This is a genomic window from Simplicispira piscis (assembly GCF_054783455.1).
The window spans coordinates 72,082-127,593 of the sequence record NZ_BAAGQN010000016.1; the positions used below are offsets into that span (position 1 = coordinate 72,082).

A 55,512-nucleotide genomic window follows, 5' to 3' on the forward strand; every position below is an offset into this window, starting at 1 on the left:
CCACCCAGATCGAGGTGCTGCGCGGCCCCTCGGCCCTGGTGCATGGCGACGGCGCCGTGGGTGGTGTGGTCAACGTGCTCGACGGCAAGGTGCCCACCGCCGTCCCCGCCAAGGGCTACGAAGGCAGCCTGGAACTGCGCGCCAACAGCGGCGCCAGCGAGAAGGCGGGCGTGTTCTCGCTCACCGGCGGCACCGGCAACCTGGCCGTGCACGTGGAAGGCGTGGCGCGCGACGCCGCCGACTACCGCGTGGGCCCCAACTGGCTGCACGACGGCCACGTGGACCGCAAGGTGCCCGGCAGCTTCAACCGCACCGACACCGGCAGCGTGGGCATCTCGTGGGTGGGCAGCAGCGGCTACCTGGGTGCCGCCTACACCCGCCAGTCCGCCAAATACGGCCTGCCCGGCCACAACCACGGCTTTGAAGGCTGCCACACCCACGGCAACCACCTGCACTGCGGCAGCCACGGCGAAGACGACGGCCACGACCACGGCCATGAAGACGAGCACGGCGACGTGCCCGTGGTGGACTTGCGCAGCGAGCGCCTGGACATCCGGGGCGAGCTGCGCAACCCCTTTGCAGGCTTCACCGCCCTGCGCCTGCGCGCCGGCATCACCGACTACCAGCATGACGAGGTGGAAGACGGCACCCCCGTCACCACCTTCCAAAACAAGGCCCACAGCGCCCGCGTGGAACTGCAGCACGCACCCCTGGCGGGCTGGCGCGGCATGCTGGGCGTGCAGGCATCGCAACGCCGCTTTGCCGCCGAAGGCGAAGAGGCCTACATCCAGCCCACCACCACGCGCCGCGCCGGCCTGTTCGCGCTGGAGGAATACCGCTGGGGCGACTGGCGCTTCGAGGCCGCCCTGCGCCACGACCGCCAGACGGCCCAGGCTGAAACCAGCGGCATCGAGCGCAGCCACAACGGCACCTCGGCATCGCTGGGCGCGGTGTGGAAGTTCCGCCCCGGTTACCAGCTGGGCGCCAGCCTCACCCGCGCCAGCCGCGCCCCCACGCCCGAAGAGCTGTACGCGCGCGGCCTGCACATGGCCACCGCCACCTACGAGCGCGGCGACGCCAGCCTGCGCGCTGAAACGTCGAACAACATCGACCTGAGCCTGCGCAAGACCAGCGGCGACACCACCTTCGGCGTGAGTGTGTTCCGCAACCGCATCAACGGCTACATCCACGGCGCCACGCTGGACGAACTGGACGGCCTGCAACTGCTGCAATACGCCCAGCAAAACGCCACCTTCACCGGCATCGAAGCCCAGGTGCGCCAGCGCCTGAACCGCCGTGTAGGCGTTACCCTGTTTGGCGACGCCGTGCGCGCCCGCCTGGCAGACGGCAGCCTGCTCCCCCGCATCCCCCCGGCCCACGCCGGCCTGCGGCTGGACGCCACCTGGAACGCCTGGCAAGGCCAGGTGGAATGGATGCAGGTGGCCCGCCAGAGCCGCGTGGCCGCCTTCGAGCAGCCCACGCCCGGCTACGGCATGCTGAACCTGGGCGTGAGCTACAGCGGCCAAACCAACGGCACGCCCTGGCAGGTGTACCTGAAGGGCAACAACCTGACGGACCGGCTGGCCTACGCGCACACCTCGTTCATCAAGACCGCCGCGCCTTTGATGGGGCGCAATGTGACGGTGGGGGTGAGGGTGGCATTCTGACGGGTGATGCCGTCGTGATGTGAGCGAGCCAGCGGCGGGGGAGGGCGCTGCTGGCTGGTGCTGCCGTTGATGATTATTTGTGGATGGTTCGGCAATCCGATTGGATCGCTATCGACCCATCGCTGTCATCGGCCAGCTCGGACACACTGCCAACTCGTAGACATTCCGGACTGAGGACTTGGGCTGCAGTCCATGTCTGCCATAAAGTCAAGCGCTTGCACGCTGGACAGCCTCCTCCAGCCATCGAAGAGACCGTCTATATAAAGCCAAATCAGCCCCATCAACGTCTTTAGCGTGTGTATCTGGCCGATCGTTAACCATTAAAGCATGCTCTTTGAATTGTCTTAAATCAAAAAAAATCGGCGCAAATAAATCCCACTCCACCTCTACGAGACGCGTCAACTCTGACCACAAGAGTTTTTCTACTATGTCATCCGGTGGAAGGTGTTTCAGTTTTTCGATTCGATTCTTCTCAATGCATTTTTGTATGCGTACGGAAGGCGTTGGTTTGCTCCTATCCTGAAGACAAGAAAACTTAATAAAATTAAGTGTAAGTGCGCGAAGTTTTCTTTCAAGTTTATTGCGATTGGCATTGATGCTTGCTAGCTCATCCGCCCATTCATTGAGAGTAAATTGAAGAGCTGCTGGTATCCGGTGCTCGTTGCCTTCGATAGTGCTAAGTGGAATTTGCTTTTGTATGTAGAGTCTGAGGCCTTCTTGAATCATCGAGCTTCCGAAGTAAATTCGACCAACTCGTTCGGCAAGGACGCCGTACCGCAGAAGAGTAGCGATCTGAGGCTCTGTTTTTGTATGTATATTCCCATCAAATACACTTTTTGCTGGCAAATAAACATCTGGATGGACTTTAAAAAGATGATTTAGCGCTACTTCAGCAATTGCAGCACCCTCAACATCAACAAACTCTTTGACAAGTCTTTCTACGGTTTCTTTTGGCACTATACATGGTCGCTCTCTGACATCTACATTTCTATGAATATATGAACAAGCCTTCCGCGTCCAATAGGGCATATTACCACTTGCTGCACCAATCAACTCGGCCGTGGACTCTTCAAACGATAGGCCAGCAACCTTTGAAATTGATCGAATCATAGCTGCGCTGGCGCTAGCGGCAAGAGGAGATAAGTATTCTTCTGGAATAAAAGAGAGTGCTGCGTTTTCCACTCCATCAATTGACTCCTCCTTAAACCACTTGCTGGACACGCCACACACGAAAATAGATAATTTTTTATCAGTGCGGGCGCACTCTTGAGTCACTACCCTTAAATTTCGCCAGAAAGGATTGAAGTTTTTTGACCATACATCTTTTGCCGTAGGACTTCCAGGTGTGATGTAGTCAACTTCATCAAAGAAAATTATAACGGTGCAACCTGCAGAATTAATGGCGCTGAGCAAATTACTCCTGGCTTCGGATAGTTCTGTTTTGCGATTTCGCGCACGCATAACCTCAGCATATTTTGGAATTTTTGAATTTGCTGCATTGATTGACTCGGCCATTGAGTTTAATAATTCGGGCGCACCTTGTTCCCAAACATCATCCTTTGAGCAATCAATCATTACGCAAATGCAATCATGATTAGTCAATGCTTCATGCAAAATTCGGTTGAGAATTGAAGTTTTTCCAATTTTACGAATTCCCAGGGATGATCGAATTTGCCCATTTCGCAGTTGCCGAGCGATATCGAGCGCTTCAGTTCGCCTTCCGAAAAATCTTGTGTCGTCCGAAACTGGGCCAGTAACATCAAACGGATCGTTCGAGAAAAAATCCTGCAGGAGATCTCTCTCAAAATTTTCTACCCCCGCCAACGAGTCGCGTGCAGATATTGGCAGTATAGCTACGCCCTGTTCACGCCCCCAGTTCTTTAACTTAGAATTTCCGTCCGGATCCGCGTGAACAACGATTGCCAGTGTCCCTTCGAGTCGGCCCTTGGACTCGGTCACCTGCTCCACTAGAGCATGAATCGTTCTTTGTTGTTGCTCGGGAAAATTTGTAATCAGGGCAATGATTTCCCGATCTGTAGCAAATATTTTTGCCAAACGCTTATTGGGCTTCAAAAAAATTGCTCCATATACGCCTTTTTCATATTCAAAAGTAGAAAAGGGCTTTGTAATACTAAACAAATCATTTGAATTAATCTCGAACTGATATGCTAGCTCACTAATTGCTTGATGAATTGATTTGCTTCGAATCATTGACTCCCCCATATTCTAAAATTGACACCTAAGTTTACCTTGCTGGAGTGGTCGGCCACGAGAAAACCATGGGACGAATCAACAATGAAGACACTTGGGAGCAAAGTAGATTTTTTCTGAAAAAGGCTTTGGTCTGCGGATTGCGAAAGGCAACGCTGCATGACCATACTCTTGTGTAACGGACCAGGCTGAGGTGAAGATGAAAAACGCAATACTACCTATAGCAGACATCGCTGGACGACAGCAATTGGCCGATACCCGACTGCGATCAAGCGCACACCGCCTTCGTCAAGACTGCCGCACCTTTGATGGGACGCAATGTGACGACAGGGGTGAGGGTGGCGTTCTGACGGGTGATTCCGTCGTGATGTGAACGAACCAGAGGCGGGGGAGGTGGTTGCTGGTTGGCATCCTTTCGCCACCCCAAACCACCGAAACCAAGGAGGCTTAGGCGCCATAAACCCATGCCATACTTGATCCAACGCGGTTGATTTTTCTATCCGTTGGATGTAACTGCCCCCCCTTTTGCGACAGCCCTGCATGCCCACCCCTCCCGCGCCGTCCGCAAAGCTGCTGCAACTGTTACCCGAAGCGGTGGTGCAAACAGATGCGCTGTGGGAGATCACCTATCTGAACCCGGCGTGGCACAAGCTCACCGGCCATTCGGTGGAGGCGGCGCTCGGCAGGTCTCTGCTGGAGTTCGTGCATCCCGACGACATCGGCACCATGCGCTCGGGCATGCCGGTGTTCCGCTTGCGCTTTGCCGACGCGGACTACCGCTGGGTGCGTCTGCAGCTCCACCCGGAGACGGATGCGGCGGAGCGGGTGATCAGCCGCCAGGGTGTGCTGATCGAGATCACCGAGGTCACCGAGCAGGTGCTGGTGGAGGTTCGCCAGCGCTTTCTGCGCCTGCTGGAAACCATTGATGGCGTGGTGTGGGAGGCTGAAATCGGCGTGGGCAATACCTTCCTGAGCCCGCAGGTGGAACGCTTGTTCGGTTACTCCGTGGAGGAATGGCGGGCTGACCCGGGCTTCTGGCGGGCGCATGTGCATCCCGATGACCTGGCGCAGGCCCTGCTGATCGACGATGCCGCATACAACGCCACGCACAGCTATGCCTACGAGATGAGTTACCGGCTGATTGCCAAGTCCGGCAAGGTGGTGTGGGTGCGTGACCTGTGCCGCGCAGTGGTCGAGCCGGGGCGGCCGAACCGCATGATCGGCCTGATGATCGACGTGACCCAGCAGAAGAACACCGAACTGGAGTTGGTGCGCTCCGAAAACCGCTATTCGCTGGCGACCCGCGGGTCCAACGACGGTATCTGGTATTGGAACTTGCGCACGGACGCCCTGCATGTGTCCGGGCGCTTTCACCAGATCGTCGGGCTGGCTGGCGGCGATCATGTGCACGACGGTGGCTGGCGCTTTCTGGAGAAGCTCATCGATCCCGAGGATCGCGCTCGCGTGCAGGCGGCCTACCGCAGGCACCTGGCGGGGAACAGCCCGAACTTTTCGGTGGATTTCCGCGCCTTCCACGGGGCTGGGCGGCTGGTGTGGGTCAATTGGCGCGGGCTTGCAGAATTTGAAGACGGCGTTGCGGTGCGCATGGCGGGGTCGCTCAGCGATCTGGCCGAACGTGGCAGTTCCTACGATGCGCTCACCAGCTTGCCCGGCCGGCCGTTGTTCCGCGATCGCCTCGCGCATCTCATGGCGCTGCACCAGAACGAGGCGGCGAGTGTTGATGGCGTGCCGGCACGCGCTGGCGCCACGATGTTCGCCGTGCTGCTGCTGGATCTCAATGAGTTCAAGACCGTCAATGACAGCTACGGGCACCATGTGGGCGACCTGCTGTTGCAGCAGGTGGCGCGGCGGCTCGAATCCTGCGTGCGGGCGGTGGATCTGGTCGCCCGCATGAGTGGCGACGAGTTCAATGTGCTGTTGGAGTCCATTGACCCCGCTGAAGCCACCCAGCGCGCCCAACAGATTGGCGCCGCCCTCGCAGCGCCTTATGTGATCGGCGAACACACCGTGCGCAGTGGCGCGAGTATTGGATTGGTCAGCAGCGCATCCAGGTTGGCGACGGTGGATGACTACCTGCGCGCCGCAGACGCCGCCATGTACCAGGCCAAAAGCCAGTCCTTGGGCGTGTGCGTGTTTCAATAAAAGGTGTCATTCCATTTCTAAATCATCCGTGTCGTTGTTGCTTCGCCTTGCCGTGCTACAGCACTGTCTGCGGCTTCGCGCCTAGACACGAATGATTTGGAAACAGAATCAGGAGGTGCCTGCGGGGCTGTCGCATGGCTCGCTTCGCTCGACCCATTGTGGTTCGGGCAGAAAAATGAACCTGTCCCCATTGTGGTCCTTACGCGGAACGAATGCGGCTTTGCCCAGATAGCGCCAAGCAGCCGGCAACCTGCCCTCAAAAATCAAACCGCATCCGCCCATTTGACAGCGTGACCCGGTCGCGTGTCGTGTGGCAGTGCCATTGCTCGTACCGGCCCTCCGGGGTCAGCAGGGTCAGGCTCCGGGGGTCGAATACGGCGGCACATGCATGCTCCGGGGCGCGGACCGAGGCGTAGCGGATCCACGCCACGTTGCCTGCCGCACGCACCAGCGCGCCCAGCTTCTGGGTTTCGGTGTAGTCGCTGGGGTGCTTCCAGTGCGCTGCGGCCTGGGACCAGGGGGGTGTTTGCAGGTCGATGGCGCGGCCTTGCACGGCGGCTTCGTACAGGGAGTGGTCGGTGGACAGGTGTTGCGTGATGAGGCCTGCGCTGTCCAGCAGGAAGCGCTGACGCCAGTAGGCGATTTCGGCGCAGGCGCAGTAGGAGTCGTCCGCGCCGTACCAAATACCGGGCATGTGCGTGCTGCGAAAGCGCGAGCCCGTGGGCGGCAGGTAGCGGAAAGGCGCGGCCAGCAGGTAGTGGATGCCTTGGGCCTCTGGGGGCAGGGGTGGCTTGCTGGCGTCCAGCATGTGTTCCAGCACATCCTGCTCGGCGGCGGAGTCCACCAGGCGCATGGTGGCGGCGATGTGCTGTGTTTCGACCATGCGAAACGCATGCATGGCCAGGGGCTGCGTGTGCTCGTGCACCCAGCCGAGGTGCCACGCCGTGGGGGCCGTCACGCGGCGGCCCGCATGCCGTCCAGGTAGGCCAGGGCGTTGACCAGGCCTGTGGGGGTTTCGATGAGTGCGGCGGGTGTGCCGTTCAGCGCCTTGTTGTGGCTGCGCAGCCAGTCGTGGCGCTTTTGTGCGTCGGAGCCGACCAGCGGGTCCAGCGAGCGGAACAGGCGCACCACCAGCAGGGCTAGTTGGCCTTCCTTGGATTGCGGGTCGATGCCGCGGCCGCCTGCAATGCGGCTGATGGTGGGTTCGCTCAGGCCAATGACGCGCGCCAGGGCGGCATTGGAAAGACGCATCTCATGAGCGGCACGGATGGTTGCCTTGCCCAACACGATCGCTTTGTCCGGGGCCAGGGTCATATGGGGTTGCATGGCGAACTCCTGTGTTTCACAGGAAAGAATATAGCATCAATGCCAAATAATTTCATGGCATTTTGCGATAGGTCGGGTTGATGGGGGTGCGCAGCGCCGCAGTGGCTTTGCGCTCCGTCAGGGTGTTGAATAGGCCGTGGCGTCCCTGCCGGGGCAATGGCTAATGTCTCCGCGAAGAGCATTAATTTTGGCCTCCAGAGCTTTACCATAAAGCGCTTATAGCTATAGTAATAATAGCAATTGAAGCCCGGCCATTGCATTGACATGGGCCGAAAAAAACCGGCTCTGAGGAGCCGGTTTTTCACAGGGGGTTACGGGGCTCAGTAACGGCAGCCGCCGTAATCACCCGCGCCGGTGTGCGACTGGACGTCCATTGGCAAGCCTGGGAAGGCTAGGTCGAATGGGTGCAAGTGGCCCGCCAGAACCGCGTGGCGGCGTTTGAAACCGCCTCGCCCGGCTACGGCATGCTGAACAACCTGGGCGTAAGCTACAGCGGCCAAACCAACGGCACGCCCTGGCAGGTGTACCTGAAGGGCAACAACCTGACGGACCGGCTGGCCTACGCGCACACCTCGTTCATCAAGAACGCCGCGCCGTTGATGGGGCGCAATGTGACGGTGGGGGGTGAGGGTGGCGTTTTGATGCTGCGGCCGCCCGATGGGGCTGAAGTGGCGTGACCGGGCAGGTGGGCCATGTTCCGCTGGCATCGTACAACGGCCCATCCCAACGCATTGCCCAACAGGCCAGCACGGCACAAAAACAGGACGTGCTCGGCGCCATAATGGCTGAAATGAAGGGGGAGGAGGAATCCATCCGCTATAGAAAACCCACACAACCGCAGCCCGTGGTGGCGGTTCAATTCAACATGATTTATCTGCCGCGATCGACATCGTTTGCATTGCTGAGGCGTCGTGGGGCGGCAGGTAAACGCTGAGTAATCATTATGGAACAATATTCAACTGCTACTGGCATCGTTCTCTCAGTCGCCAGTTTGGTGCTTGCGATCATCTTTTGGTGGGATGCACGCAAACAATCTCAAGATGCTGGGCGAGCACTGAGTGAGATCAAAACTCAAATCATCGGTTGGCAGAGTGAACTGAATAAAGCAGCAATCGACATGCTGTCTGCGCGGCCCGAAATGATTGCGCAAAAAACTGCTCTCGAATCGTCCCAAGCGGAAACCGAATTCGCAAAACGTACGGCCGACTTGGTCGAACATTTAGGTAAGGCGGATAGCAAAGGAAATCTGGATGCAATCGCCATTCTCCTAAATCACCAGAAAGACGTTGTCTTGGGCAAGCAAGCAATTGGATTTGACGCCGCGACCCGCGGTCGTGGACTGTAATGGTTAACAAGCAGCTGCATCCGACCGTCTACGGCGTTCTGCTGAAGTTAAACGTTAAATTTCACATGAAGTATTTCGCGCGCTATTTTTTCTTTTCCCTGGCCTTGGCCGCACCATGGAGCCATGCGGCTGCACCAGACCCTTCGCTTGTGGGGTGTTGGCGTGCGGAAAAGATCGTTCTGTACGCGCAGGACGGCTCAAAGGCCGAGGACACGTCCGGGCGGTGCATTCTCCAGTTTAAGAAAGAGCACATCGAATCGACATGCATGACGTCCACGGGAATGGCGAGAACCTCTTACCAGTATCGAATTGACCGGCCGAATTTCTATGTGACAACCATGACTGGCAGTACCTTTAAAACCGACCTGATCGGTGCAACACGCGAGTATGAATACCGTATTGAGGGCGATCGACTCATTACGGTCACCCCACCGCAATCCACGTTGCCCGAGCCTCGCGCAGCCGCCATGCGGGTGGAATCAGAAGCGACAAGGAAGTCATGCGAGTGATTGGTGCAACGCTTTTGCACATTGAACGGTTCCTCTTGCGGGACCAGTCTAGGGCCTTCCTCTCCGAGTGAGTGCGCCGTGCCGGGCGCGCATAAAAAAAACCGGCTCTGAGGAGCCGGTTTTTCACAGGGGTTTACGGGGTTCAGTAACGGCCGCCGCCGTAGCCACCCGTGCCGTAGCCCACGTCCGAGCGTTTTCCGGCACCGTAGCCAGCCGCGCTGTAGGCCCCGGCGCTGTGACTTGCTTCGCGGGGGCGAGCCAGGTTCACGACGATCGAGCGGCCATCGACGGACATGCCGTTCAAGGCGCTGATGGCGGCCTGGGCGACTTCGGCGGAGGCCATTTCGACAAAGCCGAAGCCTTTGGAGCGGCCGGTTTCGCGGTCCATCATGACCTTGGCCGAGGCAACGCCGCCAAACTCGGCAAAGTTGCTTTCCAGGCTGGAATCGGTCACGGAATAGGGCAGGTTGCCCACGTAGATTTTGCTGCTCATGGAGGAGCCTTTCTGAAATATGGCGCGCAACGAATGGCGCACCGTTGGGGTACGGGCGTGCGGATCGGGAGTCCGCAGCAACGGGGCGGGGTGGATCGGATCTGGCGTGGCCAGATCATCCATCAGCACGCAGGCGGGTGCTGCATGCTCGTTTGCAGCCAGCCCTGGGTGACTGCAAAGAGACGGGCGGCTTCGCGCGAGGCAAAGGCTTTGTCAAAACGGAACACGCGGCAGTAGCTGCCGTTGCCCTGGGAACGATGGATCGAGAAGGAGGCGCGAAAGCGCCCGCAGTCGGTCGGGTGTGTCGTGGGCGAAACGACGTACTTGCCCATGGAAATGGCGGTCTTTGAAATCGGGTGCATTCAGGGTCGCAGGCGTGGAAAACCGGCCTGCGTGAGCATCAAGGGACTCGGTGGGCTGCAGCTCTATAGACCCACTGGGCGACATAGGTCGCAAAAGGCAACCTGCAGGGGGAGGCTTGCACCTCTTGGCAGGCGTTGCGGCGACTGCACGCGTCAAGAGCGGTGACTGCAACACGGTAGATTATAGCCTATTTAATATTTTGATATATTTTAATATTCTTCCTGGTTTTAAAAATACGTGCTGGGTGCTCCCCGCACGATCGCCGCAGCGGCAAACCTTGCGCTGGGCGCCTACACCACCTATAGGGCGCTACCGGCCGCTCAACTTTTTGTGCAGTGTTTCACTCTCAGTGGTGCTCCCTCTGGGCCAGCAGCCAAGGGGCTATCTGCATTGTTGCAATGGCTTGACGTCACCCGATATGTCTGCGCCCCTGCGCCTAGTGTCCTGAGTTGGAAGTTCGTTGAGGAAACAAAGATGTCGAAATCGTCGTCAGGCAAGGCGCAAACCGCAGCGATAGCCGTAGCTATCGCGAGGATTTGCAACGCCGCATGGCGGCGATTCTCGGCATCTTTATGAAGCGAACTTCCAATTCAGGACACTAGGAGGCTGTCGAGAGTGAAACACTACACTGAGCCCCCCATGACAATTCCTTCCCCCGGCATGCGCCCTGGCAGCTTCCCGCGCTCCTTGGTGTGCCTTCTTTTTGCCACCCTGGCGGCCTGTGGCAGCACCCCACCAAGCGCGCCATCGGCTGTTCCCGAGCCCACGGCTACCACTGCCCCCACGCCCCCCATCAAGATCGGCATAGCCCTGGGCGGCGGCGCGGCCAAAGGGTTTGCGCATATAGGCGTGATCAAGATGTTGGAAGCCAATGGGTTCACGCCAGCGGTGGTAGCGGGTACCAGTGCGGGCAGCGTGGTAGGAGCGCTGTATGCCAGCGGCATGAATGCCTTTGAACTGCAGGAAAAGGCCGTGGCGCTGGACGAGAGCAAGATCCGCGACCTGCAACTGTCGTCCGACGGCCTGGTGCAAGGCCAGAAGCTGGAGGACTATGTGAACGAACAGGTGCGCCGCAAGCCGCTGGAGCAACTGGCCCGGCCCTTTGTGGCGGTGGCTACGCGGCTTGAAGATGGCGAGCGCACGGTGTTTGCGCGGGGCAACACAGGCCAGGCGGTGCGGGCGTCCAGCAGCGTTCCGGGGGTGTTTCAGCCCGTGGTCATTGGCAAATACCATTTTGTGGATGGCGGCATCGTCAGCCCGGTGCCGGTGGATGCAGCGCGCCAGCTGGGCGCCGATGTGGTGATTGCGGTGGATATTTCCAACAAGGCCCGGGGCAAGTCGCCGGGCGACATGCTGGGCACGCTCAGCCAGTCGATCGCCATCATGGGCCAAAAGCTGGGCCAGGCCGAACTGGCGCGGGCCGACGTCATCGTCCGCCCCAAGGTGCTCGATATGGGTTCGGCAGATTTCAGCCAGCGCGCCACGGCCATCGTCGAGGGCGAAAAAGCCGCCCTGGCCGCGATGCCGCAAATTCGCGAGCGCGTGGCCCAGTTGCAGGCCGAACGCGCCAAGACCCTCCATCTGGCACAGCAAAAGGCCGCCGAGGCCCAGTACAAGGCTTGCATGGAGAACCGCTCGCGCCTGCAGAAAATGGCGGGGATGGCCGGGCTGGGTGAACCCTGCATGAAGCCCTGAGGAGCGCCAGCCGCGTTCGCCCCATTAACCCGGCGACGCCACTTCAAATGGCTTCGCTGCTACCATTCGCCCCCATGCCTTCCCAAACACCGTCCATTCACACCGGTCCGCAGCGCGGCTGCGTGGCTGTGGACGGGCACGCCGTGGTGCGTGAGATCTGGCCCTACAAGCCGGTCGCACATTCCTCCGCCCGGCGATAACCTTCCTTCTCTTTCATCTGCGCAGAACCTCCATCGCCGGGCACCAGCCCCGCGCGATGGCGGCCGGCTGCTTTGCCCTGATTCGGGCGCGCTGGGCCGCTCTTTTTCAGGAGATGTGCCATGCCACCAGACTATGCCGATGGGCCTTGGCCCCGCATTACCGCACCTGCCTGCCCACGGATGAACGCGCGAGGCCGGGGGTGATGGCGATGGAATTCACCAAAAAGTTTCTGCGAGCCAAAAGCCCATGCGCCGATGGTTTTCGCTGGTTCAGCCGCCATGTGGAAGACGGCACCGGTTACCAGGATGCGCTGGACACGCTGGTCAATGCCGGGCGTGTGGACGATGCCTGCTGGCTGCTCACGCAGTTTGGCCCGACCAATGCAGTGCTGACGGTGGATGTGCTGGAGGCCGAGGCGATCGTGTTTGCCGGCACGATCGAGGTGCGCGGCGGCATTGATGTGGACACTGTCATCCAGGCGGGGCGTTCTATTCGCGCGGGGGGCGGGCTGCGTGCGGGCGGCCATGTGGTGGCGGGCGAGGATATTCGCGTGGCAGGCAGCATCGTCAGCGGCGGCGCGCTGCAGGCCGGAGGCGACGTGCGCGCCGATTGGGGCGTGCAGGTGGAGGGCGATATCCACTGCGGCGGTGACCTGCGGGCCGCGTGGGATGTGGTTTGCAACGGCAAGCTCACGCTCCGAGGCGGGGCCTTTGTGGGGCAGGATTTGATTGCGCAGGGCCCGCTGGCCTGCGACAAAGGCCTGCGCGTAGGCGGCCACCTGACGGCAGGAGACAGCGTGCGGGCAGGGCAGGGCATGCTGGTGGGCGGGGCCCTGACGGGCGCATCGCACCTGGAAGCGGGTTGGGGCATCAAGGCGGGTGAGTGCATCCACGCGCAGGGCGCCATCAAGGCCGGCGAGAGCTTGTGCGCGGGCGAGGATATTTGCGCGGGCCAGGGCTACGGCGTGTTTGCCGGGCTGAACGTGCAGGAAGAAGCCTGGAGCGCCAGCGCCCAGGTGTGGGCGCTCAAAAGCCCCGAAGGCCTGCGCAGCGGGGTGTGGAGCGGTCCGCGCGAGATTTGAACCCTGCGGGCCTGCCAGTGGGGGGCGGGCGGTGGTAACGTTCGCCTCCTGAAAGCCCAGTTTCACAACATTGGCCTGTTTTGCCGCGGGGTACGCACATACCCTTGCAGCAGCGGCCCGCACCGTATGGACACAAGATACCTCCCCATCCTTCGCAACGCCGGCGCCGTATTGCTGGCGGCAGGGCTGATCGACCTGGCAGCCCTGGCGTACAGCCTGGCCCAGGGCCTGGCCTACGCCTCGGGTTTCAATCTCTTTGCGGTCGTGGCCGGCATCTTCATGCTGCGCGGCAGCCTGCAGGCCGCGTTGGTGGCGCGCTGGTTTGCGGTGTGGTTGCTGGCAACCCTGCTTGCCACGGTGTTTGTCCTGCCCTTCATGCAGCCCTTCAGCCTGACTTTTGCCCAACTGCGCCTGGGCATGGGGCCTGAACCGGTCGCGGTCGGGCTGGCGGTGCTGGTGGTGGGCCTGCTGGGCTGGCTGGCATGGCAACTGGGCCGCGAGCCCGTACGCGCCGCCCGTGCTGCCCGTAACCTCAAACCCTGGAGCATGACGCCCCCGGCGTTGGTGGGTGTGGTGCTGGTGGTGGGCCTGGGTGTGGTGGTGGCCGTGCTGCGCAGCGGCGAGGCTGCGGCCCACGCCCGGCTGCTGGCGCAGCAGCAGGTGACGCCCGACTACCGACTGCATGTTCGTTCGGTCAGCAAAACCAGCAGTGGCCAAGGCACCCGCATCACCGCCACCGTGACCGCCTGGACCAACAGCGACATCAAAACGGTACCGGTGCAATGGCAGGCGCCTTGAAGGTGCGTTGAACGGGTACATCTGCAATGGCACATGCACCCCAAGAAACAAAGTACCAGGGCTCCTTGCAGGTGTTCTGGATATTCCTGCGTCTGGGGCTGACTTCGTTTGGTGGCCCGGTGGCGCATCTGGGCTACTTCCGTACCGAGTTTGTGCTGCGCCGCCAATGGTTGACCGAGCGCAGCTATGCCGACCTGGTGGCCCTGTGCCAGTTTCTGCCCGGCCCGGCCAGCAGCCAGGTGGGCATGGCGCTGGGCCTGCTGCGCGCAGGGCTGCCCGGTGCGTTGGCGGCGTGGCTGGGGTTCACGCTGCCCTCGGCGCTGCTGCTGGCCCTGCTGGGCCTGGGGCTGGCCAGCGGCACCACGGTGCTGAATGCGGGCGCGCTGCATGGCCTGAAAGTGGTGGCCGTGGCTGTGGTGGCGCAGGCGGTGTGGGGCATGGCGCGCACCCTGTGCGTGGGGCGGGCGCGGGTCACGCTGATGGTGCTGGCGGCCTGTGCCATGCTGCTGTGGCCCGGTGTGTGGGCGCAGGTGGGCGTGATGCTGCTGGCCGGTGCCGTGGGCTGGTGGCTGTGGGGCAGAAAAGCCACCCTGGCGTCTGCGGTGCAGGGCGCGCACGAGGCGCTGCCCGTCCGGCTGGGCCAGCGCATGGGGGCTGCGCTGCTGATCGTGTTTGCCGCGCTGCTGGTGCTGCTGCCGCTGGCCGCGCAGTGGTGGCCCGGCAGGGGCCTGGCCCTGTTCGATGCGTTTTACCGCGTCGGTGCGCTGGTGTTCGGTGGCGGCCATGTGATGCTGCCTTTGCTGCAGGCCGTGGTGGTACCGCCGGGCTGGGTGACCGCCGATACCTTTCTGGCGGGCTACGGCGCTGCGCAGGCGGTGCCGGGGCCGCTGTTCACGTTTGCGGCTTTTCTGGGCGCAGCCATGGCGCCATGGCCGGGGGGCGGGCTGGGAGCGCTGGTGTGTCTGGTGGCCATCTTCGTACCCTCGTTCCTGCTGGTGGCGGGGGCGCTGCCGTTTTGGGAGCCGCTGCGCCGCAGTGCCCACGCGCAGGCGGCGCTGGCGGGGGTGAATGCGGCCGTGGTGGGGCTGCTGCTGGCGGCGCTGTACAACCCTGTGTGGACCAGCGCCATCCTGGGCGCGGCGGATTTCGGGCTGGCACTGCTGGCCTTTGTGGCCCTGGTGTTCTGGCGCGTGCCGCCCTGGGCCGTGGTGCTGGCCTGCGCCACGGCCGGAGCGCTGGTTTAGGTTTTAAGAGAAAATGGCCTCCAGCGCTTTAAATATAAGCGCTGAAAGCTATCAAAAACATAGTATTTTTGGCGCGGATGCGCCGCATATCCTGGCCTATTTCTTTGCCGTCTGTCGGCCTGCGTATCTTGAACTCTCCAGTCTTCGCCTCCCTGGTTCCGGTCGTTCTGTTCATTGCACTGGGTTTTGTGGCCGCGCGCGCCGCGTGGATTCGGGCTGCAGCGGTGAAAGACCTGTCCAACCTGGTTTTCATGGTGCTGACGCCCGCGCTTTTGTTCCGCACCATGAGCACGGTGCACATTGAAACGCTCGATTTCGGGCCGGTGGGCATTTATTTCGCTGCCGCCGCCCTGGTGTTTGGTGCAGCGCTCGCCGTGCAAGGCTTTACCCCGCTGGCCGCAGCGCGGGGGTTGGCCTATACCTTTGGCAACACGATCATGATCGGCGTGCCGCTCATCGGCCTGGCCTTTGGCGAGGCGGGCCTGGTCACGCTGTTCACCCTGATCTCGGTGCATGCCCTGGTGCTGCTGACCGGCGCCACCGTGGTGTTTGAGCTGGCCGCTGCACGCGAGCGCGCCCACACGCCGGGCCAGCCCCCGCCGCACATGCTGCGCACGGTGCTGCAGGCGGTCAAGAACGGCATCCTGCACCCGGTGCCGCTGCCCATCATCACCGGGCTGCTGTTTGCACAAACCGGGCTGGTCGTGCCCGACGTGGTCGACAAACCCCTGCAACTGCTGGGCCAGGCGCTGGGGCCTCTGGCGCTGTTGCTGGTGGGCGTCACGCTGGCGTTCTCCAAAATCGGTTCGGGCCTGTGGCCTGCGCTGCGCGTGGCACTGGTCAAAACGCTGGTGTTCCCGCTGGTGCTGGCCGCGCTGGGCCTGCTGCTGGGCTTTGGGGGCCCGGCGCTGGCGGTGCTGGTCGTCACGGCTTCGCTGCCCATCGGCGCCAACGTTTTCTTGTTTGCCCTGCGCTACGACGTGGCCGAGGCCGAGGTGACCGCGAGTATCGCGGTATCAACCGCCATGGCTCTGGTCACGCTGCCCGTGGTGATGTATCTGGTGGCGCGGTTTGTGGCGGTGTGATGGGCCGCGCCGTCAATCCACAAACAGATCGGGCAGAAAACGGGTGTTGCCCGGCGTGACGGCGTAGCGGTCGAAGTCGGTCACGCCATGCGCTTGCAGCACCGCATCATCGATGTAGAAGTTGCCCGTGGCGCCGGAGGTATTGGTCAGGATGTGCCAGGCGGCGTCGGCCATGATCTCGGGCTTGCGGCACAGCGCAATGTCCACGCCGGGAATCATCTGCATGGCCGCCGTGGCAATGGCGGTGCGCGGCCACAGGCTGTTGACGGCAATGCCAAAGCGTTTGAACTCGCCCGCGTGGCCCAGCGTGCACATGCTCATGCCGTACTTGGCCATGGTGTAGGCCGTGTGGGGCTGGAACCAGTGCGTCTGCATGGTGAGCGGGGGCGACATGGTCAGCACTTGTGGATTGCGTCCGGCAGCGGCCGATTTTTTCAGCTCCGGCAGGCAGGCCATGGTGCACAGGTAGGTGCCGCGGGCGTTGACGCCGTGCATCAGGTCGAAGCGCTTCATGGGCGTGGCTTCGGTGCCGGTCAGGCTGATGGCACTGGCGTTGTTCACCAGGATGTCGATGCCGCCAAAGGCCTCGACCGCCTTGGCCACGGCGGCCAGCACGGCAGCCTCATCGCGGATATCCACGGCCAGCGGCAGGGCGCGCCCGCCTGCGGCCTCGATTTCAGCGGCTGCGCTGTAGATGGTGCCGGGCAGTTTGGGGTTGGTCTCGGTGGTTTTGGCCACGATGACGATGTGGGCGCCGTCGGCCGCAGCGCGCTTTGCAATCTCCAGGCCAATGCCGCGCGAGGCACCGGTGATGAAGAGAGTTTTGCCTTGGAGGCTGTTTGCGGCAGCTTGTGCGGCATTTTTTTCGGATTGCATTGCGTTGTCTCCTTGTCGTAGTGGGTACCAAAGAATGCGCCGAAGTGTAGGGACGCAAAAATGCCCCTTTGACCTGGTTCACAAGTCCGATAGCCTGTTTACGGTGCCAGGCGCTCGCGTATCCATTGGGTTCCATCGCGTCGGTAGCGCAGCCGGTCGTGCAAGCGGCTTTTGCGCCCCTGCCAGAACTCCCATTGCTCGGGTTGGAGGCGGTAGCCACCCCAGTGGGGTGGGCGAGGAGGCATGAGCATGAATTGCGCGCCGTATTTGGCGGCATTGGCGACCAGTACGCCCCGGCCCGAGATGACCTGGCTTTGCGGGCTGGCCCAGGCGCCGATGCGCGAGTCGAGCGGGCGGCTGGCAAAGTATTCGTCGCTCTCTGCGTCGCTGACTTTTTCGACGGTGCCTTCGATGCGCACCACGCGCTCGAGCTCCACCCAGTGAAATTGCAGCGCCGCAAAGGGGTTGCCTGCCAGCTGGCGGCCCTTGCGGCTTTCGTAGTTGGTGTACCAGACGATGCCACGCTCGTCATACCCTTTGATGAGCACCACGCGGGTGCTGGGCCGCAGGTCACAGCCCACGGTGGCCACCGTCATGGCGTTGGGTTCGGGTACCTGGGAGCGGATGGCTTCCTGGAGCCACTGGTCGAACTGCTGCAGCGGGGCCGCGTGCGAGGCGTCTTCGTTGAGTTCGGCGCGTTCGTAGCTTTTGCGCAGGTCGGCGATGGAGGTGTTGGGGCTGCTCATTGCGCCATTGTGCCCGGGCCGTCGGGGCCGGGCGGCGGGCTGGAGAACTGCAGCAGGCGCGCCAGTGCCTGGTCGTGGATGCCCACCTCGCGCAGCCCGTGCAGGGTGTCGCGCGCATAGTCATGTGTGCTGCCATAGCGGCCGCTGGCTTGCTCGAAGATGCGGCGGTATTCATCGGGCTGCAGCTCGCCGGTGTAGCTGGGGCTGCTGCGCGAGAGCGTAAACGCCAGCGCCTGCACCGGCCCCTGGGGGGTGTGGCAGGTCAGCCAGCGCGGGTCGTACACGGCCACGGGCATTTCGCGCTGCCACAGGTTCACCATGACCTGGTGGGCATGCTTTTGTGGAACACGGAACACCATGCCCCGGCAGCTGCCGCCCGAGAGCATGCCAAACACCAGACCCGGGCATTGCGGGGTGCCCCGGTTGATGTGGCTCCACATCTTGAGCGCGCGATGCCAGCCGTGCACGCGGGCGTCGCGCCGCTCGGCGTAGTCGAACTCGGGGCGCCAGATGAGCGAGGCATAGCCAAAAACCCACAGATCGCTCTGGCCGCCCCATTCTTGCAAGGCTCTTTCGAGCAAGGGCGCCGGGTCGCGCGTGGGGGCAGAAAATTCGGGCATGCGGACTCTACAATAGCGGGTTATCCCTTGGGCTCTGTTTGCGACGTTTGGGAGATCGTCAACAGGCTTTTGTTCCACCCCATTTTTCCGGAGTTTCAATAATGTCCTTCAGCAGTTCCGACGACGATAGCCAAGAACGCTTTGCCCTGGGTTTCCTGTTTGCGCTGATTGCGCTGGTGGTGTCCACCGTGGTCGGCGTGGTAGTTTACAAGCGTGGCATCGCCCATGCACCCGCACCTGTGGCCGTAACGGCACCTGCTCCCGCAGCGGTGGTGGTGACGGAAGACGTGGCCAGCGTGCGTGTCGAGGACGGTGTGGTGAAGTTCTACTTTGCCTCGGGCAAGGCCGATCTGGCCGCAGGCGCCAACGAGGCCCTGGCCGATGTGGTCAAGGGCGTGGCCGATGGCCGCATGGCGATCGTCTCGGGTTTCCATGACGCTACGGGCGACGCTGCCCTGAACGCCGAACTGGCCAAGAACCGCGCCCTGGCTGTGCGCGAAGCCCTCAAGGCCCTGGGTGTGGCTGAAGAGCGTGTCGAGCTGAAGAAACCCGAAGAAACCCAGGCCAGCGGCAGCAACGCCGAAGCCCGCCGCGTCGAAGTGGTGTTGTCGGGTTCGTGATTTTGGTCCCGGCCATGGCAGCTGCCATGGCCCATTTTGGTGGTGCGGGCTTGCTACACTCACCCATGATGTAGCAAAAAGTATCAAAAATTTTTGGTGCGCCCTTTGATTGCCTCGCCATGCACCACCACACCATTTTTGATACCCCGGTCGTCAACAGCCTGCTGCGCGGGCTGTCGCTCGCCATTCTTCGTTCCACAGGCTGGAAAGTCGAAGGCTCTTTGCCCGCCCATGCCGCCAAGAGCGTGCTGATTGCGGCCCCGCACACCAGTAATTGGGACCTGCCCTACACCCTGATGATTGCTTTTGCACTACGCCTGCGGGTGTACTGGATGGGCAAGCAAAGCCTGTTCAGGGCGCCGTTTGGGGGGCTGATGCGCTGGCTGGGCGGCATTCCGGTCAACCGGGGCCAGGCTGGCAACCTGGTGGCCATGTCCGCGCAGGCCATGCGCGATGCCGACGGCCCCATGCAGCTCATCATTCCGCCCGAGGGCACGCGCGGCAAGACGCGGCATTGGAAAACAGGCTTTTACTTCATTGCCCACCAGGCGGGCGTACCCATCGTGCTGGCCTTTGTGGACTATGGCCGCAAGGTCGGTGGCTTGGGACCGGTGTTCGAGCCCACGGGCGATCTTGAGCAGGACATGGTGCGCATCAAGGCTTTTTATGCGCCCATCCAGGGCAAGAACGCAGCGCAGTTCGAAGCCTGAAGTTTATGAAAAATTGGCCTCTAGCGCTTTACTGGTAAGCGATAGCAGCTATCTAATCAATAGTATTCATCACACACTGCGCCGATCGATCTTGCGGCTGAGCACGATGCTGGTCTGCGTTTTGTGCACGCCGTCCATCTGGCCGATCTGGTCGAGCAGGCTGTCCAGTCGCTCGTGGCTGGCGCAGCGCAAAAAGGCCAGGTAGTCGAACTGGCCGCTCACGGCCGACACTTCTTCCACCTCGGGCATGGCGGCCAAGGCGCGCAGCACAGCGGGCGCTGTTTGTGGCAGCAAGCTCAGGCTGCACCAGGCGCGTACGGCGGCGCTGTCCATGGGCGCGCCCAGGCGCACGCCATAGCCGGCCACCACACCCGTGCGCTCTAGCCGTGCAATGCGCGCCACCACCGTGGTGCGCGCCAAACCCAGGCGCCGTGCCAGTGTGGATGTGCTCTCGCGCGCGTTGGCCTGGAGCAGGCTCAGAAGCTGGCGGTCGGTGTCGTCCAGAGGGGCGTTCATGGCTTGTGTCGATAGTTTTCGTTATTTTGACGAATATTAGCAAGTTATTCGACGTTTTACATGCTACACATTGACAGCACTGCGCCGTAGCATTGAGTGAGCTGAACCACAGCACCACCAACACTACAAGGAGACACGCCATGACCACGACCCGCCGTTCCATCACCATCCTGGGGGCAGGCCATATCGGCTTTGCCATGGCGCTGCTGCTGTCGCGCAGCGGCGACTATGACGTTCTGGTGGCCGACCGCGATGTGGCGCGCCTGGAAGCCGTGGCCGTGCTGGACGTGGCCACACTGGCCACTCCCGACGATGCGGCATTGCAAACCGCCGTCAGCGGCCGCTACGCCGTGCTCAATGCGCTGCCTTTCCACTGCGCCGTGGGTGTGGCCACGCTGTGCGCGCAGGCCGGCGTGCATTACTTTGATTTGACTGAAGACGTGCAGAGCACCCAGGCCATCCGAGCCCTGGCGCAGGATGCACGCAGCGTGCTCATGCCGCAGTGCGGTTTGGCACCGGGTTTCATTGGCATCGTCGGCAACGACCTGGCGCGCCGCTTTGACGAGCTGCACAGTCTGCGCATGCGCGTGGGGGCGCTGCCGCGCTACCCGCAGGGTGCCCTGCGCTACAATCTGACCTGGAGCACCGAGGGCCTGATCAATGAATACTGCAACCCCTGCGAAGCCATCGTGGACGGCCAGGCCACCACCGTCGCGGCACTGGACGGCCTGGAAACCTTTGCGCTTGATGGCGTGGAATACGAGGCTTTCAATACCTCCGGCGGCCTGGGCACGCTGACCGAAACCCTGGCGGGCAGGGCGCGGCAGGTGGACTACAAGTCGATCCGCTACCCCGGCCATTGCGCCATTCTCAAGCTGCTGCTCAACGACCTGCGCCTGCGCGACCGGCGCGATCTGCTCAAGGAAATTTTCGAGGCGGCCATTCCCACCACCGAGCAGGATGTGATCGTGGTGTTTGCCAGCGCCTCGGGGCTGCGCGGCGGGCGTTTGGTGCAGGATTCGTATTCGGGCCGCATCCTTGGCACCGAGGTGGCGGGCCACCGGCTGAGCGCCATCCAGCGCACCACGGCCGCCGGGATCTGCACTGCGCTGGATCTGGTGGCCCAGGGCAAGTTGCCGCAAAAGGGCTTTGTCGGGCAAGAGGCCGTGGCGCTGCAGGATTTTCTCGGCAACCGGTTTGGGCAGGCCTACGCCACTGAATGCGCGGGGGAGGCCGTGGCCGCATGAGGTTTTAGATTCATGCGGCCGCGGCTCAGCAGCGTTTAGCGCCCCCCGGGCTTTTGGTACATGCCCTCGATGGCTTGAGCGAAATAGGCCATCAAATTGTTGCGCTTGAGCTTGAGCGTGGGCGTCATGAAGCCGTTTTCTGTCGTCCACGGCTCCAGCGTGCAGTACACAGTGCGGGGCACGGCGTAGCGCGGAAAGCTGGCGGTGCTGGTTTCAATGCGCGCCAGGATGGCGCGGTGCACCGCCGGGTTGTTCAGGCTGCCTGGGTCTTGTGCATCCAGGCCCAGGCCTTCGGCCAGGCGCAGCCATTCGTCCCGCTTGAGTACCGCCACACAGGCGATGAAGGGGCGGTTCTCGCCCACCACAAAGGTTTGTTCGAGCAGCGGGTCGGACTGCAGCGCCAGTTCCAGGTCGCCCGGGGGGATTTTTTCGCCGGTCGAGGTGACGATGATTTCCTTGATGCGCCCCCGGATGTAAATGCGGCCATCGACGATGTCGGCCTGGTCGCCGGTGCCCAGCCAGCCTTCGGCGTCCAGGGTTTTGGCGGTGTCTTCGGGGCGCTTCCAGTAGCCTTTCATCACGATGGAGCCGCGCACCTGCAGCTCGCGGTTCTCGCCAATGCGCACTTCCACGCCCGGCAGCGCACGGCCCACGCTGGCAGGGTCGTTGTCGTGCACGGTGTTCACGCACACCACGGGCGAGGTTTCCGTCATGCCGTAGCCCTGCACCAGTGGCAAGCCCAGGCCCAGAAAGCACTTGGCAATGGTGGGTGAGAGCGGCGCGCCGCCGCTGACCGCCACGCGCACGCGCCCGCCAAATTGCGCCAGCAGTGGTTGTGCCACCAGGGCCTGCAGCACAGGCCAGGGCAGCAGGTTCATCCAGCCGCCCAGTGCTTCGTCATGTGCGGGCGGCGGCAGGCCTTGTGCGCGGCAAAAGCGCTGCCAGCCTTTGGACTGCGCAGCTTCATAGAGCTGCATTTTCCAGGGCGTGGGCGACAACATTTCGAGCAACTTGGCGTGAACGCGCTCGTAGATGCGGGGCACCGAGACCAGCACCGTGGGGCGAATGGTTTTCAGATCATCGGCCAGCAAAGCCACCGATCGCGCAAAGGCCACGCAGCAACCTGCCGCCACAGGCAGGTAATAGCCCCCTGTGCGCTCGAAGGTGTGCGACAGCGGCAGGAAGGACAGAAAAACGTCGTCCTGGGTGGGCGCAATGCGTTCCAGCACGGCCTGCACATCGCTGACCACATTGCGGTGCGTCAGCATGACGCCCTTGGGCTTGCCGGTGGTGCCCGAGGTATAGACGATGGCGGCGAGGTCGTCCGCACCCGGCGGTGTGGGCGCTGGCGTGGCCAGGGCTTGCCCTGCACCGCCCAGCCATTGCGCGAGCGATCCCAGGGCAGGGCCGCTGGCGCTGGCGGGATGGGGCTGCAGGGCGGGGTCTTCGTCCGTCACCACCACAGCGCGCAGCGCGGGAAACGGCGTACCCACGCTGCGGATTTGTTCCCACTGCGCAACTTGATCCACGACGAGCACCGAGGCCTCGCTGTCTTGCAGGATGTAGGCAATGCTGCCCGGGTTGTCGATGGCGTGCAGCGGCACCGGCACACCACCCGCAGCCAGGGTGGACTGGTCGGCGCACACGGCGTGCAGCCCGTTGGGCAGCAAGATGGCCACGCGCGCGCCGTGGGGCAGCTGCATGGCGACCAGGGCCTGGGTCCACTGCGTCACTTTTTCGGCGGTTTGCGCCCAGCTCAGGTCAAACCAAGCTTGGGTGGCGGGGTCAAAAAGTCGATAAGCCGGCGCGCTGGGGGTCAGCGCTGCCCGGCGGGCAAAAAGCTGGGGAAGCGTCTGCGCGGAGGCGATGTCGGTGTGGGTCGTGGTCATCTCGGGGCGGTATGGGGTGGGGCTGGCGGCATTGGCATGGATGCCAGAGCGCGGGAAAACCCTTAAATCATACCGCCCGCCCTGGGCGGGGCTCCGCCTGTCTACATGCCCAGGGAGCGGAGCAGATCGTCAGTGGCAGACGATGACGGCTCCGCTGAGGCGGGCGCACCAGCAGCGGCCGCTGCACGCTCGTGGGCCTGGTCGATCAGGGCATCGGGATCGGGCACTTCCTGGGGCGCGAAATCGTAGAGCTTGACGAACTCTGTCTTGTCGATGGCCAGCTCCAGATAGAAGATGTTGTTGGAGCCGGTATAGAAAGTCACGCGCCGCGCTTCGGGCTGGTCAAGGTTGGCATCCACACTCAGCATGACCTGCTTGTTCAACACCAGCATCTTGGGCTGGTTTTGCGTGATGTGGGTGTGCAGCTCGCGGTGCACCTTGCCGGTAAAGTCGCCCACCACCTGGTTCATCAGCTCGCCCATCACGTTGCTGACCTCGTCCGCCGTGTAGGAACGCGCCAGATCGCTCTGCTGCATGCCCATGTTCAGCAGGTAGTTGGAATACAACTCCATCGCGGCCTGGGCTGAAAAGTTGATGATGACCAAGCCAGAGAAGCCGCCATCAAACAGCACAAAGCAGCCAATGTCGGGTTTGAGGCAGGTGCGCGTGATGCGCTGGACCATGCCGGAATAGCGGATATCGCTGTGCGTGGCCACGGTCAGCACGCGCGTGACGGAGTTGCACAGGCTCAGCAACAGATCTTCGGTACCAAAAACAACGGTTTCTTCAGAGGACTTCATGGGCCAGACTGCGTGCGCTAAGTGGTTGGTGCTCACAGCATAGGGCAGGCGGCACAGGCTCGCCAGTTGTTTCAGCCTGTTTCAGTCTTTGGCGGGGTTTTCCTGCCACGGTGAACCAGGGCGCGGATCAGGTGGCAGCTTCCAGGCCGTTGGTGAAATGGCTTTGCATGGCTTGCACCGTGGCCGCCGTGTCGCGGGCGAGCAGGGCGGCCATGATGGCGCGGTGTTCGCGCAGCGAATCGTCAATGCGGCCCTGCTTGAACAGGGAGTTGTGGCGGTTGAGCTTCATCACCTTGCGCAGGTCGGCCACCATCTGGCTGCGCCAGCGGTTGTCGGCCAGCTCCAGCAAGCGCATGTGAAAGCGTTCGTTGATCACAAAAAACTGGTCGCGCTGCCCCTTGGCAGCCTCCAGCTCGGCGTGCAGGTTTTGCAATGCGCGCAGATCTTCGTCACTGGCAGCGCGGGCCACCACGCCTGCAGCATCGCTTTCCAGCAGGCTGAGCAGGTGGTAAACATCACGCAAGTCTTTCTCGGACATCTCGGTCACATAGGCGCCTCGGCGTACCTTCATGGTGACCAGTCCCTCGGCGGCCAGCACCTTCAGGGCTTCGCGCAAGGGGGTGCGGCTGATGCCGAATTCCTCGGCGATCTTGAGCTCGTCAATCCAGCAACCCGGCTCCAGTTCCCGCTGGAAGATGCGTTGGCGCAGCAGTTCGGCCACTTCTTCGTACAGGGCGCGGGGAGTGAGGGTCAGAGTGGACATGGAACGATTGTAAGCTGCACGGAATATTTTGAATGAATAATTATGAATGATGTAAACTTGCTCACATCACAGGGAATGCCCTGAAACCAAGCCATGCCAACCGCCGGAGAATTTGCCGCCATGAGTGACTCGCAGAACAAAAACGCCCCCGAGTTCGCCGCCGCCAGCCTTGATGCCTGGGCCAAGGCCGCTGCCAAATCGGCCCCCGGCGGCAATGTGGAGGCCCTCAATTGGGTCACTCCCGACGGCATCACCGTCAAGCCGCTCTACACCGCGCAAGACACCGCCGACTTGCCTTACGCCAACACGCTGCCCGGTTTTGAACCCTACCTGCGCGGCCCCCAGGCCACCATGTACGCGGTGCGCCCCTGGACGATTCGCCAGTACGCAGGCTTCTCCACCGCCGAAGAGTCCAATGCCTTCTACCGCAAGGCCTTGGCTGCCGGCGGGCAGGGCGTGTCGGTCGCGTTCGACCTGGCCACGCACCGGGGCTACGACAGCGACCACCCGCGCGTCACGGGTGACGTGGGCAAGGCGGGCGTGGCGATCGACTCGGTCGAGGACATGAAGATCCTGTTTGACCAGATCCCGCTCGACAAGGTGAGCGTCTCCATGACCATGAACGGCGCGGTGCTGCCCGTACTGGCGGGCTACGTGGTGGCGGCAGAAGAGCAGGGCGTCTCGCAAGACAAGCTTAGCGGAACCATTCAGAACGACATTCTGAAAGAGTTCATGGTGCGCAACACCTACATCTACCCGCCCAAGCCTTCGATGCGCATCATTGGCGACATCATTGGCTACACGGCCAAGAACATGCCCAAGTTCAACTCGATCTCGATCTCGGGTTACCACATGCAAGAGGCCGGGGCCAACCAGGCGCTCGAACTCGCCTTCACGCTGGCCGACGGCAAGGAATACGTCAAAACCGCCATCGCCTCGGGCCTGGACGTGGACGACTTCGCCGGGCGCCTGAGCTTCTTCTGGGCGATCGGCATGAACTTCTACCTCGAAGTCGCCAAGATGCGCGCGGCACGCCTCTTGTGGTGCCGCATCATGAAAGAGACCGGCGCCAAGAACCCCAAGAGCCTGATGCTGCGCACGCACTGCCAGACGTCTGGCTGGTCGCTCACCGAGCAAGATCCCTACAACAACATCGTGCGCACCACCATCGAGGCCATGGCGGCGGTGTTTGGCGGCACGCAGAGCCTGCACACCAACGCGCTCGACGAAGCCATTGCGCTGCCGACCGAATTTTCATCGCGCATTGCGCGCAACACGCAGCTCATCATCCAGGAAGAGACGCACATCACCAACGTGGTGGACCCCTGGGCTGGCAGCTACATGATGGAAAAACTGACCCAGGACATGGCAGACGCCGCCTGGAAGATCATCGAAGAAGTCGAAGCCATGGGCGGCATGACGCAGGCCGTGGACAGCGGCTGGGCCAAGCTCAAGATCGAAGCGGCTGCGGCCGAGAAGCAGGCACGCATCGACAGCGGCAAGGACGTGATCGTCGGCGTGAACAAATACAAGCTCGCCAAAGAAGACCCGGTCGATATCCTGCAGATCGACAACGTGAAGGTGCGCGACGGCCAGATCGAGCGCCTCAAAAATATCAGGTCAAAACGCGACCCAGCACTTGTGCAGAAAGCGCTGGATGCTCTCACTTCTGCAGCAGAAACCGGCGAAGGCAACCTGCTGGATCTGTCCATCAAGGCCGTGCGCCTGCGCGCCACCGGCGGCGAGATCAGTGACGCGCTCGAAAAAGTTTACGGGCGCCACCGCGCCGATACGCAAAAGGTGACCGGTGTGTACGCTGCTGCTTACGACTCGGCCGAAGGCTGGGACCAACTCAAGGGCGAAATCAACGCCTTCGCCGAAGAACAGGGCCGCCGCCCCCGCGTGATGATCGCCAAACTGGGCCAGGACGGCCACGACCGCGGCGCCAAAGTGGTCGCTACGGCGTTTGCCGACCTGGGATACGACGTGGACATCGGTCCGCTGTTCCAAACCCCCGAAGAATGCGCCCGCCAGGCCATTGAAAACGACGTGCACGCCGTGGGTGTGAGCACGCTCGCCGCCGGCCACAAAACCCTTGTGCCCGCGATCATCGCCTCGCTCAAGGATCAGGGGGCCGACGACATCGTGGTGTTTGTCGGCGGCGTGATCCCTGCGCAGGACTACGACTTTTTGTATGAAGCAGGCGTCAAGGGCATCTACGGCCCCGGCACGCCGATTCCCGCCAGTGCCAAGGATGTGCTGGAGCAGATTCGCAAGGCAGTGGCGTGATCCCTGCGGCGATTCTCGACGGCATCCTGCAGGGCAGCGCCGCCCAGCAGCGCCGCGCCATGGCCAAGGCTATCACGCTGCTCGAATCCACCCGCGCCGACCACCGCGCCCAGGGCGACGAGTTGCTGACGGCGCTGCTGCCGCACACGGGCAAGAGCTTTCGCTTGGGGATCAGCGGCGTGCCGGGCGTGGGAAAGTCCACCTTTATCGAGGCGCTGGGCCTGTATCTCATTGCGCAAGGTCACCGCATTGCGGCGCTCACGATTGATCCGTCCAGCACTGTCTCGGGCGGCTCCATCCTGGGCGACAAGACGCGCATGGAACACCTGTCGGTCAACCCAAATGCCTACATCCGCCCCAGCCCCAGCAGCGGCACGCTGGGCGGGGTGGCCGAAAAAACGCGCGAAGCGATGTTGGTTTGTGAGGCCGCGGGCTACGACATCGTCATCGTCGAGACGGTGGGCGTGGGCCAGTCGGAGACGGCAGTCTCCAGCATGACTGACATGTTTGTGCTGCTGCAACTGCCCAACGCGGGCGACGACCTGCAGGCCATCAAAAAGGGCGTGATGGAGATTGCCGACCTGGTGGTCATCAACAAGGCCGACCTGGACGCCCGGGCCGCGACGCGCGCCGAGGCGCAAATCACGTCGAGCCTGCGCATCCTCAGCCAGCACGGCAACCCCGACAACGCCTCGCACGACACCACGCGCTGGCACCCCAAGGTGCTGCAGATCAGCGCGCTGCTGGGGCAGGGTATCGGTAGTTTCTGGGATGCCGTCACGCAATACCGCCAATTGCAAACGGCCAACGGCCGCCTGGCCACGCGGCGCGAAAAGCAGGCCCTGGCCTGGATGTGGGAGCGCATTGACGCCGGGCTCAAGCAGGCGTTTCGCCGACACCCGCAGGTGCAGCACCTGCTGCCGCGTATGCAGCAAGAGGTAGCAGCGGGGCGCATTGCGGCCTCCACTGCAGCAAGAAATTTGCTCTCAGCGCAATCAGGACAAGCGCTGTCAGCTATTGAATAAATAGCAACTCAAACAACACAGGCTCACTCAAAGGACGACCATGCAAGACATCCTCGATCAACTGGAAAAGAAGCGCGCGCTGGCCCGCCTGGGCGGTGGGCAAAAGCGCATCGATGCACAGCATGCCAAGGGCAAGCTCACGGCGCGCGAGCGCATCGAGTTGCTCATGGACGACGGCACCTTTGAAGAGTGGGACATGTTCGTCGAGCACCGCTGCACCGACTTTGGCATGGAAGACAGCAAAATCCCGGGCGATGGCGTGGTGACGGGCTACGGCCTCATCAATGGACGCTTGGCCTTTGTGTTCAGCCAGGATTTCACGGTGTTTGGCGGTGCCTTGTCCGAGACGCACGCCGAGAAAATCTGCAAGGTCATGGACCAGGCCATGAAGGTCGGCGCACCCGTCATCGGCCTGAACGACTCGGGCGGCGCGCGCATCCAGGAGGGCGTGGCCAGCCTGGGCGGCTATGCCGATGTGTTCCAGCGCAACGTGCTGGCCAGCGGCGTGGTGCCGCAGATCAGCATGATCATGGGGCCGTGTGCGGGCGGCGCCGTGTACTCGCCTGCCATGACCGACTTCATCTTCATGGTCAAGGACAGCAGCTACATGTTTGTCACCGGCCCCGATGTGGTCAAGACCGTGACGCATGAGAACGTGACCGCCGAGGAGCTGGGCGGCGCTGGCACGCACACCACCAAGAGCGGCGTGGCCGACATGGCCTTCGAGAACGACGTCGAGGCCATCCTCATGCTGCGCCGTCTGTACAACTACCTGCCGCTCAACAACCGCGAAAAAGCGCCTGTGCGCCCCAGCAACGACCCGGCCGACCGGGCCGACAAGTCGCTCGACACGCTGGTGCCCGCCAACGCCAACCAGCCCTACGACATGAAAGAGCTGATCACCAAGGTGGTGGATGACGGCGACTTCTTTGAGCTGCAGCCCGACTACGCCAAGAACATCGTCATTGGCCTGGCCCGCATGGAAGGCCAGACCGTCGGCATCGTGGCCAATCAGCCCCTGGTGCTGGCCGGGTGCCTGGACATCAAGAGCAGCATCAAGGCCGCGCGCTTCGTGCGCTTTTGCGATGCCTTCAACATCCCCGTCATCACGTTTGTGGACGTACCCGGCTTCATGCCCGGAACGTCGCAAGAGTACGGCGGCATCATCAAACACGGCGCCAAGCTGCTGTTTGCCTATGCTGAATGCACCGTGCCCAAGGTCACCGTCATTACCCGCAAGGCCTATGGCGGTGCGTACGACGTGATGAGCTCAAAGCACCTGCGCGGCGACGTGAACCTGGCCTGGCCCAACGCCGAGATTGCCGTGATGGGCGCCAAGGGCGCGGTGGAAATCATCTTCCGCGAAGACAAGAACGACCCGGTGAAGCTCGCCGCCCGCGAGGCGGAATACAAAGAGCGCTTTGCCAACCCCTTTGTGGCGGGTGCGCGCGGCTTTATTGACGATGTGATCCTGCCGCACGAGACACGCAAGCGGATTTGCCGCAGCCTGGTCATGCTGCGCGACAAGAAGCTGGAGAACCCATGGCGCAAGCACGGAAACATCCCCCTTTGAGCGGCACTGCCACAGCCCTTGGGGCGTCGTTGCCAGACCTTGTCGTAGCGCTGCTACTGCCTGCGGTCCGGCGCCTAGCCCCAACCGCTTCGCTGGGCTGTGCCAGCACCTAACCTAATACGTTTCGGGTAAGAGCCCTTGAAAAGAGATTCATCATGTTCACCAAAATTCTGATTGCCAACCGCAGCGCTCTGGCCAACGGCCAGGCGAAGCAAAACGGCCGCGCAGCGGACGTTTCAATAAATTGCCTGCCACAGACCGCGAAGCGGGCTGCTACACGCCACCCCATCGCTTGAGGAGCTAATAATGTTCACCAAAATCCTGATCGCAAACCGGGGCGAGATTGCGTGTAGGGTGATCGCCACCGCCCAGAAAATGGGCATCAAAACGGTCGCGGTCTATTCCGACGCCGATAAGGAAGCGCGCCACGTCAAGCTGGCCGACGAGGCCGTGCGCCTCGGCCCGGCGCCTTCGCGTGAGTCGTACCTGCTGGCCGAAAAAATCATCGAGGCCTGCAAGCAGACCGGCGCGCAGGCCGTGCACCCCGGCTACGGCTTCCTCTCTGAAAACGAAGCTTTTGCCAAGCGCTGCGAAGAAGAGGGCATTGCCTTCATCGGCCCCAAGGCCCATTCGATTGCGGCTATGGGCGACAAGATTGCGTCCAAGAAGCTGGCCCTTGAAGCCAAGGTCAACACCATCCCCGGCTACAACGACGCGATTGCCGGCCCCGAGCAAGCGGTGGAGATTGCCAAGGGCATTGGCTACCCGGTCATGATCAAGGCTTCGGCCGGTGGCGGCGGCAAGGGCCTGCGCGTGGCGTTCAACGACAAGGAGGCGTTCGAGGGCTTTGCCAGCTGCCAGAACGAAGCGCGCAATAGCTTCGGCGACGACCGCATCTTCATCGAGAAGTTCGTACAGGAGCCGCGCCACATCGAGATCCAGGTGCTGGGCGACAGCCACGGCAACGTGATCTACCTGAACGAGCGCGAGTGCTCCATCCAGCGCCGCCACCAGAAGGTGATCGAGGAAGCGCCGTCGCCCTTCATCAGCGAGGCCACCCGCAAGGCCATGGGCGAGCAGGCCGTGCAGCTGGCCAAGGCTGTGCAGTACCAAAGCGCCGGCACGGTGGAGTTCGTGGTCGGCAAAGACCAAGACTTCTACTTTCTGGAAATGAACACCCGCCTGCAGGTGGAGCACCCGGTGACGGAATGCATCACCGGCCTGGACCTGGTCGAGCTGATGATCCGCGTGGCGGCGGGCGAAAAGCTGCCGCTCACGCAAGCCGACGTGAAGCGCGACGGCTGGGCCATCGAGTGCCGCATCAACGCCGAAGACCCGTTCCGCAACTTCCTGCCGTCCACCGGCCGCCTGGTGCGCTTTGCACCGCCCGAGGAGAGCATGTTCCAGGCCGACCCCAGCAAAAAATACGGGGTGCGGGTGGATACCGGCGTGTACGAGGGCGGTGAGATTCCGATGTTCTACGACTCGATGATCGCCAAGCTCATCGTGCACGGCACCGACCGCAACGACGCCATCCTCAAGATGCGCGCGGCGCTCAATGGCTTTGTGATTCGCGGCATCAGCAGCAATATTCCGTTCCAGGCCGCCTTGCTGGCACACCCCAAGTTCGTCACGGGCGATTTCAATACCGGCTTTATCGCCGAGAACTATGCGCATGGTTTTGTGGCCGAGGACGTGCCGCACGACGACCCGCTGTTCCTGGTGGCGCTGGCCGCTTACATGCACCGCCGTTACCGCGCCCGGGCCTCGGGCATCAGCGGCCAGCTGGCCGGGCACGAGGTGAAAGTGGGCGAGGCCTTTGTGGTAGCCAGCCTGGGTGCGCTAGGGCAGAACCAGTACCACGACGTAAGCGTGACCGATTTTGAGAACAAATCGGGCTCTAGCGCAGTGTCCGTGGGCGGTAACAGCTATCACATCAGTAGCACGGCAACGCTGGGCCAGATCCGTGTGCAAGGCAGTTGCAACGGCCAGGGCTTTACGGCCCAGGTGGAGCGCGGCGCGGGCAAGAACCCCCTGGCCATGCGCATTGCCCACGACGGCACACAGATCGAAGCCATCGTGTTCTCGCCGCTGGGCGCACGCTTGCACCAACTCATGCCCTACAAGGCGCCGCCGGATTTGTCCAAGTTCCTGCTCTCGCCCATGCCCGGCTTGCTGGTGGATGTGGTGGTGCAGGAAGGCCAGAAGGTGCAGGCCGGTGAAAAGCTGGCCGTCATCGAAGCCATGAAGATGGAAAACGTCCTGCTGGCCACGCAAGATGGCGTGGTGGGCAAGCTGGTGGCGGGCAAGGGCGAGTCGCTCAGTGTGGACCAGGTGATTCTGGAATTCCAATAAGCAGCCGCATCTCCATACCAAGGGGCCTCGCGCCCCTTTTTTGAGTTTTTTGGTCTCTGGCGCTTATCTATCAAGCGCAAGTAGCTATAAAAACAGAAGCATTTATCGCTTCATCAACCAGAGAATAACCATGGCACAAACAGCAGAGCAACGTCCTTTCCGGGTGCTGGGCATCCAGCAGGTGGCCATTGGCGGCACCGACAAACAGCGCATGAAAACCCTGTGGGTCGACATGCTGGGCCTGACGCAGACCGGCACCTTCCAAAGCGAGCGCGAGAACGTGGACGAGGACATCCTGGCCATGGGGCAGGGCGCCTGGAAGGTGGAGGTGGACATCATGCAGCCGCTGGACATCGACAAGAAGCCGGCCGTGCACACCACGCCCCTCAACCACATCGGCCTGTGGATCGACGACCTGGCCGCCGCCGTGGAATGGCTCACGGCCCAGGGTGTGCGCTTTGCGCCCGGCGGCGTGCGCAAAGGTGCGGCCGGGTATGACATCTGCTTTTTGCACCCCAAGAGCAACGACGAATTTCCGATCGCGGGCGAGGGCGTGCTGATCGAGCTGGTGCAGGCGCCACCCGAAGTGATTTCTGCCCTGGGCTGATTTCCATCTTTCACTCTGACCGAGGGCACAGTCACGCAACGCCCATCGGGTTTACCGTGCAATCGGCGCACGTTGCGCGACGAAGCGCGACGCTGCTGCAACGGCGGCGATTGTGTGGTCATCTCCCTTCATTTCAGGGTGATTTTGCGTTGAGATGGGTGTACTTTTGGTGGCTTTTATTTGGCAGTATTTGTTACTTTGTGGCGCACATTCAGACTGTTTCAAAAGGCAAAATGTTCTGAAACTGGTGTGCTAGTGCCCATAAATGTTGGCGTGATTTGCGACTTATGTTGCACCTCCAGGTAGCCTTCATCTTCAAAGGAGTCTCTGTGAAAACCCCACCAATCCATCAACCCGTGCAGGTGCATCTGCCCGTCCAAATGCCGCCCCCCCAGGGCCCCTGGACAGTGGACGCCGTACAGTCCCTGCTCGACAAACCCTTGCTGGAGCTGTTGTTCGAAGCCCAGACCGTGCACCGCCAGCACTGGCCTGCCGGTGACATTGAGTTGGCGGCACTGCTATCGGTCAAAACAGGTGGGTGCCCCGAAAACTGCGGCTACTGCCCCCAGTCGGCCGAGTTCGATACGGGCGTAAAGGCACAAAAACTGCTCGAAGTGGACGAAGTGTTGCGCGCCGCGCAGGCCGCCAAAGATGCGGGTGCCACACGCTTTTGCATGGGCGCTGCGTGGCGTGCCCCCAAAGACCGCGACATTGTAAAAGTGGCCGCGCTGATTGGCGCCGTCAAAGGGCTGGGCCTGCAAACCTGCGCCACGCTGGGCATGCTTGAATCGCACCAGGCGCAGGCGCTCAAGCAAGCGGGGCTGGACTATTACAACCACAACCTGGACACGGCGCCCGAGTACTACCAGGACGTGGTGAGCACCCGCCAGTACCAGGACCGGCTCGATACCTTGCAGCATGTGCGCGCCGCCGGTATCAGCGTGTGCTGCGGCGGCATCGTGGGCATGGGCGAAGCGCCGGTGCACCGCGCCAGTCTGATTGCACAGCTGGCCAACCTCAACCCTTACCCGGATTCAGTACCCATCAACAACCTGGTGCGCGTTCCCGGCACGCCGCTGGCCGACAGCGACCCTATCGACCCTTTCGATTTTGTGCGCATGATCGCTGTGGCCCGCATCACCATGCCCCAGGCGCGCGTGCGCCTCTCGGCCGGGCGCCAGCAAATGGGCGAGGCCGTGCAGGCCCTGTGCTTCATGGCCGGGGCCAATTCCATCTTTTATGGGGAAAAACTGCTGGTGACGGGCAACCCCGATGCGGGCGCCGATAGGCAATTGCTGCATAAACTGGGGCTGAAAAGCCACCAGACCACGAAGGCACCCCTTGCAGGCGCTGTTGCAGCCAGCGGCTGTGGCGGCAATTGCCAGTGCGCAGAAGGTGTTGCGGCCTGACAGACAGGGAAGGTGGGCGCAAAAAAACGGCCACACCAATGGGGTGTCGGCCGTTTTTTGCTACTAAAAACAGAGCTATAAGCGCTTATTTATAAAGCGCTAGAAGCTCTTTTTACTAGATTAAGGTTTCTTCATCGGGCAGGTCTTGATGCCCAGCAGCGTATAGGCCGGGCAGAAACCAAACAGGCCTGTGGCCACAGGCACTACACCAATCCAGCCCCACAAACCCACCGTGCCGGTAGCGGCCAGGCCAATCAGCACCAGGCCTACCACCACACGCAGAACACGATCCCAGCTTCCCACATTGATTGACATTTCATTTCCCCTTAGTTGATGGTGGCGACCCGTGGAGAGGCGCCGTTTGGATTCATTTCAGGCGCACGCCCTCGGCATCAATGACCTGCAGCTCGATCGCAATACCCTGGCCCACACTTTGCGTCACGGTGCAGAACGCCTCAAACTGGTCCAGCACCCGATCCAGGTGCTGCAACGAAGCTGCAGCCACCCCCAGCTTCAGTACGGCCGTCATCTTGAGCACGCGCAGGCGCTTTTCTTCGTTGCGGCCCACTTCGGCGGTCACCGTGCATTCCATCGGCTCGGGGGCTTGTTTGAACTTGCGCAGCGCAAACAGCAGCGAGTCGGACAGACAGTTGCCCACGGCAGCGGCCAGCAATTGGACCGGCGACGGCCCCTGCCCGCCGCCCAGCGGCGCTGGCTCATCGGCCGCCAGGACGGCAATGCCATTGCCAAAATCCACGTTGAATTGGTAGTCTTTTTGCTGCCGCAGGGTGATTTGAACCAGGTTATCGCTCATGCCAAAGCCTTTATCGTTGGAGTGTTCAAGAGGTCAGAGACGGCGGATGCCGCGTCCTGTCTGCAATGCCACGGCGCCCACTGAGCCGCCATTGACCGCTTGGGTATAGCCCAACTGGCGCATCCATTGCAAGGCCATGCCTGAGCGCGCACCCGACAGGCAGTACAGCACCATCGGCGCAGTCTTGTCGGGCAGCAGCAAGGGCGCATCCTGCGCCAGGCGCTCGAGCGGTAAATGCACTGCGCCATCCACATGCCCCGATTCGAACTCGAGACGCGAGCGCACATCCACCAGCGTAGGGGCAGGGGGCGGCTGAGGGGATTCGTGCAACAGGGTCATGGCGCAGTCTTTGGATCAGCAGCCGGGCTGTGCACCGAGCTTGCGCAGCATGGTTTCCATCAAACACCATTTGGTCAGCCCGCTTTGCATGATGTTGAGACCCACAAAGGCGGTAAAGGCCAACCACCATTGGCTGACAAAGATGGGGCTGCCGGGAATGCCCAGCGCCAACGAGAGAAGAATGAACAGGCCTGCGACCAAACGGACAATTTGCCAGGATTTCATGGGATACCTCACTGTTTTGTTGATGTGATTATTTAGCCAAACAACTAAATAGTCAACTGGCGTATTATGTGGGCAGGCCGGAACAGATGTGGTGTTCAACCGATCGAATGGCCTTGACCCCCAGCAAATTTGCCATGAAGAACCTGCCCCCAGAAGCCATCACGCAAGTTGCCGCGTACTTTCAGACGCTGGCGGAGCCCACGCGCCTGCGCATCCTGAACCTTTTGCGTGAAGGCGAGCGCAACGTGGGCGAGTTGGCCCAGTTGTGCGGCTACACGGCAGCCAACGTCTCGCGCCACCTGAGCCTGATGACGCAACAGGGCTTTGTCGAGCGCGAAAGTCGAGGCACCAGCGTGTACTACCGCATCGCAGACCCGTCGGTGTATGCGCTGTGTGACCTTGTCTGCGACAGCATTGCGCGCCAGTACGAACGCACGGCCAAACAACAGCATGCGATGTTTGGCAAGGGTGTCGCTTAAGGCGACCACAAAGCCTCTCTGGTGTTCCAGAACACTGTGGCGCGTCGGCCACGGTTTGTCGACTTGCATTTCGTAAATGCGCAGGAGCCGTTCTGACCCAGGGCGGCACCCAGGGCCGTGGCAGGAATGTAAAACTGTGAGTAGCGATGGGGTTTCTTTTTTAAAAATTAACATAATATACATCGTATCTAGTTAAACGGAAGATGGAGATCAAGCGTACTGGCTGGCATGCCCCCCGAATGGACGCTTTCTTCCCAGACCGGATTTGTCGTTGAAGCGGTCTGCCTGGTTTTTGATCTCACGGCACAATCACGAACATGAGAATCCTGCACACCATGCTGCGCGTTGGCAATCTCCAGCGCTCCATCGACTTCTATACCCAGGTACTGGGCATGCAACTGCTGCGCCAGTCTGAGAACCCCGACTACAAATACTCGCTCGCCTTCCTGGGCTTTGAGGGGGGCAACCCCGGCCAGGCCGAGATCGAGCTGACCTACAACTGGGGTACCGAGAGCTACGACCATGGCAATGCCTATGGCCATATTGCCCTGGGCGTGCCCGATGCCTATGCGGCCTGCGACAAGATCAAGGCCGCAGGCGGCAACGTGACCCGCGAGGCGGGTCCTGTCAAAGGCGGCAGCACCGTGATTGCGTTTGTGACCGACCCCGATGGTTACAAGATCGAGTTGATCCAGCGGGCTGAAGGTGAACACGGTGCTGGACTGCGCTGAAAACTCTTTATTTGATAGCTGCTGGCGCTTTACCAGTAAGCGTTAGAGCCAGTTTTAACTAAAATTTTTCAACGCACTTCCGGCGTTTTGATAACCACGCGGTTGCGTCCCTGTTCCTTGGCAAGGTACAGGGCTACGTCGGCCAGTCGCAGTGCATCGTCCAGGGTTTGGTCGGCCTGTGGCTGCAGGTAGGCCAGCCCGATGCTCAGGCTGACATGGGGCGCACCATCGGATGCGGCATGGGGAATCTGTAGTGCGGCGATGTCGTCACGCAGGCTCTCCAGAATGGACCGCATATGGGCTTCGCTCAGGTTGTACCAAAGGCCGACGAACTCCTCGCCACCGTAGCGGGCAACGATGTCCAGGGGGCGGCGGGCGTGGCTGCCGACCACCTGCGCTACTTTCTTCAGGGTTTCGTCGCCTTCGGCATGGCCATAGTGGTCGTTATAGCGTTTGAAAAAATCCACATCCATCATGACGACGCCCAGCGCATGTTTTTCGCGCACCGCCTGGCGCCAGGTGCAGTTGGCCCGTGTACTGAAGGCGCGGCGGTTGAGCAAACCCGTCAGGAAGTCTTTCTCCGCCATGTCCTGCAACTGCTTTTGCGACAGAAAATTCTGGCGCATGGCCGATTCCAGAAAATGGTTGCCGACCGTGCCGATGACATTGGCTGTGCCCAGGAAGAAGGCGTTGTACAGCAGCACATTGCCTGCCAAGCCGGTGTGCAGTTCCATGCCTAGATAGGCCATGTACGTCGCCCAGCCGCACAGCACCGCTGGCCAAAAGCGGAGCCCGGTCAAAAAATAGAAGAAGAACGTGACCAGGATGATGCCTTCATAGGGCAGTGCAAAGGCATGTACCCGGGCCACCCAGATGATGCCCACCACGCCCAGACCGCAGGTCAAGGCCGCAATGGAGACAAGCGACTGCAAGTGTTGGTGCAGCCGACTCTGGTAGGTGGCCAACCAGGTCAGAAAAAGCACCGGCAGCATCAGGCCCAGGCGCAAGGCCAGGATGGCGTTGCGTACCTGGGTGGGCAGGCTGATGGCATCGAGCACGGCAAACAACAGAAACAAAGCCATGGCCACCAGCAGGGCCCAGCGCATGCGCAGCAAAAAGACGCCCTGGTGGTAGCGCCGGAAATCCTCTTCCAGTCTGTCTTCAAAACCCAGTCGCAGCGCATGCAGACCCTCGGCCGGTGGTGGGGTTGGCACGCTGCGCTGGCTTGCCCTTTCCCTGGACTGGTTCACGAACGACTCCTATGGTTTAAAACGACGCCAATGCGGCTTTGTCTGACAGCCACAGCGGGCGATCGTTGCTGTAATAAGTTCACCATGCCTTGCAGACTTCGTTCACCCCAGCAACCCCCTGTGCCATTACGCGCAGTCGCCGCGTTTGCGCTTGCCGTGGTGCTGGCCCTGGTGGCATCTGCTGCATTGCTGCTGCCTGAGGCGACGGTGCAGTCGGTCGATTCCATGGCAGGCAGTGTGGACGGTCTGGGGCTGGTGCTGAAAATGGCGGTCAGCGACTGACGCGCCTTCCCGTTTTACCCCCCGCCCTGCTCCACCACCGCAATGCGTCGGCGCAATTGCGCTGCGGCATCGCTCTGACCCGCCTGTTCAGCGCGCTGGGCTTGCAAGAGCAGCCAGGCGAGCAGCGGGCGACGCCAGCCCTGGGCGGAAGCGGTGTCCGTGGCCAGTTGCATGGTTTGTGGATGGGCATGGCCAGTGCGAAGGAGCACACCCGCCGCCACCAAACGTGACATGGGGTCAGAGATGGCCGCCAGCGCCGTTGCCGCGTTGGCATCCGTGGCGGTTGCTACGGCCTGCTGGCTTTGCGGGAGCAAGGCCGCCGCCGAGGCGGGCAGCGTTCCAGCAAGGTAGTCGGCATAAGCCACTTGCGCCGCGCTCGCGTCGAGGCGCAGTGCTTCGAACGCGCTGCAGGGTTTCATTTCAAGGCTGGCGACCTGGGCAGCGCATTCCAGCAGATGCACCTGCGCCAGCAGTCCGGGTTGCCCGGTACGGGCCGTTTCTTGGCGCGCACGGGCAAACTCCAGTGTGGCCACGCGGGTCTCGCCGGCCAGATAGGCTTGCACAGCCTTTTGTGCTGCACCATACGCGTTCATTTGCCAGTCAGGTACGGGTGGTTTGCTGGAGCACGCTGCCAGGGCCAGCGCCAGGCACAGGCCCCACGGGCGCCACAGAAGGTGTTGTGTGGTGGGTGTCATGGGAGTTTCAACTCCGTATCACGGGCAAAAGGCCATTTGCGGTTGACTTCGTTCACCAGCCCGTCAATTTTGCGCAGACTGGATTCGACCTCAGCGCGCAGCGCCCCCAGGTCGGCCGTGCCTTCGCGCACGTTGGCACCCACGGCCTGGGCCTCGGCCAGCACGGCATCGACCTTTTTCAGGCTCGCTCGGGTATCGGCCAGCAGGCCCCCGAGTTGCGCCACGGTGGCCTGCACTTCAGGCAGCACGCCACCAGGGCCAAACACCTGGGTATCTGCCTTGGCGGCCATGCCATCAATGCGTGCCAGCAGCGCGTTGGTGCGGTCCAGTGTTGCAACAATCTTGCGGGCATCCTGCTCGTTGCCCATCAGCACCTTGAGAGCGCCGCCCGGGCCCTTGAGTCGATCGGTCAGCTCTTTCACGTTGGCCATGCTGGCACCCAGAGCCGAGTCTTCGGCGGTGAGTGCGTTAAGGTTGCCCAGCAAGGTGCGTGCCTCGGCCATGAGTTGCGGGATCTCGCCCGTGGCATCGCCCTTTAGCACGGGGCGCTCTGCGCCATCGAGCAACGGCGGATCCTGCAAGATACCGCTGTAAGCGCGGATATTGGTGCCGCCCACCACGCCGCGCACCAGCGTGAAAATGCTGGAGACGCGCAACCAGTGCGCGTCTTTGCGTGGCACGTCGATCACGATGCGGGCATTGCCTTCGTCGGCCAGTTCGATGCGGCGCACCCGCCCGATGGGAAAGCCCGAAAAAGTCATATCCATGCCCACCACGACACCCTCGGAATCGTCGGCGGTGAGCACCAGGGTTTGCGTGGGTTCGAACGCCCCCCGCGCGTACAGCAGGTACACGGCCGATCCCACGATCAGGGCCAGCGTAAAGAGCATTAACGCCATGGCCTTGAGTTCCAGGTGCGCCACGGGGCGCAGGCCGTCCTCGGCCATGGCGGCTGGTGGCTGTGGTGCGGGGTCTTGCATGGGCGCCGGTTTCCTCAATATCAATAGTAGTTGCCTACGAGCGATGCCACTTCAATCAGCAGCAACACGGCAAACATGCGGGCCAGTCCGCCCAGTTCAGTGTCTTGTTGGGCGCCCTCGCCTGCGTCGTACATGCCGGCGGTCATGGGGATCAAGGCAACCGCCAGGCTGGAAAGCAGGGTTTTGATGCCGAACACCAGCGTGACGGCCGGTGAGAACACATGGCCGAACATGCGGGTGTAGCTGGGCAGGCCCGCCAGATTGAAACCATATACGCCAAGATACGCCATGACCAGCGCCACCACGCACGACAACGCCGCCAGTGTGATGCAGGCGAACACGCCGGCCACCACGCGCGGCAGCAGCTCCATACGCACCGGGTCGGCGCCCCTGCGCCGCAGGGCATCAAGGTGTCCCGACAGGCGCAGTTGTGCCAGGCGGGCTCCGTTGGGAATGGTGCAACGCATGGCGACAAACAGCGCCGCAGTCAGCGGAATCAACTCCAGCACCAGCACGCGAATGACCATTTCCAGCGCATAGGCGGTCAGCCCATAGCTCAGTGCCGTGACCACCACGATGCGCGTGAGCACCAGGCCGAGCAGAGCGGCCAGCACCGTGAACCCCGGCAGGATGGGGGCTGTATCTTCGTAAATATGGCGGGCCAATTTGCGCCGCGCGCCCGCGCCATAGCTCGATGGCGTGAGCACCAGCACCAGCACCACCGCGCCCAGGTACATGATGCGGCCCCAGGCCAGCGCCCAGCGGTGCATGGCGTGCCACAGGCGCTCGTGCAGGGTCAAGGCGGGCCAGCGGGAGATCATGTGCGCATGATAGCGCCTTGCCCGCTTGCCATGTCATCGAAATGGCATGAAGCGCTTTGTTTACATGCGGTTTAAGCTATTCAAAATGTAGCAAATATCAGAATCAGACATGGCGTTTGGGTGCTGCCGCCAGGGGCGCCGCGGGCAGGGACTGCGCGTCGGCCTGTGCGTGCAGCGCTTCGATGATGCCGCACTGCGGCCCCGTGCCATCGCAGCAGTTGCGCAGTGCCAGCAGGTCCTGCTCCAAGGCTTGCAGTTCATGCAGTCGGGAGCGCACATGGTCGAGGTGGCCGTTCAGCGTCACGCAGGCAGCGTCGCAGTCGGCTTGGGACGCCAGGTCCAGCGCCAGCAGCGTGCGTACTTCGTCCAGCGACATGTCCATGGCGCGGCATAGCCGTATGAAGCGCAGTTGGTGGATGTCGGCACTGCTGTACAAGCGGTAGCTGTTACTGCTGCGGACACCGGGGCTGAGCAGGCCTTCTTTTTCGTAATAGCGGATGTTGGCGGCAGACACACCCGAGCGGCGAGCGGCCTCCCCAATGCGGTGACAGGCGGTCTGGTGGTGCATGGCTTGACCTTATAGTGACTTCAGGGTTTTTAATCAGCAACGATACCGCAACCGATCACGGAGAAACCCATGTCAGCCCATTGCCACGACAACCATTGCCACAGCAGCCCGGCCAGCGCCGATCCCCGTTACCGGCGCATCCTGTGGATCGCCCTCATCGTCAACGCTGCCATGTTTGCAGTGGAGATGGGCGCGGGACTGCAGTCGGGTTCAGCGGCACTGCTGGCCGATGCCATCGATTTCCTGGGCGATGCCGCCAACTACGGCGTCTCGCTGTGGGTGTTGGCCATGGCCTTGGCCTGGCGGGCCCGCGCCGCCCTGCTCAAGGGGGCCAGCATGCTGGCGTTTGGAGCGTTCGTGGCCGGACGGGTGGCCTGGAGCGCCTGGCAGGGCATTACGCCTGAGCCCCTCACCATGGGCAGCATTGGCCTGCTGGCCCTGGCGGCCAACCTGGGCGTGGCCGTGCTGCTGTACGCCTGGCGCGAAGGCGACGCCAACATGCGCAGCGTGTGGCTGTGCACGCGCAACGATGCGTTGGGCAACCTGGCCGTGATGGCCGCCGCCCTGGGCGTGTTTGGTACAGGCGCTGCCTGGCCCGATTTGGTGGTAGCCGCCACCATGGCGGGTCTGGCCATCAGCGGAGGCTGGAGCGTGGTGCGCCACGCACGCGCAGAACTGGCGCAGGACGCGCATGTGCATGCTTAAGGCAATGCTGAACAATTCCCTCACGCGCTGCGCATCCGTACCTCGGGCGGTCTGCGGCGTTGCAAATCCTCGCCATAGCTGCGGCTATGGCTGCGGTTTGCGCCTTGCATCCCATCCCGATGCACGGCGCGCATCATCGCGGTGACTTATTCAGCATCGCCTTAATGCGGGCGTTGTGAGCTACTAAAATAGTAGCTATCAGCGCTTTCCTGGTAAGCGCAAAACGCCAAAAAATATGTATTTTTCCTGCCCACGGCTCGCGGCACCCTAAGGCCATGCAGATCCAGACCGTTCTGAAAATTGGCGCTGCGCTGTGCGTGGCTTTCTTTGGCATCGAAGCAGCACGCACCAGCCTGCAGGCACCAAAACCCGTGCGGCCCCCGCTAGCACAGGTGCTTGTGCAAAGCCCGGTGCAAACCCCCACCGACAAGGCGGCGTTCGGCTTCGAGGGCTACCAGATCAAGCCCCTGGCGCAGTTCACTGTGCGCGCCCGGGTGTTGGCGCGCGAAGACTACCAGATGGACAAGGAGGCCGATCTGTCACCCATGGACCTGGCGCTGGGCTGGAAGCAGATGGCAGACCCGGCGGTGTACCGCCCGCTGAACATCACGCAGGGCGGCCGCTGGTACCGCTATTCGTGGAAGGAACAGCCGCCTATCCCGCTGCAGGAAATCATCGAATCTTCCGCCAACATGCACATGATTCCGGCCAATGCCAGCGTGCACAAGGCGCTCAAGAAGGCGCGCGAAGGCGGCTTGATCCAGATCAGCGGCTACCTGGTAGAGGCCACCCATCCCAAGGGCTGGCGCTGGACCAGTTCGCTCACGCGGTCGGACTCTGGCGCCAACTCGTGCGAACTGGTCTTTGTAGAGTCTGCCGTGGTGGAGTAGCCAGCATCGAAAGCCCGCTGCAAGCCCTGCGGGCCTGGCGCGTGCTCCAATGCAAGGCTGCTCTCCACATCCTTTTGTCATGACTCGCCCGCCCGCACCTTCTGCCCCCCTGCCACCGGCTTCGGTGCCGCACACTGCGACCGAGGATGCAGTCGCCATTTTTACCGGTGTACTGATGATTTCCGTGGGCATCGCCTTCTTCACCAGCGCAGGGCTGCTGACGGGCGGCACCGCCGGGCTGGCGTTTTTGCTGCATTACGCAACGGGCATCGGGTTTGGCAAAATTTTCTTTGTGCTCAACCTGCCGTTTTATTGGCTGGCACTGCGCAAACTGGGGCGCGAATTCACCCTCAAGACCTTTGTGGCGGTGCTGTTGCTGTCTTTGCTGACCGAGCTGCAATCGCAGTTTTTGCAGTTTTCCCACATCGAGCCGCTGTATGCCGCCATTGCCGGCGGGCTGATCACGGGCACCGGTTTTCTGGCGCTGTTTCGCCACCGCTGCAGCCTGGGCGGCGTGGGCATTGCTGCCCTGTACCTGCAGGATCGCTATGGCTGGCGCGCGGGCAAAGTGCAAATGGCCGTGGACTGCTGCATTGTGCTGCTGGCCCTGTGGACGGTGGAGCCCATGCGCGTCGCCTGGTCCATTGCCGGTGCCGTGGCGCTGAACCTGGTGCTAGCCATGAACCACCGCCCCGGGCGCTACATGGCGACCTGAGCGATGGACGGGCAGCGGGCCACGGAACCTTTGGCGCGTTGCGGCACTCAGTCGTCGATGCGTCTCATGGTTTCTGTGGTGGTCATGCTTGTGCTGGTCTTGCGCGGCCTTGTGGGCACTGCCATGGCTTTTGAGGCCGTGCCCTGCCAGCCTGTACCGGCCCAACACAGCGGCATCGATTCACTTCACCCCACCATGGCGCTGCCCGCCCCCCAGGCCAGTGACTGCAATGAACCCATGCGCTTCGTGGGAAGCACCTGCGAAGACGCTACGCAGGAAGCGTGCTCACCCCTGGGGCATGGCCCTGCCTGCCAGTCGTGCGGCGCCGGTCATTCGGCCCCGTGGGCGCCTGTTGCGCTGCTGTCGTGGCCAACCGCGCAAGGCTACGCCGCCCTGCGGCCCCCAGACGCTGCCTGGTTTGCCAGCGTGCCTGTGGCGCCCGCCTTCAAGCCGCCCATTGCCTGATTCTTGCGCCCTCCAGGGCATGCCTTGCGCTGCACTTCAATTGAATAATTTGATAGCTGCTTGCGCAATACAGATAAGCGCTACAGCCATTTTTCTCTAATTTTTCGGCGTTCGATGCCACGGTCGGCGCACCCTGCCCCAGAATCGTCCCATCGATCGCCAGCCATTGAAAGAACTTTCCATGCCTACCCCGCTCTTCCTCTCGCCCCTTCGTGCTTCCCACAGCGGCCTGCAGCGCCGCCATCTGCTGGCGAGCCTGCCTGCGCTGGCGGCGGCGCTGGCCGCACCGCGCCTGGTGCGTGCCGCCCAGGCAACGCCCGTTGAAATCTGGAAAGACCCCAGCTGCGGTTGCTGCCACGACTGGATCACCCATATGGAAGCGAATGGCTTTCACTTCACCATCCACGACACGGGCAACAACGCGGTGCGCGCACGCCTGGGCCTGCCGCAAAAGCTGGGCTCGTGCCATACCGCCCTGGTGGGCGGCTACCTCATCGAGGGCCATGTACCGGCCAGCGATGTGCGCGCGCTGCTGCAGCAAAAGCCCAAGGCTTTGGGACTGGCGGTGCCCGGCATGCCGGTGGGCTCGCCCGGTATGGACGGCCCGGCCTATGGCAACCGGCGCGATCCCTACGACGTGCTGCTGGTCGCGCGAAATGGCAGCACCCGCGTGTTCAAGAGCTACCACCAAGCGCCAAGGTAACCCGGCTGCGGCTTCATAATCGGCCGCATGATTTCCTCCTCTTCCTGCGCCCGAGACCAGGGCAGCATCACCCGTGTGGCCGGTATCGAGGTGGGTCACTACACCGAGAGCCGCCGCCCCACCGGGTGCAGCGTGGTGCTGGCCCGTGACGGTGCTGTGGCCGGTGTGGATGTGCGCGGAGCGGCGCCCGGCACGCGCGAGACCGATTTGCTTGATCCCAGCAACCTGGTCGAGCAGGTGCACGCCGTCATGCTCTCGGGTGGCAGCGCCTGGGGCCTGGAGGCCGCCACCGGCGCTGTGCGCTGGCTCGAAGAACAAGGCGTGGGGCTGGACATTGGCGTGGGCCGCCTGCCGCTGGTGCCGTCCGCCGTGCTGTTCGACCTGATGGTGGGCGACATGCGCGTTCGCCCCGACGCCGCCGCTGGATATGCCGCCTGCGCAGCCGCCTCGCGGGCCGATCCGCTGGAGGGCAGCGTCGGTGCGGGTACCGGCGCCAGTGTGGGCAAGATGTTTGGCATGGCGCGGGCCATGAAGGGCGGCATTGGAACCGCCTCGGTCACGGTCGATGGCGTGACGGTGGGGGCGTTGATTGCCTGCAATGCCGTAGGCGATGTCCTGGACCCCGACACCGCCCGCCCGGTGGCGGGTGCGCGTACGGCCGATGGGCTGCAACTGGTCGATACCCGGCGTGCCCTGTTGCGCGGCGAGTCAGCACAGTCCCTGCTCGCAGGTACCAACACCACCATCGGCGTGGTAGCCACAGACGCCATGCTTACCAAAGCCCAGGCCCACCGCCTGGCCGTGGCCGCGCACGATGGCCTGGCGCGCAGCATCAACCCGGTGCACACCATGCTCGATGGCGATACCTTGTTTGCCTTGGGCACAGGCCTTGCGGGCAAGAATCCGGGCATGCTGCTGCTGTGCACCATGGCTGCCGAGGCCACAGCCCGTGCCGTGCTGCGCGCGGTACAGGCTGCGCAGGCGATCACCACTTCGGAGGGGCTGCACCTGCCGAGCATGGCCGACATGGACGGGACGATGTGATGCCGCAGGCTTTTCGCTCCACACTGCTCTCCTTGCGGGACATGCTGGTGTCTGCCGGGCCGCTGGCTTTGCTGGCTGTGGGCCTGCTGGCCTTGGCCTATTGGTGGCTCAACCCCACACCGCCCAAGTACGTAGTGCTGGCCACGGGCGCCGAGCAAAGCGCCTACGCTGAATTTGGCCAGCGCTACCAGAAGGCACTGGCGGCACAGGGCATCGAGGTACGCCTGCTGCCCAGCGAAGGATCGCTCGCCAATCTGCAACTGCTGCGCGAGGGGCGCGCCGACCTGGCCTTTGTGCAAGGTGGAACCGCCGTGCTGGAGGCCGAAGACCACGATCAACTGCGGTCTTTGGGAAGTCTGTTTGTAGAGCCCCTGTGGCTGTTCTACCGTACCCAGGCCGTGCGCCACAGCACCCCGGCCGGGCGGCTGGACGCCCTGCCCCAGCTGCGCGGCCTGCGTGTCAATGTGGGTACCGAGGGCAGCGGTGTGCCCATCCTGGTGGACAAACTGCTGGATGCCAACCATATGCTGGCCTCAGATCTGCGGCTGTCCCGCCTGGAGCAAACCCCGGCCACCGTGGCTTTTCTGGACGGCAAGATCGATGTGCTGGTGTTTGCCTCAGCGCCTGAATCCCCTATGGTGCAAATGCTGTTGCAAACCCCGGGCGTGCGCTTGATGGATTTTCCGCAAAACGAGGCTTATGGTCGGCGCTTTCCATTCCTTACCCCGGTCACTTTGCCGCGCGGTGTGGTGGATTTGGCGGGCAATGTGCCTGTCCACGATGTGCGGCTGGTCGCATCCACCACGGCCCTGCTGACCCGCACCGACACCCACCCGGCCCTGCTGCAGCTGTTTGCCCAGCATGCACAGACCCTGCACAGCGGTGCGGGCTGGTTCAACCGGGCCAGGGAGTTTCCCAGCACACGGCACAGCGAGCTGGAGATTGCGCCCGAAGCCGACCGCGCCATCAACGAGCCTGTGCCCTTGCTGCAGCGCTACCTTCCATTCTGGCTGGCCAACCTGGTCCAGCGTATGTGGCTGGTGCTGGGCATCTTGATCGCCGTCATGCTGCCCTTGTCGCGTGTCGTACCGCCGCTCTACCAGCTGCGCGTGCGTTCGCGGGTGTTTCGTTGGTATGGGCGGTTGCGTGAGATTGAAAACGACATGGTCTCGGGCCAAGCACCCTCCAGTGATCTGACGCAGGCCCTCGATGCGCTGGAAGCGCAGGTGTTAAAGGTCAGCGTGCCGCTGGCCTATGCCGACGAGTTGTATGCATTGCGCAACCACATCCAGATGGTGCGCGGCAGGTTGGCACGCTAGGAGGTTGTACCGCCCTATAAGGGCGGGCGTTTCAGCTCTCAGCGACGGGTGGATGGCGGACTGCTGCCGCGTCCAGAGCTGGCCATGGCGTCAATAGCGCGTTCCACTACATGTTTGCCCGACATCACGCGCAGCAGCCCCTCTGCCGCCAGCTTGTCGCGCATGCGGCGTGTCATGGACTGGGTGCTGTTATCAGCGGCGGTGAAAAGGAACAGCGTTTTATGCGGGCTGGCCCAGGTCAGTTGCGTACGCATGACCTTACCGTTGGAAACCAGATCCACCCAGGCACCAACCACGAAAAGATCGTCAATGCCGGGCGCTGCATTCAGATCCACATCCACGGCGCTCTGCGAGGACTTGGACAGATCATCGGCCATCGATTCGATGCCGATCTCGGCGCTGTCGACGGGCTCGGTTACGGCAGGCGGCGAATCCAGAATCTGCTGGTGCAGCAAGACGAGCCGTTCAATCAATGCGCTGGTGCTGCTGTCGGGGTGGCCAATAGTGGCCAGGCCCTCGCGCAGCGTCGCTAGCATGCCGGGTATGGCATCGACCATACGGCCGAGGTCTTCACCCACCTGTTCGGGTTGAACGCTCCAGAACAAGAGCGGCACCAAGGCCAGGTAACCACCGGGGTCTCCATCAGCGCCCTCGGGCTGCTTGAGTTGCGCCCGGGCCACCACATCGGCCCAGGGGCCGGTGGCAAATTCCATGATGTCAGCAGGCACCTTGTCAATATCGGGCAAGGCACGGATGTTGGCGGCAATTTTTTCGGCCAGCAACTCGCGTTGTTCGGCGCGCAGCAAGGCCTTTTCTTCGGCGGTGCGGCGGGCTTGCTGCTTTTTCTCTTGCGTTTCCCAGGCCGATGACAGCGCCTTGAGCACGGCCTCGAAGGGCGCTGCGCTGGTGACATCGGGCTGCTGCGCGAGGTGGTTGACCGCTTGGTCTACCAGACGCATGTAGCGTTTGAAGCCGGGCTCTTCCACGTTGGTGAAGGCCAAGCTGCGCTGCGTCAACTCGTCGAGCAGGCGGCGCGCTGGATGGTCGCCATCGCTGAAAAATCGCGGGTCGTGGCGCACCAGCTTGCGGATGGCTGGCTCCAGGTTTTGCACCGCTTGCTGCACGGGGGGCAGCAGGCGTGAATCCTGGGAAATATTCTCCACCATGCGTGCCACCACCTCGGCGGCCATGGCGGGCGATTCGGCCGCGCCGCCATACGGTACGCCGTAGACGCTGCGGGGTGCACCCTGCCCGCTGGGGGCGTACCCGGGCTGGCTTTGGGCCAGGCGCCCGACCAGGCGTTCGAGTTGGGCGATGTCCTCCATAGCTTCGGAAACCGCAACGTTGGCGTACTGCCCGCCAACGGGTGTGCCGTACACGCTGGAGCCGCCACCCTGTGCTTCCATGCGCGCCGGCTGCACATGGGCGTGTGCAAAGCCTGTGACTACCGGTCCAGCGCGCGGAATCTCAAACGGGTCGCCACCACCGGCCAACATCTGGCGCAGGATGCCCACGGTCAGCAAGGCCTCTTCCGCTTCGGGCGCGAGACCCCCCATGGGGCCGGGGTCGCCGCTCCAGCCAGAAGCCATGCCCGCACGCCCGTAAATCGAAGAGGGGCTGCCATAGCCGCTGGCGCCGCCCATGCCATGACCGTAGCCTGTGGGATTGCCATAAGTGCCGTAGCCACTGGCCCCGCCCCTTGCGAGTCCGCCCATGGCGCTCGAGCCCGGCATGGCCACCACGCCATAGCCCACGGGACGCACACCCTGCTCGCGCAGGCTTTTGGCGGCGCGTTTGTACACATCCACCAGCTGCGAGCCCAGTAGATCGCCCATGTGCTGCATCCAGGCTTCACGGATGGGCGCCGCCACCCCGGACTCGGAAATCACCTGCTGCAACGCGCGGATGTAGTTCTCGGGGCGCAACGGGTTGCGTTCGGGTTGCACGCGGTTCAGCCCCTGGGCTCCACTGACCAGTGCGTTAAGTTCGGCCAGCACCGCATCGGTGGCATGTACCGCCATTTGCTGGGTACGGGACAGCTCCACCTGTGCCTGCACTTCGGCGTCGTCAACCAGTGAGAGTTCGCCAAAATCCATGCCGCTGGCATCCGCCTGGTGTGGCTTGGCGGCCGACGGACCTTCCGCAAAAATTTCCAGCAAGGCCATGGGGTAGGCTTTGACCAGCGCTGTCTCTTGCTGGTTCAGCAAGCGCAGCGCATCACTGGCCAGGTTGCGTCGCGCAATGTCCCTCAGTTCAGATTCCTGGCTGGTCAGCGCACCGCGCGTGACCTGCACCAGCTGCGTCATCAGGGCTTCGCCCTCGCGCACTGCGTTGACAACGCAGGCGCGGAATACCGTCCTAGTACGAGGCGCAGGCTGTTGCATGGCGGGGCGATGAGGGGCTGGGGAAGAAAACGTCCAGGCGATATCCTACTTCTACTTGAGGGCCTTGAAGCGCATGCGGTGCGGACGCGCACCTTCTTCGCCCAATCGTTTCTTCTTGTCGGCTTCGTATTCCTGATAGTTTCCGTCAAAGAACGTCCACTGGCTGTCGCCTTCGGCTGCCAAAATGTGTGTGGCAATGCGGTCCAGGAACCAGCGGTCGTGGCTGATGACCAGCACGGTGCCGGCAAATTCGAGCAGCGCGTCTTCGAGGGCGCGCAGGGTTTCCACGTCCAGGTCGTTCGAGGGCTCGTCCAGCAGCAGCACGTTGCCGCCGGCAATCAGCGTCTTGGCCAAGTGCAAACGACCGCGTTCGCCGCCCGAGAGCATGCCCACTTTCTTTTGCTGGTCAGCACCGTTGAAGTTGAAGCGCCCGCAGTAGGCGCGGCTGGCCATCTGGAATTTGCCCACATTCAGAATGTCGAGCCCGCCAGAAACGTCTTCCCACACGGTTTTTTCGTTCGCCAAAACATCGCGATGCTGGTCCACAAAAGCCATGTTGACGGTCGAGCCGACCACCACCGTACCGCTGTCGGGCTGCTCTTTGCCCGCCAACAGCTTGAACAGCGTCGATTTACCCGCGCCGTTGGGACCGATGATGCCGACGATGGCGCCCGGCGGAATGGTGAAGCTCAGGTTGTCGATCAGCATGCGGTCGCCAAACGACTTGCTGACGTTGTGGAATTCAAACACCTGCTGGCCCAGGCGCTCGGCCACGGGGATGAAAATCTCCATGGTCTCGTTGCGCTTCTGGTATTCCATGTCGGAGAGCTCTTCAAAGCGCGCCAGACGCGACTTGCTCTTGGCCTGGCGCGCCTTGGGGTTCTGGCGCGACCATTCGAGCTCTTTCTTCAGGGCCTTGGCGTGTGCTTCTTCGCTCTTTTGCTCCTGCGCCAGGCGCTCGCCCTTTTGCTCCAGCCAGGTGCTGTAGTTGCCCTTCCATGGAATGCCGCGGCCGCGGTCCATTTCCAGAATCCATTCGGCGGCGTTGTCGAGGAAGTAGCGGTCATGGGTGATGGCCACCACGGTGCCAGGAAAGCGCTGCAGAAACTGCTCCAGCCATTCCACAGACTCAGCGTCCAGGTGGTTGGTCGGCTCGTCGAGCAGCAGCATGTCGGGCTTGGACAGCAGCAGGCGGCACAAAGCCACACGGCGTTTTTCACCGCCTGAAAGCATGCCGATTTTGGCATCCCACGGTGGCAGGCGCAGCGCATCGGCAGCGATCTCCAGTTGGTGCTCGGAGTCGGTGCCAGCCGTGGCGATGATGGCTTCGAGCTGGGCCTGTTCGGCCGCCAGCGCGTCAAAGTCAGCATCTTCAGCACCATAGGCAATGTAGACCTCTTCGAGGCGCGCCTTGGCGGCAAAGACGGCGCCCATCGACTCTTCCACCGATTCGCGCACCGTGTGCTCGTCGTTGAGCTTGGGTTCCTGCTCCAGGTAACCGATGCTCAGGCCAGGCATGGCGATGGCTTCGCCTTCATATTCCTTGTCGACCCCGGCCATGATCTTGAGCAGCGTGGACTTGCCCGAGCCATTGAGGCCCAGCACGCCAATTTTTGCGCCTGGAAAAAACGAGAGCGAAATGTCCTTCAAGAGCTGGCGCTTGGGCGGCACCGTCTTGCTGACACGGTTCATGGAATAAACGTATTGGGCCATTGTGTGTAGTCAAACCTGCAAATCAAACATGCGCAAGAGGTTGCGCAAACCAGCCCCCATTATCGACTCATGCGACAATACTTGAAGTTGGGCACTCCAGTTGCGCTCGATATCAGCACTTTGCTGGGGACGAAGCAAGTCATTGCAGGCTCCCACCTTTGAACCTCGTCAGCCTGACACTGGCTCGGCAGTCCTTTCGCAGACTGCCTGGACAGGCCGACACCCGGCACCCGGTTGGGTGCATTTCAATCCATGACATTTGACGATTTGAATCTGGCTCCGGCCATCATGAAGGCTGTGCGTGAGCAGGGCTACGAGACCCCCACTCCCATTCAGGCGCAGGCCATTCCAGCCGTGCTGGCGGGCCAGGACTTGCTGGCCGGTGCACAAACCGGTACGGGCAAAACGGCAGCCTTCACGCTGCCCATGCTGCACCGTTTGTCGCAAAGCGCTGCCCCGAAAAACAAGTTTGGCGGCAAGGGTGTGCGCGCCCTGGTACTGACCCCCACGCGCGAACTGGCCGCACAGGTCGAGGAATCGATTCGCCAGTACGGCAAATACCTGGATCTCAATTCCACCGTCGTTTTTGGCGGCGTGGGCATGAACCCGCAAATCGACCGCATCAAGCGCGGCGTTGACTTCCTCGTGGCCACGCCCGGCCGCCTGCTGGACTTGCAACAACAGGGTTTTCTGGACCTCTCCACGGTCGAAGTACTGGTTCTGGACGAAGCCGACCGCATGCTCGACATGGGTTTCATCCATGACGTGAAGAAAATTTTGGCCCTGGTGCCCAAGGAAAAGCAAAGCCTGTTGTTCTCGGCGACGTTCAGCGACGAAATCCGCGAACTGGCAGCCACTCTGCTCAAGAACCCGCAAAGCATCCAGGTGACGCCGCGCAATACCACGGTGCAGCGTATTGCGCAGGTGATCCACCCCGTGGGGCGCACCAAGAAAAAGCAGGTGTTGCTGCACATCATTCAGCAGAACAACTGGAGCCAGGTACTGGTGTTCACACGCACCAAGTTTGGCGCCAACAACGTGGCCGAATTCCTCACCAAGAATGGCGTGCAGGCCATGGCGCTGCACGGCAACAAGAGCCAGAGCGCACGCACACAGGCACTGGCCGGCTTCAAGACCGGCGACATCCGGGCCTTGGTCGCCACTGATATTGCTGCACGCGGCATCGACATCGACGAGTTGCCGCACGTCGTCAACTACGAGATCCCCAACGTCCCCGAAGACTACGTGCACCGCATTGGCCGCACGGGGCGCGCGGGCAACAGCGGCGAAGCCGTCAGCCTGGTCTGCATGGACGAAGAAGGCTTCATGATGGAAATCGAGCGCTTCACCAAGCAGGAAATCCCGGTGCAGTTGCTCGAAGGCTTTGGTCCTGAAGATGGTGAACAGGCAGAGCCCATCGCCATGGGTCGACAAACCATTTGGGGCGGGGCCGGTCGGCCGCCCAGCCGTGATGTGATGCAGGCGGCTGCCAAGGCCGCGCGCACCGAAATGATGGACCGCATCCGCACCAACAAGGCAGGCCAAGGTGAGCGCGGCGGGCGTCCGGGTGGCGGTGGCGGTGGCAGCGGTAACGGTGGGCGCAGCGCAGGCGGCGGTGGTCGCAGCAATGCGCCCCGTAATGCCCAAGGCCCGGGTAGTGCACCCAGAGGCCAGGCCCCGGCCCGCAACCGTCCCGCCGGTACAGGCGGCGGCGGGGGCGGGGGCGGCGGGCATCGTTTTGACGACCAGCCACCGCGCGACAACGCCCACCTCGGTACGCATGGTGGACACAGCATGCCATCCCAGCGCAATTCAGGTGGTTCTTCGCAGCCAGATCCTATGCGTACCAGCGTCGACAGCATGGCGGACCGTGGTCGCCGTGGCGGTGGCGGCGCCCGCAGCGGGGGTTATGGCGGCGGCGGCGGTGGCCGCAGCGGAGGTGGCGGTGGCCGCAGTGGCGGCGGCTCGCGCGGTTCCTACGGGCGTTAACCCAAAGCCTGCGTTGCCAATGTGCAACGCAGGCTTTTTTGCCTGTGCGGTGCGAGCGTACCTTTTTCTCGGTTTTTTGTGATTTTGATAAAAAACCACTCTAACGCCCTGGTAGCAAGCGCATCCAGCTATTAAGTTGATAGTATTTTCAACGTAAATTCCAGACAGCCCTGTTTTCAGCATTCCACTGAACCGGGTCGCTCAGTAACGTACGGTGGCGTTTCCGCTGACATTCACCACAGCTATCGCCGGGTAATATCGCGCCCAGACATGGCCCGGATCTCCTGGGTCTTTGAGGCCGCAACGGCCGTCCGCAGCATGACCATGCCCCCTCTTCCCACACCAGCAATGGTTCCAAATTTCATGCAAACACTCCGCAGACCAGGCCGCTGGCCGCTGGCTTCTTTGCTGGCAGCTGCTTTATTGACCGCTTGCAGCACGACGCCGCTGCCGCCCTGGCCTGCCAAGGCCCCTGCACCACCTCTGCGTGGTGGTACGGTCGTGGTGCCCGCACCGCTGGGTGCGCCGCAGCCTGGGTTTGTACAGGCAGCCCCATCCGTCCAGCCCGTTACCCGGCCCATGCCGGTGCAGGCGGGAACGCTGCAGGACCTTCCCTTCAATGCCGCTGTTGCTGCACGTTTTCCGGACCCGGTGGTGCGCTATAGCACCCCTGGCCTGGCGGATCAGCGCCGCGCCTTTACCACCAATGCCGAGCTCAACCAGTGGCTCGATCAGATTGCAGACACCCCATCGCGCAGCGGCACCTTGGCCAGGGTGTTGCGGCTGGGGCCGTCCCAGCGCGGCGAATCCATTTCCGCGTTGGTACTGACCCGCGACAAGGATACCGGTCCCGACACCCTGGTTGCCGGCAAGCGGCCCACCGTTCTATTGATCGGGCAGCAACATGGCGACGAGCCTGCAGGTAGCGAAGCTCTGCTGGTGGTTGCCCAAGAATTGGCCCATGGGTTGCTGGAACCACTGCTCGACCAGATCAACGTCGTCATCGTGCCCCGTGCCAACCCCGATGGCGCCGAAACCGGAACCCGCAGCACGGCCAATGGCGTGGACATGAACCGCGATCACTTGTTGCTGAACACCCCCGAGGCCCAGGCATTGGCGGCGCTGACCCGTGACTACCGGCCCATCCTGGTGCTGGACGCCCATGAATTCACCGTGGCAGGCCGCTATCTGCAGAAATTCCATGCAATACAACGCCACGACGTCTTGCTGCAGTACGCCACTACGGCCAACGTCCACGAGTTTTTGACCAAGGCCTCAAGCGAGTGGTACCACGCACCCATGCTCCAGGCCCTCAAGGGCCAGGGATTGAGTACCGAGTGGTACTACACCACTTCCAACCGCCCCGAGGATATGCAGATGTCGATGGGCGGAGTGCAGCCCGATACGGGTCGCAATGTCAATGGCCTGAAGAATGCGGTCAGCCTGCTGGTGGAAACCCGCGGCATCGGCATTGGCCGCATGCACATCCAGCGCCGTGTGCATTCGCAGATCAGCGCCATCAGCAGCGCGCTGCGCAGCACCGCCGAGCGCGCCGCCCGTCTGGAGCAAGTGCGCTCCTATGTGGTGCGTGACACCATTGCCCAGGCATGCCGCGATCAGGTGGTGGTAGAGGCTGCGCAGACGCCAGAAAAACATGCGCTGACCATGCTTGACCCCGAATCGGGTGAAGACCGCATTCTGGACGTCGACTGGAACTCTTCACTCAAGCTGCGCACCGTCAAATCGCGGGCGCGACCTTGCGGTTACTGGCTGTCGGCAGCTTCGACCATAGCTGTTGACCGCCTCAAGCTGCTGGGCGTGCAGGTGATGCGCGTGGCCGAGCCCGGCTCACTGCTGGCTGACACATACCAGGAAACCGCACGCGAAACAACGGCCCGCCAGGACGTGCGTGGCCCCATGGCGGGCAGCGAAGGCATTGTGCGTTCACAGATTGCTCTGGTGCGCAGTGCCATTGACGTGCCTGCCGGAAGCTTTTACGTGCCCCTTAACCAGACCTTGGCCAATGTGGCGGTGGCGGCGTTGGAGCCCGACACGCAAAACAGCTACTACGCCAATCGCCTGATCGAACGCCTGGAAGACTCTGCCCGCATCATGGGCACGCCCAGCCTGGTTTTCGAGGAACAGCAATAACTTGCCCGTATCGCTCCCACTGCA

At 62.3% G+C, this 55,512-nt stretch carries 55 protein-coding genes and 1 pseudogene; 33 read left to right on the forward strand and 23 right to left on the reverse strand.

Annotated features, from left to right (window positions below; genetic code table 11):
* Window positions 1–1,667: TonB-dependent receptor domain-containing protein (locus ACYVOC_RS12275; RefSeq protein WP_461161998.1), on the forward strand; the 1,667-nt coding region annotated here is incomplete at its 5' end.
* Window positions 1,668–1,874: 207 nt separating this feature from the next.
* Here the strand turns inward: ACYVOC_RS12275 and ACYVOC_RS12280 are convergent.
* A complete protein-coding gene (locus ACYVOC_RS12280) occupies window positions 1,875–3,878 on the reverse strand; it encodes an ATP-binding protein (protein WP_461161999.1) in 2,004 nt (667 codons plus the stop codon).
* 540 nt (window positions 3,879–4,418) lie between these two features.
* Between ACYVOC_RS12280 and ACYVOC_RS12285 the strand changes: the two genes are divergently transcribed.
* Complete coding sequence (locus ACYVOC_RS12285; RefSeq protein ID WP_461162000.1) at window positions 4,419–6,041, forward strand: PAS domain-containing protein; 1,623 nt, start codon at window positions 4,419–4,421, stop codon at window positions 6,039–6,041.
* Window positions 6,042–6,297: 256 nt separating this feature from the next.
* On the opposite strand, the gene ACYVOC_RS12290 is transcribed toward ACYVOC_RS12285, so the two are convergent.
* Together ACYVOC_RS12290 and ACYVOC_RS12295 are read right to left on the reverse strand one after the other, a co-directional pair.
* Complete coding sequence (locus ACYVOC_RS12290; protein ID WP_461162001.1) at window positions 6,298–6,999, reverse strand: RES family NAD+ phosphorylase; 702 nt, start codon at window positions 6,997–6,999, stop codon at window positions 6,298–6,300.
* Window positions 6,996–7,367 (reverse strand): MbcA/ParS/Xre antitoxin family protein, encoded by a 372-nt coding sequence (locus tag ACYVOC_RS12295; protein ID WP_233521118.1) that lies wholly within the window; start codon window positions 7,365–7,367, stop codon window positions 6,996–6,998. Before ACYVOC_RS12295 ends, ACYVOC_RS12290 begins: the two co-directional genes overlap by 4 nt.
* A gap of 344 nt (window positions 7,368–7,711) precedes the next feature.
* Here ACYVOC_RS12295 and ACYVOC_RS12300 point away from each other — a divergent pair.
* From ACYVOC_RS12300 to ACYVOC_RS12315, 4 genes and pseudogenes are all read left to right on the forward strand, one after another.
* Window positions 7,712–8,009: pseudogene (locus ACYVOC_RS12300) on the forward strand (TonB-dependent receptor); the annotation flags it as partial.
* A gap of 31 nt (window positions 8,010–8,040) precedes the next feature.
* Window positions 8,041–8,301: a hypothetical protein gene (locus ACYVOC_RS12305; protein WP_461162002.1), complete on the forward strand. Its 261-nt coding sequence runs from the start codon at window positions 8,041–8,043 to the stop codon at window positions 8,299–8,301.
* A 9-nt stretch (window positions 8,302–8,310) separates the two neighbouring features.
* The gene (locus ACYVOC_RS12310; protein ID WP_461162003.1) at window positions 8,311–8,712 is read left to right on the forward strand and encodes a hypothetical protein; all 402 of its coding nucleotides are present in this window, start codon (window positions 8,311–8,313) and stop codon (window positions 8,710–8,712) included.
* Window positions 8,712–9,221, forward strand: a complete 510-nt coding sequence (locus tag ACYVOC_RS12315; RefSeq protein WP_461162004.1) for a hypothetical protein — start codon at window positions 8,712–8,714, stop codon at window positions 9,219–9,221. The genes ACYVOC_RS12310 and ACYVOC_RS12315 overlap by 1 nt, the downstream gene beginning before the upstream one ends.
* 142 nt (window positions 9,222–9,363) lie before the next feature.
* On the opposite strand, the gene ACYVOC_RS12320 is transcribed toward ACYVOC_RS12315, so the two are convergent.
* The gene (locus ACYVOC_RS12320; RefSeq protein ID WP_461162005.1) at window positions 9,364–9,714 is read right to left on the reverse strand and encodes an RNA recognition motif domain-containing protein; all 351 of its coding nucleotides are present in this window, start codon (window positions 9,712–9,714) and stop codon (window positions 9,364–9,366) included.
* 122 nt (window positions 9,715–9,836) lie between these two features.
* A complete protein-coding gene (locus tag ACYVOC_RS12325) occupies window positions 9,837–10,076 on the reverse strand; it encodes a hypothetical protein (RefSeq protein ID WP_370453666.1) in 240 nt (79 codons plus the stop codon).
* 661 nt (window positions 10,077–10,737) lie between these two features.
* Between ACYVOC_RS12325 and ACYVOC_RS12330 the strand changes: the two genes are divergently transcribed.
* From ACYVOC_RS12330 to ACYVOC_RS12355, 6 genes are all read left to right on the forward strand, one after another.
* Window positions 10,738–11,772, forward strand: coding sequence for a patatin-like phospholipase family protein (locus tag ACYVOC_RS12330; protein ID WP_461162050.1), 1,035 nt, complete (start codon window positions 10,738–10,740; stop codon window positions 11,770–11,772).
* Between the two features lie 74 nt (window positions 11,773–11,846).
* Window positions 11,847–11,972, forward strand: a complete 126-nt coding sequence (locus tag ACYVOC_RS12335) for a hypothetical protein (protein ID WP_255415504.1) — start codon at window positions 11,847–11,849, stop codon at window positions 11,970–11,972.
* A 209-nt stretch (window positions 11,973–12,181) separates the two neighbouring features.
* On the forward strand, window positions 12,182–13,054 hold the full coding sequence (locus ACYVOC_RS12340) for a hypothetical protein (protein WP_461162006.1): 873 nt from the start codon (window positions 12,182–12,184) through the stop codon (window positions 13,052–13,054).
* Between the two features lie 126 nt (window positions 13,055–13,180).
* The gene (locus tag ACYVOC_RS12345; RefSeq protein WP_461162007.1) at window positions 13,181–13,852 is read left to right on the forward strand and encodes a hypothetical protein; all 672 of its coding nucleotides are present in this window, start codon (window positions 13,181–13,183) and stop codon (window positions 13,850–13,852) included.
* 26 nt (window positions 13,853–13,878) lie between these two features.
* Complete coding sequence (gene chrA, locus ACYVOC_RS12350) at window positions 13,879–15,096, forward strand: chromate efflux transporter (protein WP_461162008.1); 1,218 nt, start codon at window positions 13,879–13,881, stop codon at window positions 15,094–15,096.
* 128 nt (window positions 15,097–15,224) lie between these two features.
* Window positions 15,225–16,181, forward strand: coding sequence for an AEC family transporter (locus tag ACYVOC_RS12355; protein ID WP_461162009.1), 957 nt, complete (start codon window positions 15,225–15,227; stop codon window positions 16,179–16,181).
* Window positions 16,182–16,193: 12 nt separating this feature from the next.
* On the opposite strand, the gene ACYVOC_RS12360 is transcribed toward ACYVOC_RS12355, so the two are convergent.
* From ACYVOC_RS12360 to ACYVOC_RS12370, 3 genes are all read right to left on the reverse strand, one after another.
* Window positions 16,194–17,057 carry an SDR family oxidoreductase gene (locus ACYVOC_RS12360; RefSeq protein WP_461162010.1) on the reverse strand — a complete coding sequence of 288 codons (864 nt, stop codon included), beginning with the start codon at window positions 17,055–17,057 and terminating at the stop codon, window positions 16,194–16,196.
* Between the two features lie 98 nt (window positions 17,058–17,155).
* Window positions 17,156–17,803 carry a pyridoxamine 5'-phosphate oxidase gene (pdxH, locus tag ACYVOC_RS12365; RefSeq protein ID WP_116003947.1) on the reverse strand — a complete coding sequence of 216 codons (648 nt, stop codon included), beginning with the start codon at window positions 17,801–17,803 and terminating at the stop codon, window positions 17,156–17,158.
* Entirely contained in the window at window positions 17,800–18,423 is a 624-nt protein-coding gene (locus ACYVOC_RS12370) for a gamma-glutamylcyclotransferase (RefSeq protein ID WP_461162011.1), read from the reverse strand. The genes pdxH and ACYVOC_RS12370 overlap by 4 nt, the downstream gene beginning before the upstream one ends.
* A gap of 101 nt (window positions 18,424–18,524) precedes the next feature.
* Here ACYVOC_RS12370 and ACYVOC_RS12375 point away from each other — a divergent pair, with 101 nt between their 5' ends.
* Together ACYVOC_RS12375 and ACYVOC_RS12380 are read left to right on the forward strand one after the other, a co-directional pair.
* Window positions 18,525–19,043 (forward strand): OmpA family protein, encoded by a 519-nt coding sequence (locus ACYVOC_RS12375; RefSeq protein WP_116003945.1) that lies wholly within the window; start codon window positions 18,525–18,527, stop codon window positions 19,041–19,043.
* A 119-nt stretch (window positions 19,044–19,162) separates the two neighbouring features.
* Complete coding sequence (locus tag ACYVOC_RS12380) at window positions 19,163–19,753, forward strand: lysophospholipid acyltransferase family protein (protein WP_461162012.1); 591 nt, start codon at window positions 19,163–19,165, stop codon at window positions 19,751–19,753.
* Between the two features lie 69 nt (window positions 19,754–19,822).
* Here the strand turns inward: ACYVOC_RS12380 and ACYVOC_RS12385 are convergent, their stop codons facing one another.
* On the reverse strand, window positions 19,823–20,269 hold the full coding sequence (locus tag ACYVOC_RS12385) for an Lrp/AsnC family transcriptional regulator (RefSeq protein WP_116003943.1): 447 nt from the start codon (window positions 20,267–20,269) through the stop codon (window positions 19,823–19,825).
* Between the two features lie 140 nt (window positions 20,270–20,409).
* Between ACYVOC_RS12385 and ACYVOC_RS12390 the strand changes: the two genes are divergently transcribed.
* Window positions 20,410–21,516, forward strand: a complete 1,107-nt coding sequence (locus ACYVOC_RS12390) for a saccharopine dehydrogenase family protein (RefSeq protein ID WP_461162013.1) — start codon at window positions 20,410–20,412, stop codon at window positions 21,514–21,516.
* Window positions 21,517–21,551: 35 nt separating this feature from the next.
* Here the strand turns inward: ACYVOC_RS12390 and ACYVOC_RS12395 are convergent, their stop codons facing one another.
* From ACYVOC_RS12395 to ACYVOC_RS12405, 3 genes are all read right to left on the reverse strand, one after another.
* Window positions 21,552–23,405 (reverse strand): AMP-dependent synthetase/ligase, encoded by a 1,854-nt coding sequence (locus ACYVOC_RS12395; RefSeq protein ID WP_461162014.1) that lies wholly within the window; start codon window positions 23,403–23,405, stop codon window positions 21,552–21,554.
* Between the two features lie 101 nt (window positions 23,406–23,506).
* On the reverse strand, window positions 23,507–24,205 hold the full coding sequence (locus tag ACYVOC_RS12400) for a DUF3334 family protein (protein ID WP_116003940.1): 699 nt from the start codon (window positions 24,203–24,205) through the stop codon (window positions 23,507–23,509).
* A gap of 127 nt (window positions 24,206–24,332) precedes the next feature.
* On the reverse strand, window positions 24,333–24,968 hold the full coding sequence (locus ACYVOC_RS12405; RefSeq protein WP_116003939.1) for a GntR family transcriptional regulator: 636 nt from the start codon (window positions 24,966–24,968) through the stop codon (window positions 24,333–24,335).
* 120 nt (window positions 24,969–25,088) lie between these two features.
* Here ACYVOC_RS12405 and scpA point away from each other — a divergent pair, with 120 nt between their 5' ends.
* From scpA to bioB, 6 genes are all read left to right on the forward strand, one after another.
* Window positions 25,089–27,257, forward strand: a complete 2,169-nt coding sequence (gene scpA / locus ACYVOC_RS12410) for a methylmalonyl-CoA mutase (RefSeq protein WP_461162051.1) — start codon at window positions 25,089–25,091, stop codon at window positions 27,255–27,257.
* Window positions 27,254–28,282, forward strand: a complete 1,029-nt coding sequence (gene meaB, locus ACYVOC_RS12415) for a methylmalonyl Co-A mutase-associated GTPase MeaB (protein WP_461162015.1) — start codon at window positions 27,254–27,256, stop codon at window positions 28,280–28,282. Before scpA ends, meaB begins: the two co-directional genes overlap by 4 nt.
* Window positions 28,283–28,322: 40 nt before the next feature.
* On the forward strand, window positions 28,323–29,855 hold the full coding sequence (locus tag ACYVOC_RS12420; RefSeq protein ID WP_116003938.1) for an acyl-CoA carboxylase subunit beta: 1,533 nt from the start codon (window positions 28,323–28,325) through the stop codon (window positions 29,853–29,855).
* A gap of 306 nt (window positions 29,856–30,161) precedes the next feature.
* Window positions 30,162–32,210: an acetyl-CoA carboxylase biotin carboxylase subunit gene (locus ACYVOC_RS12425; RefSeq protein ID WP_461162016.1), complete on the forward strand. Its 2,049-nt coding sequence runs from the start codon at window positions 30,162–30,164 to the stop codon at window positions 32,208–32,210.
* Window positions 32,211–32,340: 130 nt separating this feature from the next.
* On the forward strand, window positions 32,341–32,817 hold the full coding sequence (locus ACYVOC_RS12430; protein ID WP_116003934.1) for a VOC family protein: 477 nt from the start codon (window positions 32,341–32,343) through the stop codon (window positions 32,815–32,817).
* 380 nt (window positions 32,818–33,197) lie between these two features.
* Window positions 33,198–34,226 carry a biotin synthase BioB gene (gene bioB, locus ACYVOC_RS12435; protein ID WP_461162052.1) on the forward strand — a complete coding sequence of 343 codons (1,029 nt, stop codon included), beginning with the start codon at window positions 33,198–33,200 and terminating at the stop codon, window positions 34,224–34,226.
* A gap of 120 nt (window positions 34,227–34,346) precedes the next feature.
* Here bioB and ACYVOC_RS12440 read toward each other — a convergent pair whose 3' ends face one another.
* The 4 genes from ACYVOC_RS12440 to ACYVOC_RS12455 are packed head-to-tail and all read right to left on the reverse strand — an operon-like array spanning window position 34,347 to window position 35,604.
* On the reverse strand, window positions 34,347–34,541 hold the full coding sequence (locus ACYVOC_RS12440; RefSeq protein ID WP_116003933.1) for a YgaP family membrane protein: 195 nt from the start codon (window positions 34,539–34,541) through the stop codon (window positions 34,347–34,349).
* Window positions 34,542–34,593: 52 nt separating this feature from the next.
* Complete coding sequence (locus ACYVOC_RS12445) at window positions 34,594–35,040, reverse strand: OsmC family protein (RefSeq protein ID WP_116003932.1); 447 nt, start codon at window positions 35,038–35,040, stop codon at window positions 34,594–34,596.
* Between the two features lie 33 nt (window positions 35,041–35,073).
* Entirely contained in the window at window positions 35,074–35,379 is a 306-nt protein-coding gene (locus tag ACYVOC_RS12450; RefSeq protein ID WP_461162017.1) for a rhodanese-like domain-containing protein, read from the reverse strand.
* Window positions 35,380–35,394: 15 nt separating this feature from the next.
* Window positions 35,395–35,604 (reverse strand): YgaP family membrane protein, encoded by a 210-nt coding sequence (locus ACYVOC_RS12455; RefSeq protein WP_116003930.1) that lies wholly within the window; start codon window positions 35,602–35,604, stop codon window positions 35,395–35,397.
* 134 nt (window positions 35,605–35,738) lie between these two features.
* Here ACYVOC_RS12455 and ACYVOC_RS12460 point away from each other — a divergent pair, with 134 nt between their 5' ends.
* The gene (locus ACYVOC_RS12460; protein ID WP_116006029.1) at window positions 35,739–36,083 is read left to right on the forward strand and encodes an ArsR/SmtB family transcription factor; all 345 of its coding nucleotides are present in this window, start codon (window positions 35,739–35,741) and stop codon (window positions 36,081–36,083) included.
* 317 nt (window positions 36,084–36,400) lie between these two features.
* The gene (gene gloA, locus ACYVOC_RS12465; RefSeq protein WP_116003929.1) at window positions 36,401–36,814 is read left to right on the forward strand and encodes a lactoylglutathione lyase; all 414 of its coding nucleotides are present in this window, start codon (window positions 36,401–36,403) and stop codon (window positions 36,812–36,814) included.
* A 68-nt stretch (window positions 36,815–36,882) separates the two neighbouring features.
* Here gloA and ACYVOC_RS12470 read toward each other — a convergent pair whose 3' ends face one another.
* Complete coding sequence (locus ACYVOC_RS12470) at window positions 36,883–38,064, reverse strand: GGDEF domain-containing protein (protein WP_461162018.1); 1,182 nt, start codon at window positions 38,062–38,064, stop codon at window positions 36,883–36,885.
* A gap of 120 nt (window positions 38,065–38,184) precedes the next feature.
* Here ACYVOC_RS12470 and ACYVOC_RS12475 point away from each other — a divergent pair, with 120 nt between their 5' ends.
* Window positions 38,185–38,346, forward strand: a complete 162-nt coding sequence (locus ACYVOC_RS12475; RefSeq protein WP_165829121.1) for a hypothetical protein — start codon at window positions 38,185–38,187, stop codon at window positions 38,344–38,346.
* A 14-nt stretch (window positions 38,347–38,360) separates the two neighbouring features.
* On the opposite strand, the gene ACYVOC_RS12480 is transcribed toward ACYVOC_RS12475, so the two are convergent.
* The 4 genes from ACYVOC_RS12480 to ACYVOC_RS12495 form a co-directional block, all read right to left on the reverse strand.
* Window positions 38,361–39,041 carry a hypothetical protein gene (locus ACYVOC_RS12480; RefSeq protein ID WP_461162019.1) on the reverse strand — a complete coding sequence of 227 codons (681 nt, stop codon included), beginning with the start codon at window positions 39,039–39,041 and terminating at the stop codon, window positions 38,361–38,363.
* The gene (locus ACYVOC_RS12485) at window positions 39,038–40,021 is read right to left on the reverse strand and encodes an MlaD family protein (protein WP_461162020.1); all 984 of its coding nucleotides are present in this window, start codon (window positions 40,019–40,021) and stop codon (window positions 39,038–39,040) included. The genes ACYVOC_RS12480 and ACYVOC_RS12485 overlap by 4 nt, the downstream gene beginning before the upstream one ends.
* Window positions 40,022–40,041: 20 nt before the next feature.
* Window positions 40,042–40,842 (reverse strand): MlaE family ABC transporter permease, encoded by an 801-nt coding sequence (locus tag ACYVOC_RS12490; RefSeq protein WP_461162021.1) that lies wholly within the window; start codon window positions 40,840–40,842, stop codon window positions 40,042–40,044.
* Between the two features lie 103 nt (window positions 40,843–40,945).
* Entirely contained in the window at window positions 40,946–41,410 is a 465-nt protein-coding gene (locus ACYVOC_RS12495) for a Cd(II)/Pb(II)-responsive transcriptional regulator (protein ID WP_461162022.1), read from the reverse strand.
* A 69-nt stretch (window positions 41,411–41,479) separates the two neighbouring features.
* On the opposite strand from ACYVOC_RS12495, the gene ACYVOC_RS12500 reads away from it, so the two are divergent.
* The 7 genes from ACYVOC_RS12500 to ACYVOC_RS12530 all read left to right on the forward strand — a co-directional run bounded on the left by ACYVOC_RS12500 (window position 41,480) and on the right by ACYVOC_RS12530 (window position 47,251).
* Entirely contained in the window at window positions 41,480–42,115 is a 636-nt protein-coding gene (locus tag ACYVOC_RS12500) for a cation transporter (RefSeq protein ID WP_461162023.1), read from the forward strand.
* A gap of 275 nt (window positions 42,116–42,390) precedes the next feature.
* The gene (locus ACYVOC_RS12505; protein WP_461162024.1) at window positions 42,391–43,005 is read left to right on the forward strand and encodes a hypothetical protein; all 615 of its coding nucleotides are present in this window, start codon (window positions 42,391–42,393) and stop codon (window positions 43,003–43,005) included.
* Between the two features lie 79 nt (window positions 43,006–43,084).
* The gene (locus ACYVOC_RS12510; protein WP_461162025.1) at window positions 43,085–43,720 is read left to right on the forward strand and encodes a YitT family protein; all 636 of its coding nucleotides are present in this window, start codon (window positions 43,085–43,087) and stop codon (window positions 43,718–43,720) included.
* 57 nt (window positions 43,721–43,777) lie between these two features.
* Window positions 43,778–44,185, forward strand: a complete 408-nt coding sequence (locus ACYVOC_RS12515; protein WP_461162026.1) for a hypothetical protein — start codon at window positions 43,778–43,780, stop codon at window positions 44,183–44,185.
* Window positions 44,186–44,366: 181 nt separating this feature from the next.
* On the forward strand, window positions 44,367–44,888 hold the full coding sequence (locus tag ACYVOC_RS12520) for a DUF411 domain-containing protein (protein WP_461162027.1): 522 nt from the start codon (window positions 44,367–44,369) through the stop codon (window positions 44,886–44,888).
* A 27-nt stretch (window positions 44,889–44,915) separates the two neighbouring features.
* Window positions 44,916–45,932, forward strand: a complete 1,017-nt coding sequence (locus ACYVOC_RS12525; RefSeq protein ID WP_461162028.1) for a P1 family peptidase — start codon at window positions 44,916–44,918, stop codon at window positions 45,930–45,932.
* Window positions 45,932–47,251: a TAXI family TRAP transporter solute-binding subunit gene (locus tag ACYVOC_RS12530; protein ID WP_461162029.1), complete on the forward strand. Its 1,320-nt coding sequence runs from the start codon at window positions 45,932–45,934 to the stop codon at window positions 47,249–47,251. Before ACYVOC_RS12525 ends, ACYVOC_RS12530 begins: the two co-directional genes overlap by 1 nt.
* A gap of 38 nt (window positions 47,252–47,289) precedes the next feature.
* On the opposite strand, the gene ACYVOC_RS12535 is transcribed toward ACYVOC_RS12530, so the two are convergent.
* Complete coding sequence (locus tag ACYVOC_RS12535; protein ID WP_461162030.1) at window positions 47,290–49,635, reverse strand: DUF1631 family protein; 2,346 nt, start codon at window positions 49,633–49,635, stop codon at window positions 47,290–47,292.
* A 51-nt stretch (window positions 49,636–49,686) separates the two neighbouring features.
* Complete coding sequence (gene ettA, locus ACYVOC_RS12540; protein ID WP_116003915.1) at window positions 49,687–51,348, reverse strand: energy-dependent translational throttle protein EttA; 1,662 nt, start codon at window positions 51,346–51,348, stop codon at window positions 49,687–49,689.
* Window positions 51,349–51,600: 252 nt separating this feature from the next.
* Here ettA and ACYVOC_RS12545 point away from each other — a divergent pair, with 252 nt between their 5' ends.
* The gene (locus ACYVOC_RS12545; RefSeq protein WP_461162031.1) at window positions 51,601–53,337 is read left to right on the forward strand and encodes a DEAD/DEAH box helicase; all 1,737 of its coding nucleotides are present in this window, start codon (window positions 51,601–51,603) and stop codon (window positions 53,335–53,337) included.
* Between the two features lie 363 nt (window positions 53,338–53,700).
* A complete protein-coding gene (locus tag ACYVOC_RS12550; protein WP_461162032.1) occupies window positions 53,701–55,488 on the forward strand; it encodes a M14 family metallopeptidase in 1,788 nt (595 codons plus the stop codon).
* Window positions 55,489–55,512: the final 24 nt, after the last annotated feature.

Bases quoted from the DNA above. Each gene is read 5' to 3' on its own strand.
- ACYVOC_RS12280 (WP_461161999.1), bottom strand. From the start codon at position 3,878: ATGATTCGAAGCAAATCAATTCATCAAGCAATTAGTGAGCTAGCATAT.
- ACYVOC_RS12285 (WP_461162000.1), top strand. From the start codon at position 4,419: ATGCCCACCCCTCCCGCGCCGTCCGCAAAGCTGCTGCAACTGTTACCC.
- ACYVOC_RS12295 (WP_233521118.1), bottom strand. From the start codon at position 7,367: ATGCAACCCCATATGACCCTGGCCCCGGACAAAGCGATCGTGTTGGGC.
- ACYVOC_RS12310 (WP_461162003.1), top strand. From the start codon at position 8,311: ATGGAACAATATTCAACTGCTACTGGCATCGTTCTCTCAGTCGCCAGT.
- ACYVOC_RS12315 (WP_461162004.1), top strand. From the start codon at position 8,712: ATGGTTAACAAGCAGCTGCATCCGACCGTCTACGGCGTTCTGCTGAAG.
- ACYVOC_RS12320 (WP_461162005.1), bottom strand. From the start codon at position 9,714: ATGAGCAGCAAAATCTACGTGGGCAACCTGCCCTATTCCGTGACCGAT.
- ACYVOC_RS12325 (WP_370453666.1), bottom strand. From the start codon at position 10,076: ATGCACCCGATTTCAAAGACCGCCATTTCCATGGGCAAGTACGTCGTT.
- ACYVOC_RS12330 (WP_461162050.1), top strand. From the start codon at position 10,738: ATGCGCCCTGGCAGCTTCCCGCGCTCCTTGGTGTGCCTTCTTTTTGCC.
- ACYVOC_RS12335 (WP_255415504.1), top strand. From the start codon at position 11,847: ATGCCTTCCCAAACACCGTCCATTCACACCGGTCCGCAGCGCGGCTGC.
- ACYVOC_RS12340 (WP_461162006.1), top strand. From the start codon at position 12,182: ATGGAATTCACCAAAAAGTTTCTGCGAGCCAAAAGCCCATGCGCCGAT.
- ACYVOC_RS12345 (WP_461162007.1), top strand. From the start codon at position 13,181: ATGGACACAAGATACCTCCCCATCCTTCGCAACGCCGGCGCCGTATTG.
- chrA (WP_461162008.1), top strand. From the start codon at position 13,879: ATGGCACATGCACCCCAAGAAACAAAGTACCAGGGCTCCTTGCAGGTG.
- ACYVOC_RS12360 (WP_461162010.1), bottom strand. From the start codon at position 17,057: ATGCAATCCGAAAAAAATGCCGCACAAGCTGCCGCAAACAGCCTCCAA.
- pdxH (WP_116003947.1), bottom strand. From the start codon at position 17,803: ATGAGCAGCCCCAACACCTCCATCGCCGACCTGCGCAAAAGCTACGAA.
- ACYVOC_RS12370 (WP_461162011.1), bottom strand. From the start codon at position 18,423: ATGCCCGAATTTTCTGCCCCCACGCGCGACCCGGCGCCCTTGCTCGAA.
- ACYVOC_RS12375 (WP_116003945.1), top strand. From the start codon at position 18,525: ATGTCCTTCAGCAGTTCCGACGACGATAGCCAAGAACGCTTTGCCCTG.
- ACYVOC_RS12380 (WP_461162012.1), top strand. From the start codon at position 19,163: ATGCACCACCACACCATTTTTGATACCCCGGTCGTCAACAGCCTGCTG.
- ACYVOC_RS12385 (WP_116003943.1), bottom strand. From the start codon at position 20,269: ATGAACGCCCCTCTGGACGACACCGACCGCCAGCTTCTGAGCCTGCTC.
- ACYVOC_RS12390 (WP_461162013.1), top strand. From the start codon at position 20,410: ATGACCACGACCCGCCGTTCCATCACCATCCTGGGGGCAGGCCATATC.
- ACYVOC_RS12395 (WP_461162014.1), bottom strand. From the start codon at position 23,405: ATGACCACGACCCACACCGACATCGCCTCCGCGCAGACGCTTCCCCAG.
- ACYVOC_RS12400 (WP_116003940.1), bottom strand. From the start codon at position 24,205: ATGAAGTCCTCTGAAGAAACCGTTGTTTTTGGTACCGAAGATCTGTTG.
- ACYVOC_RS12405 (WP_116003939.1), bottom strand. From the start codon at position 24,968: ATGTCCACTCTGACCCTCACTCCCCGCGCCCTGTACGAAGAAGTGGCC.
- scpA (WP_461162051.1), top strand. From the start codon at position 25,089: ATGAGTGACTCGCAGAACAAAAACGCCCCCGAGTTCGCCGCCGCCAGC.
- ACYVOC_RS12420 (WP_116003938.1), top strand. From the start codon at position 28,323: ATGCAAGACATCCTCGATCAACTGGAAAAGAAGCGCGCGCTGGCCCGC.
- ACYVOC_RS12425 (WP_461162016.1), top strand. From the start codon at position 30,162: ATGTTCACCAAAATCCTGATCGCAAACCGGGGCGAGATTGCGTGTAGG.
- ACYVOC_RS12430 (WP_116003934.1), top strand. From the start codon at position 32,341: ATGGCACAAACAGCAGAGCAACGTCCTTTCCGGGTGCTGGGCATCCAG.
- bioB (WP_461162052.1), top strand. From the start codon at position 33,198: ATGCCGCCCCCCCAGGGCCCCTGGACAGTGGACGCCGTACAGTCCCTG.
- ACYVOC_RS12440 (WP_116003933.1), bottom strand. From the start codon at position 34,541: ATGTCAATCAATGTGGGAAGCTGGGATCGTGTTCTGCGTGTGGTGGTA.
- ACYVOC_RS12445 (WP_116003932.1), bottom strand. From the start codon at position 35,040: ATGAGCGATAACCTGGTTCAAATCACCCTGCGGCAGCAAAAAGACTAC.
- ACYVOC_RS12450 (WP_461162017.1), bottom strand. From the start codon at position 35,379: ATGACCCTGTTGCACGAATCCCCTCAGCCGCCCCCTGCCCCTACGCTG.
- ACYVOC_RS12455 (WP_116003930.1), bottom strand. From the start codon at position 35,604: ATGAAATCCTGGCAAATTGTCCGTTTGGTCGCAGGCCTGTTCATTCTT.
- ACYVOC_RS12460 (WP_116006029.1), top strand. From the start codon at position 35,739: ATGAAGAACCTGCCCCCAGAAGCCATCACGCAAGTTGCCGCGTACTTT.
- gloA (WP_116003929.1), top strand. From the start codon at position 36,401: ATGAGAATCCTGCACACCATGCTGCGCGTTGGCAATCTCCAGCGCTCC.
- ACYVOC_RS12480 (WP_461162019.1), bottom strand. From the start codon at position 39,041: ATGACACCCACCACACAACACCTTCTGTGGCGCCCGTGGGGCCTGTGC.
- ACYVOC_RS12485 (WP_461162020.1), bottom strand. From the start codon at position 40,021: ATGCAAGACCCCGCACCACAGCCACCAGCCGCCATGGCCGAGGACGGC.
- ACYVOC_RS12490 (WP_461162021.1), bottom strand. From the start codon at position 40,842: ATGATCTCCCGCTGGCCCGCCTTGACCCTGCACGAGCGCCTGTGGCAC.
- ACYVOC_RS12495 (WP_461162022.1), bottom strand. From the start codon at position 41,410: ATGCACCACCAGACCGCCTGTCACCGCATTGGGGAGGCCGCTCGCCGC.
- ACYVOC_RS12500 (WP_461162023.1), top strand. From the start codon at position 41,480: ATGTCAGCCCATTGCCACGACAACCATTGCCACAGCAGCCCGGCCAGC.
- ACYVOC_RS12505 (WP_461162024.1), top strand. From the start codon at position 42,391: ATGCAGATCCAGACCGTTCTGAAAATTGGCGCTGCGCTGTGCGTGGCT.
- ACYVOC_RS12510 (WP_461162025.1), top strand. From the start codon at position 43,085: ATGACTCGCCCGCCCGCACCTTCTGCCCCCCTGCCACCGGCTTCGGTG.
- ACYVOC_RS12515 (WP_461162026.1), top strand. From the start codon at position 43,778: ATGCGTCTCATGGTTTCTGTGGTGGTCATGCTTGTGCTGGTCTTGCGC.
- ACYVOC_RS12520 (WP_461162027.1), top strand. From the start codon at position 44,367: ATGCCTACCCCGCTCTTCCTCTCGCCCCTTCGTGCTTCCCACAGCGGC.
- ACYVOC_RS12525 (WP_461162028.1), top strand. From the start codon at position 44,916: ATGATTTCCTCCTCTTCCTGCGCCCGAGACCAGGGCAGCATCACCCGT.
- ACYVOC_RS12530 (WP_461162029.1), top strand. From the start codon at position 45,932: ATGCCGCAGGCTTTTCGCTCCACACTGCTCTCCTTGCGGGACATGCTG.
- ACYVOC_RS12535 (WP_461162030.1), bottom strand. From the start codon at position 49,635: ATGCAACAGCCTGCGCCTCGTACTAGGACGGTATTCCGCGCCTGCGTT.
- ettA (WP_116003915.1), bottom strand. From the start codon at position 51,348: ATGGCCCAATACGTTTATTCCATGAACCGTGTCAGCAAGACGGTGCCG.
- ACYVOC_RS12545 (WP_461162031.1), top strand. From the start codon at position 51,601: ATGACATTTGACGATTTGAATCTGGCTCCGGCCATCATGAAGGCTGTG.
- ACYVOC_RS12550 (WP_461162032.1), top strand. From the start codon at position 53,701: ATGCAAACACTCCGCAGACCAGGCCGCTGGCCGCTGGCTTCTTTGCTG.